This window comes from Amycolatopsis decaplanina DSM 44594 (assembly GCF_000342005.1).
Lineage (GTDB): Bacteria > Actinomycetota > Actinomycetes > Mycobacteriales > Pseudonocardiaceae > Amycolatopsis > Amycolatopsis decaplanina.
The window spans coordinates 402248-459918 of record NZ_AOHO01000074.1 but is presented as its reverse complement, the minus strand read 5'-3'; the positions used below and the strand labels follow the sequence as shown (position 1 = coordinate 459918).

General features: G+C 68.1%; 43 protein-coding genes (2 of these 43 running past the window's edge). 33 read left to right on the top strand and 10 right to left on the bottom strand.

Annotated features, from left to right (window positions below; genetic code table 11):
- From H074_RS32080 to H074_RS32070, 3 genes are all read right to left on the bottom strand, one after another.
- Window positions 1-102 carry the beginning of a metal ABC transporter substrate-binding protein gene (locus H074_RS32080; protein ID WP_007034248.1) on the bottom strand. The gene continues 828 nt to the left of window position 1, outside the view, so the window shows 102 of its 930 coding nt (coding positions 1-102); it begins with the start codon at window positions 100-102; its stop codon lies off the left edge, out of view.
- 79 nt (window positions 103-181) lie between these two features.
- Complete coding sequence (locus H074_RS32075) at window positions 182-2281, bottom strand: heterodisulfide reductase-related iron-sulfur binding cluster (protein WP_007034247.1); 2100 nt, start codon at window positions 2279-2281, stop codon at window positions 182-184.
- Window positions 2282-2304: 23 nt separating this feature from the next.
- Window positions 2305-2742, bottom strand: coding sequence for a hypothetical protein (locus tag H074_RS32070; protein WP_007034246.1), 438 nt, complete (start codon window positions 2740-2742; stop codon window positions 2305-2307).
- Window positions 2743-3036: 294 nt separating this feature from the next.
- On the opposite strand from H074_RS32070, the gene H074_RS32065 reads away from it, so the two are divergent.
- The 4 genes from H074_RS32065 to H074_RS32050 all read left to right on the top strand — a co-directional run bounded on the left by H074_RS32065 (window position 3037) and on the right by H074_RS32050 (window position 12142).
- Window positions 3037-3630: a hypothetical protein gene (locus H074_RS32065; protein WP_007034245.1), complete on the top strand. Its 594-nt coding sequence runs from the start codon at window positions 3037-3039 to the stop codon at window positions 3628-3630.
- An 80-nt stretch (window positions 3631-3710) separates the two neighbouring features.
- Window positions 3711-5657: a flotillin family protein gene (locus H074_RS32060; RefSeq protein ID WP_235096924.1), complete on the top strand. Its 1947-nt coding sequence runs from the start codon at window positions 3711-3713 to the stop codon at window positions 5655-5657.
- The gene (locus H074_RS32055) at window positions 5654-10537 is read left to right on the top strand and encodes a DNA repair ATPase (protein WP_007034243.1); all 4884 of its coding nucleotides are present in this window, start codon (window positions 5654-5656) and stop codon (window positions 10535-10537) included. Before H074_RS32060 ends, H074_RS32055 begins: the two co-directional genes overlap by 4 nt.
- A 408-nt stretch (window positions 10538-10945) precedes the next feature.
- Window positions 10946-12142: an HNH endonuclease signature motif containing protein gene (locus H074_RS32050; RefSeq protein ID WP_007034242.1), complete on the top strand. Its 1197-nt coding sequence runs from the start codon at window positions 10946-10948 to the stop codon at window positions 12140-12142.
- 78 nt (window positions 12143-12220) lie between these two features.
- Here H074_RS32050 and H074_RS32045 read toward each other — a convergent pair whose 3' ends face one another.
- Window positions 12221-13141, bottom strand: coding sequence for a GbsR/MarR family transcriptional regulator (locus tag H074_RS32045; RefSeq protein ID WP_007034241.1), 921 nt, complete (start codon window positions 13139-13141; stop codon window positions 12221-12223).
- Window positions 13142-13325: 184 nt separating this feature from the next.
- Here H074_RS32045 and H074_RS32040 point away from each other — a divergent pair, with 184 nt between their 5' ends.
- Together H074_RS32040 and H074_RS42390 are read left to right on the top strand one after the other, a co-directional pair.
- The gene (locus H074_RS32040) at window positions 13326-14528 is read left to right on the top strand and encodes a cytochrome P450 (protein WP_007034240.1); all 1203 of its coding nucleotides are present in this window, start codon (window positions 13326-13328) and stop codon (window positions 14526-14528) included.
- A 5-nt stretch (window positions 14529-14533) separates the two neighbouring features.
- The gene (locus H074_RS42390; protein WP_007034239.1) at window positions 14534-14815 is read left to right on the top strand and encodes a ferredoxin; all 282 of its coding nucleotides are present in this window, start codon (window positions 14534-14536) and stop codon (window positions 14813-14815) included.
- Here the strand turns inward: H074_RS42390 and H074_RS32035 are convergent.
- On the bottom strand, window positions 14700-15251 hold the full coding sequence (locus H074_RS32035) for a snapalysin family zinc-dependent metalloprotease (protein ID WP_007034238.1): 552 nt from the start codon (window positions 15249-15251) through the stop codon (window positions 14700-14702). The genes H074_RS42390 and H074_RS32035 overlap by 116 nt on opposite strands.
- A gap of 137 nt (window positions 15252-15388) precedes the next feature.
- Here H074_RS32035 and H074_RS32030 point away from each other — a divergent pair, with 137 nt between their 5' ends.
- The 6 genes from H074_RS32030 (at window position 15389) to H074_RS32005 (ending at window position 22273) form a co-directional block, all read left to right on the top strand.
- Complete coding sequence (locus tag H074_RS32030) at window positions 15389-18010, top strand: P-loop NTPase fold protein (protein ID WP_007034237.1); 2622 nt, start codon at window positions 15389-15391, stop codon at window positions 18008-18010.
- A gap of 36 nt (window positions 18011-18046) precedes the next feature.
- Complete coding sequence (locus H074_RS32025) at window positions 18047-19801, top strand: substrate-binding and vWA domain-containing protein (RefSeq protein WP_007034236.1); 1755 nt, start codon at window positions 18047-18049, stop codon at window positions 19799-19801.
- Between the two features lies 1 nt (window position 19802).
- On the top strand, window positions 19803-20315 hold the full coding sequence (locus tag H074_RS32020; protein WP_007034235.1) for a hypothetical protein: 513 nt from the start codon (window positions 19803-19805) through the stop codon (window positions 20313-20315).
- A 50-nt stretch (window positions 20316-20365) separates the two neighbouring features.
- Window positions 20366-20731, top strand: coding sequence for a hypothetical protein (locus tag H074_RS32015; protein WP_007034234.1), 366 nt, complete (start codon window positions 20366-20368; stop codon window positions 20729-20731).
- Between the two features lie 29 nt (window positions 20732-20760).
- The gene (locus H074_RS32010; RefSeq protein ID WP_007034233.1) at window positions 20761-21462 is read left to right on the top strand and encodes a Crp/Fnr family transcriptional regulator; all 702 of its coding nucleotides are present in this window, start codon (window positions 20761-20763) and stop codon (window positions 21460-21462) included.
- 121 nt (window positions 21463-21583) lie between these two features.
- Window positions 21584-22273: a hypothetical protein gene (locus H074_RS32005; RefSeq protein WP_007034232.1), complete on the top strand. Its 690-nt coding sequence runs from the start codon at window positions 21584-21586 to the stop codon at window positions 22271-22273.
- A 202-nt stretch (window positions 22274-22475) separates the two neighbouring features.
- Here the strand turns inward: H074_RS32005 and H074_RS32000 are convergent, their stop codons facing one another.
- The 4 genes from H074_RS32000 to H074_RS31985 all read right to left on the bottom strand — a co-directional run bounded on the left by H074_RS32000 (window position 22476) and on the right by H074_RS31985 (window position 27164).
- Complete coding sequence (locus H074_RS32000) at window positions 22476-23921, bottom strand: DUF1996 domain-containing protein (RefSeq protein ID WP_007034231.1); 1446 nt, start codon at window positions 23919-23921, stop codon at window positions 22476-22478.
- A gap of 266 nt (window positions 23922-24187) precedes the next feature.
- Complete coding sequence (locus H074_RS31995; RefSeq protein WP_007034230.1) at window positions 24188-25705, bottom strand: tripartite tricarboxylate transporter permease; 1518 nt, start codon at window positions 25703-25705, stop codon at window positions 24188-24190.
- Window positions 25705-26199, bottom strand: coding sequence for a tripartite tricarboxylate transporter TctB family protein (locus H074_RS31990; protein ID WP_007034229.1), 495 nt, complete (start codon window positions 26197-26199; stop codon window positions 25705-25707). The genes H074_RS31995 and H074_RS31990 overlap by 1 nt, the downstream gene beginning before the upstream one ends.
- Window positions 26196-27164: a Bug family tripartite tricarboxylate transporter substrate binding protein gene (locus H074_RS31985; RefSeq protein WP_007034228.1), complete on the bottom strand. Its 969-nt coding sequence runs from the start codon at window positions 27162-27164 to the stop codon at window positions 26196-26198. Before H074_RS31985 ends, H074_RS31990 begins: the two co-directional genes overlap by 4 nt.
- Window positions 27165-27327: 163 nt before the next feature.
- Here H074_RS31985 and H074_RS31980 point away from each other — a divergent pair, with 163 nt between their 5' ends.
- Both H074_RS31980 and H074_RS31975 read left to right on the top strand, forming a co-directional pair.
- Entirely contained in the window at window positions 27328-28875 is a 1548-nt protein-coding gene (locus tag H074_RS31980; protein WP_007034227.1) for a sensor histidine kinase, read from the top strand.
- Window positions 28872-29534, top strand: coding sequence for a response regulator (locus H074_RS31975; RefSeq protein ID WP_007034226.1), 663 nt, complete (start codon window positions 28872-28874; stop codon window positions 29532-29534). Before H074_RS31980 ends, H074_RS31975 begins: the two co-directional genes overlap by 4 nt.
- Window positions 29535-29557: 23 nt before the next feature.
- On the opposite strand, the gene H074_RS31970 is transcribed toward H074_RS31975, so the two are convergent.
- Window positions 29558-30112, bottom strand: coding sequence for a TetR/AcrR family transcriptional regulator C-terminal domain-containing protein (locus H074_RS31970; protein ID WP_007034225.1), 555 nt, complete (start codon window positions 30110-30112; stop codon window positions 29558-29560).
- A gap of 281 nt (window positions 30113-30393) precedes the next feature.
- Between H074_RS31970 and H074_RS31965 the strand changes: the two genes are divergently transcribed.
- From H074_RS31965 to H074_RS31875, 19 genes are all read left to right on the top strand, one after another.
- Window positions 30394-31596 carry an ROK family transcriptional regulator gene (locus tag H074_RS31965; protein ID WP_007034224.1) on the top strand — a complete coding sequence of 401 codons (1203 nt, stop codon included), beginning with the start codon at window positions 30394-30396 and terminating at the stop codon, window positions 31594-31596.
- A 224-nt stretch (window positions 31597-31820) separates the two neighbouring features.
- A complete protein-coding gene (locus tag H074_RS31960; protein ID WP_007034223.1) occupies window positions 31821-33062 on the top strand; it encodes an ROK family protein in 1242 nt (413 codons plus the stop codon).
- Entirely contained in the window at window positions 33059-34561 is a 1503-nt protein-coding gene (locus tag H074_RS31955; protein WP_007034222.1) for a sugar ABC transporter ATP-binding protein, read from the top strand. Before H074_RS31960 ends, H074_RS31955 begins: the two co-directional genes overlap by 4 nt.
- Window positions 34562-34608: 47 nt before the next feature.
- A complete protein-coding gene (locus tag H074_RS31950; protein WP_085941051.1) occupies window positions 34609-35592 on the top strand; it encodes an ABC transporter permease in 984 nt (327 codons plus the stop codon).
- A 34-nt stretch (window positions 35593-35626) separates the two neighbouring features.
- A complete protein-coding gene (locus H074_RS31945) occupies window positions 35627-36679 on the top strand; it encodes a substrate-binding domain-containing protein (RefSeq protein ID WP_007034220.1) in 1053 nt (350 codons plus the stop codon).
- Window positions 36680-36721: 42 nt separating this feature from the next.
- Entirely contained in the window at window positions 36722-37891 is a 1170-nt protein-coding gene (locus H074_RS31940) for a Gfo/Idh/MocA family protein (RefSeq protein ID WP_007034219.1), read from the top strand.
- 109 nt (window positions 37892-38000) lie between these two features.
- Complete coding sequence (locus tag H074_RS31935) at window positions 38001-39158, top strand: inositol-3-phosphate synthase (RefSeq protein ID WP_039923763.1); 1158 nt, start codon at window positions 38001-38003, stop codon at window positions 39156-39158.
- Window positions 39155-40003, top strand: coding sequence for an SCO3242 family prenyltransferase (locus tag H074_RS31930; RefSeq protein WP_007034217.1), 849 nt, complete (start codon window positions 39155-39157; stop codon window positions 40001-40003). Before H074_RS31935 ends, H074_RS31930 begins: the two co-directional genes overlap by 4 nt.
- The gene (locus H074_RS31925) at window positions 40000-41412 is read left to right on the top strand and encodes an EboA domain-containing protein (RefSeq protein ID WP_007034216.1); all 1413 of its coding nucleotides are present in this window, start codon (window positions 40000-40002) and stop codon (window positions 41410-41412) included. The genes H074_RS31930 and H074_RS31925 overlap by 4 nt, the downstream gene beginning before the upstream one ends.
- A gap of 4 nt (window positions 41413-41416) precedes the next feature.
- Window positions 41417-42280, top strand: coding sequence for a TatD family hydrolase (locus H074_RS31920; RefSeq protein WP_007034215.1), 864 nt, complete (start codon window positions 41417-41419; stop codon window positions 42278-42280).
- Window positions 42277-43347 (top strand): metabolite traffic protein EboE, encoded by a 1071-nt coding sequence (gene eboE, locus H074_RS31915; protein ID WP_007034214.1) that lies wholly within the window; start codon window positions 42277-42279, stop codon window positions 43345-43347. Before H074_RS31920 ends, eboE begins: the two co-directional genes overlap by 4 nt.
- A complete protein-coding gene (locus tag H074_RS31910; protein ID WP_007034213.1) occupies window positions 43344-44717 on the top strand; it encodes an alkaline phosphatase family protein in 1374 nt (457 codons plus the stop codon). Before eboE ends, H074_RS31910 begins: the two co-directional genes overlap by 4 nt.
- A gap of 181 nt (window positions 44718-44898) precedes the next feature.
- Window positions 44899-47991: a ThuA domain-containing protein gene (locus H074_RS31905; RefSeq protein ID WP_007034212.1), complete on the top strand. Its 3093-nt coding sequence runs from the start codon at window positions 44899-44901 to the stop codon at window positions 47989-47991.
- On the top strand, window positions 47991-48995 hold the full coding sequence (locus tag H074_RS31900) for a sugar phosphate isomerase/epimerase family protein (RefSeq protein WP_007034211.1): 1005 nt from the start codon (window positions 47991-47993) through the stop codon (window positions 48993-48995). The genes H074_RS31905 and H074_RS31900 overlap by 1 nt, the downstream gene beginning before the upstream one ends.
- 10 nt (window positions 48996-49005) lie before the next feature.
- The gene (locus H074_RS31895) at window positions 49006-49890 is read left to right on the top strand and encodes a sugar phosphate isomerase/epimerase family protein (RefSeq protein ID WP_007034210.1); all 885 of its coding nucleotides are present in this window, start codon (window positions 49006-49008) and stop codon (window positions 49888-49890) included.
- 14 nt (window positions 49891-49904) lie between these two features.
- Window positions 49905-50924 carry a multicopper oxidase domain-containing protein gene (locus H074_RS31890; protein WP_007034209.1) on the top strand — a complete coding sequence of 340 codons (1020 nt, stop codon included), beginning with the start codon at window positions 49905-49907 and terminating at the stop codon, window positions 50922-50924.
- 20 nt (window positions 50925-50944) lie between these two features.
- Entirely contained in the window at window positions 50945-54910 is a 3966-nt protein-coding gene (locus tag H074_RS31885) for a ThuA domain-containing protein (RefSeq protein WP_039923762.1), read from the top strand.
- Window positions 54911-54978: 68 nt separating this feature from the next.
- Window positions 54979-56862 carry an OmpL47-type beta-barrel domain-containing protein gene (locus H074_RS31880; protein WP_007034207.1) on the top strand — a complete coding sequence of 628 codons (1884 nt, stop codon included), beginning with the start codon at window positions 54979-54981 and terminating at the stop codon, window positions 56860-56862.
- Window positions 56863-57221: 359 nt separating this feature from the next.
- A protein-coding gene (locus H074_RS31875) for a sigma-70 family RNA polymerase sigma factor (RefSeq protein WP_007034206.1) crosses the window boundary here: on the top strand, window positions 57222-57671 show its 5' portion. 414 nt of this gene lie beyond the right edge of the window; the window shows 450 of its 864 coding nt (coding positions 1-450); the start codon lies at window positions 57222-57224; the stop codon falls past the right edge of the window.

Genomic DNA, 57671 nt, shown 5'->3' with positions numbered 1-57671 from the left:
GTCCGTGCCGCCGCTCGTCGCGTCGCCCGCGCCGCCGCACGCGGACAGCACGAGTGTCGTCGACGCCGCCAGCGCGCACACGGTCTTGCGCAGATTCGCCATCCCCTGAGTCTAGAGTTCGGTGTGCCGAACTTCCAACTCCCGTGTGCCTTAAATCTCTGGGTGAACCCGCGTCCGGTGCTTAAATCTCCGTGGCCGTCCGGTCTCGTTCCCGCACGGACTCCAGCAGTAGCTGGGAGACGTCGCGCACGGTGACGTTCTCGCCACGCTGTTCGCTCTGCCGCTGCACGAGGCCGTCGTTCAGCATCACGCGGCAGAACGGGCAGCCGGTGACGATGGTTTCGGCGTCCGTGCCGAGTGCTTCGTCGACGCGTTCGAGGTTGATGCGCTTGCCGATCTGTTCCTCCATCCACATCCGCGCGCCACCGGCGCCGCAGCACAGCGAGCGGTCCGCGTGCCTCGGCATCTCACTGAGCGTGGCACCGGTCGCGCCGACGAGTTCGCGCGGCGGTTCGTAGACCTTGTTGTGGCGGCCGAGGTAACACGGGTCGTGGTAGGTCACCGGGCCGGCGTCGACCGGTTTGACCGGCGTCAGCTTGCCCGCGCGCACGAGGCGGTTCAGCAGTTGCGTGTGGTGCAGGACCTCGTAGTGCCCGTCCAGTTGCGGGTACTCGCGGCCGAGCGTGTTCAGGCAGTGCGGGCAGGTGGTGACGATCTTGCGCGTCCCCGGTTCGCGGCCCTCGAACACCGCGTTCAGCGTCTCGACTGTCTGCTGCGCCAGCATCTGGAAGAGGAATTCGTTGCCGGAGCGGCGCGCCGGGTCGCCGGTGCAGGACTCGTCCGTGCCGAGGATCGTGTACTTGACCCCGGCGAGATGCAGGAGTTCCGCGGTGGCGCGGACGGTCTTACGGGCGTTGTCGTCGAACGCGCCCGCGCAGCCGACCCAATAGACGTACTCGACGTCCTCGGCGAGTTCGCCGTCGAAGATCGGCACCTCGAAGCCGAGATCCTTCGTCCAGGCGAGGCGGTCGGAGTTGTTCTGGCCCCAGGGATTCCCCTTGGTTTCGAGGTTCTTGAACAGCACCCCGAGTTCGCTCGGGAAGGCCGACTCGATCATCACCTGGTAGCGGCGCATGTCCACCACGTGGTCGACGTGCTCGATGTCGACCGGGCACTGCTCGACGCACGCGCCGCACGTGGTGCAGGACCAGAGCACGTCCGGATCGATCACGCCGCCGGAATCCTTGGGGCCGACGAGTGGACGCTCCTCGGGGGCCTCCTCGCCGTCCAGGATGTACGGCGCCTTCTCGAAGAGATGATCGCGCAGATCCATGATCAACAGCTTGGGGGACAACGGTTTCCCGGTGTTCCACGCCGGGCACTGCGACTGGCAGCGGCCGCATTCGGTGCAGGTGGCGAAATCGAGCATGCCCTTCCAGGTGAAGTCCTCGATCTTGCCGCGGCCGAACGTGTCGTCCTCGCCCGGATCCTCGAAGTCGATCGGCTTGCCGCCGGATTCCATCGGCAGCAGCGGGCCGAGCGCGTCCGGGAGCCGTTTGGCGGTGACGTTGACCGGCGCCAGGAAGATGTGGAGGTGCTTGGAGTAGAGCACGATCGACAGGAACGCCAGCATCACACCGATGTGCAGAAGCAGTCCGACGGTCTCCAGCGGCTCGGTGACCGAGGGCCCCAGCGGCTGCAGGAGTTCGCCCACGCCAAGGGAAACCCATGCCCCTGACTCGTACGGGAAGACGCCGACCGCCGCCGACGCGCCGCGGAAGAGGAACATCGTCCAGATCACGTTGAAGATCATGAACAGGATCAGCCAGGCGCCGCCGGTGTGCGATCCGAAGAAGCGCGACGCGCGTTCCTTCCTTTCGGGTGCCTGGCGGATCCGGATGACCGCGAAGACCGCGAGCGAGACGAGCACCGCGACCGCGATGAAATCCTGCAGGAAACCCAGGACCGCCCAGTGCCCGATGAGCGGGATGTGGAAGTCGTGGTCGAACAGGGCGCCGTATGCCTCGACGTAGACCGAGCCGAGGATGACGAAACCCCAGAACGTGAACAGATGCGCGAGCCCGGGGACGGACCACTTCAGCAGTTTGCGCTGCCCGAAGACCTCGGCCAGATGCGTTTTCGCGCGGACGGCCATGACGTCGGAGCGCTTTTCGTCCGGCTGGCCGGACCGGATCAGTTTGTACAGCCAGGCGGCGCGGCGGGCGGCGAAAGCGAGGCCGGCGACCGTGATGAGCAGGCCGAGGATGAGACGAACGAGCACGAGTCCTCCGGGGGAGAATCGGCTCAGTGAGAGCCGGTGTAGTACCGGCACGCCTTGCAGGCGTACCGCATTTTGGCCACTCGCCACCGTTTTCGGTAGGCCTCGAGATGTCCCGGCCGTGGCGGATGCACGCCGAGTCTGCGGTGACGGCGGATCCGTCGTCCCGTTTCGAAGAGTTCGGTCGCCAGGCCGAGGTAGGCGCGCCTGAGCGCGATGCCCGGCTCCGCGGCGAGGTTGTCCCGGCAGAACCGGTGCAGCAGGGCGAGATCGGGGAGGCCGGGGCTGGTCACGCCGGGAAGGTGCTCGACGACGCCGAGGCCGGGATGGTTCGCGGGAAGGGAGAATCCGGTAGGGAGTCCACAATGGACGCAGGTGAGCGTGCAACTCAGGCATCGGGTGACGTGGCGGATTCGCCGTTCGCGCTGATCCCCGTCGATCGTCTCGCGAACGTGCCAACCCAAGGGAGCCTCCAAGACCGTGGTGTGTCCTGTGTCACTCTCAATACTGGAGAGTAGGGCGCGCTCGTGTGGCGCGACAGGTCCAACCGGATGGCTTCCGGGCGGCCGGTCGGCGTAACGCTCGGCCTCCCCGCGTGCTCTTCGTGCCACCCACGCAATTGGTCACCTACTTGCGGGGATGCCGGGCGCCCCGCACGCTTCCGCGCACCGTGACCCAGTCGTAGCCGAAAACGGCCCGCCCGGCGTCACGCGCTGGTTATAGTCCTGACCCGGGGTAATGGGGGAGGGAACGACGGGATGGGCGGGTTCGTCACCGCGGCTTTGGGGTTTCCGGCCGTGCTCTTCAGCTTCCTGCTGATCGTGGTGATCGGCTACTGGCTGCTGGCACTGCTCGGTGCCGTTGGCGTCGACGACGCCGCCGATTTCGACGGCGGCGACGGGCTCCTGGCGGGCTTCGGCGGGGTCCCACTGTCCATTTCGTTCTCTTTGCTGATCGCATTCACCTGGTTCGCCAGCCTGGCAGGGACGGTTCTTCTCGATGAGCTTGAGCTTTCGACACCATCGAGGATCGGGTTCGGGGCCGGCGTGCTCGCCGTCGCGCTCGTCCTCGGCACACTCGGGACGAGGGTGATCGTGGTGCCACTACGCCGGGTGTTCGGTCCCGCGAAGGAACCGAGCAGGAAGGACTTCGTCGGCCGTGCCGCGGTCATCCGCACCTCTTCGGTCACCCATGACTTCGGCCAGGCCGAAGTCGCCGCCGCCGACGGCTCGACGGCCATTGTGGACGTTCGTCAGGCGGGTCAAGGCAACCTGACGGCGGGCAGCCGCGTGGTTCTCTATGACTACGACTCCGAACGCGAGTTCTTCTGGGTCGAGTCTTTGGACATCTGAAGCAGAAAAGGAACACTATGGGTGCCATCAGCGTGGGGGCCGGCGTTCTGATCGCCGTGGTAGTTGTCATCCTCCTGGTCTTGCTCTTCACGATCACCAGGTTGTTCAAGAAGGTGCCGCAGGGTAAGGCGCTGATCATCTCGAAGGTCCGCCGCGTCGACGTGACGTTCACCGGCGCGATCGTCCTGCCCGTGCTGCACAAGGCCGAGATCATGGACACCTCGGTCAAGGCCATGGAGATCACCCGGACCGGCCGTGAGGGCCTCATCTGCCGGGACAACATCCGCGCCGACATCCGGATCTCGTTCTTCGTCCGGGTCAACAAGACCGTCGAGGACGTGATCAAGGTCGCGCAGGCCATCGGCACCGAACGCGCGAGCCACGAGGCGACGCTGCAGGAGCTGTTCAACGCCAAGTTCTCCGAAGCGTTGAAAACCGTCGGCAAGCAGCTGGACTTCGTGGATCTCTACACCAAGCGTCACGAGTTCCGCGACCAGATCATCCGCGTCATCGGCACCGACCTCAACGGGTACAGCCTGGAGGACGCGGCCATCGACTACCTCGAGCAGACGCCGATGGCGCAGCTCGACTCCGCGAACATCCTCGACGCGCAGGGTATCCGCAAGATCACCGAGCTGACGGCGATCGAACACGTGCGCACCAACGAGTTCCGCCGCAGCGAGGAAAAAGAGATCACCCGCCAGAACGTGGACGCCAAGGAGGCGATCCTCGAACTGGAGCGGCGGCAGGCCGACGCCGAGATCAAGCAGCGCCGCGAGGTCGAGACCATGCGGGCGCGCGAAGAGGCCGAGATCGCCAAGGTGCAGGCGGAGGAGCGGCTCAAGTCGCAGGCCGCCGGTCTGCGCACGGACGAGCAGCTCGGCATCCAGCACCAGAACCAGCAGCGTGAGATCGAGGTCGCCGGCAAGAACCGCGAGCGCGTGATCGCCATCGAGACCGAGCGCATCGAGAAGGACAGGCTGCTCGAGGTCATCGGCCGCGAACGCGAGACCGAGCTGTCGCGGATCGCCAAGGACAAGGAGGTCGAGACCGAGAAGCGGTCCATCGCCGAGGTGATCCGCGAGCGGATCGCGGTCGAGAAGACCGTGGCGGAGCAGGAAGAGAACATCAAGAAGCTCCGTGTCGTCGAAGAGGCGCAGCGTCAGCGCGAGGCCACCATCATCCGGGCCGAGGCGGAGGCGCAGGAGAACCTCGTCAAGGACATCAAGGCCGCGGAAGCCGCCGAGGCCGCTGCCAAGCACAAGGCCCGCGAGGAACTGACGCTGGCCGAGGCGCGCCAACAGGCCGCCGAGCTGGAGACCAGGGCGAAGATCCGCCTGGCCGAGGGCATCCAGGCCGAGGAGGCCGCTGTCGGCCTGGCCGCGGCGCAGGTCAAGGAACGCGACGCCGACGCGCTGGAGAAGGTCGGTCGCGCCGAGGCGATCGTCGAACGCGAGAAGGCGATCGTGCTCGCCGACGCGATGCGCGACAAGCTCAAGGGCGAGGCCGAAGGTCTCACCGAGAAGGCCGCCGCGATGGCCGCTCTCGACAGCGCCAGCCGCGAGCACGAGGAGTACCGCCTGCGCCTGGAGGCCGAGAAGGAGATCCGGCTCGCCGCGCTCAACGTGCAGCGCGAGGTCGCCGAGGCGCAGGCCACGGTCCTCGGCATCGGGCTGGAGAAGGCCGACATCGACATCGTCGGCGGCGAGACGATGTTCTTCGAGAAGGTCATCGGCTCGATCGGGCTCGGCAAGAGCGTGGACGGATTCGTCGAGCACTCGGACGTCGTCCAGACCCTCGCGAAGCCGTGGCTCGACGGTTCGGGCAGCTTCACCGACGACCTGACGAAACTGGTCGGCTCGGTGAGCACGGAGGACGTGAAGAACCTGACGCTGTCGGCCTTCCTGGCCAAGCAGCTGCAGGCGGGCGGCCCGGACAGCGGCAAGGTGCAGGAGCTGCTGGCCATGGCGCAGCGGCTCGGCCTGGCCGACAAGTCCGTCGCCGCCCTCGCCCCCGCGAAGCAGTGACGGCGACCGAACCGGCGGCAGGAACGGAGCAGCTGGACGCGGGTACCTACGAGGTGCTCCGCGCCCGGCTCGCCGCACAGGCCGCCGAGCTGGCGAAACGCGCGGACGAGCTCAACACCGCGCGGCTCGGTGTCTTCGGCAGCGCGCAGCTCGCGCTGATCGGCACGGAGCGGATCCGCACCGCGAACAACTGCGTGCCGCGGGACGTCGTGTCGGTCGGTGGTCGGATGTTGTTCGGCTACAACGTCTTCATCGGCCTCAAGCCCGAGACGACGGTCGACGATGTCTTCTCGTTGCACGGCTTCAGCCATGACGACGAAGCCTTCCGCTTCGACGACGTGCCCGCCGAAGAGCTGCCGCAGCTGCTGCGTGACGAGCAGTTCGTCCGCGATTTCGCCGAGCTGTACCGGTACTACCGGCAGGCGAAGCTGCTGCAGCTGCGGCGGGTCGAGGGCAAACTGCTCGCGGTGTTCCAGATCGGCCCGCGGACCGAGGACATCCGCGTGCTGCGCTGGGGCATCGCCGCCGACGGCACGGTGTCCTATGTGGACAGCCGGGGCGAGCGCGATCACGTCTTCCCGCCGTCGCACGACTTCGAATGGATCGAGACCAGCCGCGAGCAGCACGTGCTCGGGCGGCATCCGCACATCTCGATCGAGGACGAGGTGTTCGTCGAGACCGTCGGCGGCAACCTGACGATCAAGGTCGAGAACAACACCGAAACCGGCGAGGGCGTCTACTCCGAGCCGGTCGACGAGCCGTTGCAGAGCCTGGCCGACGCCGAGGTGTCCTACGCCAGGATCGGCCCGCTCATCCTGCTGCTGATGCTGCCGTACAAGGAGACCGAGCACCGGTACCTGGTGTTCAACACCCGCACCCGGGACGTGGTGCGCCTCGACGGCATCGGGCAGGCGTGCCAGCGGCTGCCCGAGGACCACGGCATCATCTTCCCCGGCGGGTACTACCTCGACACGGGCATCAGCAAGACTTTCGACACCACTGTCGACGAGCTCGAATTCGAGCGGGTGATCCGCTCGCCCAACGGGGAGGACGTGCTCTACGTCTTCCACGCGCGGGCCGAGGGACGTTCGCTGCTCCTGCCGTACAACGTGATCCGCAAAGAGGTCTCGAACCCGATCCCGTGTCACGGGTATTCGCTGTTCGACGACGGCACGATGGTGCTGTTCCGCGCGCTGTCCGACGAGCCGAGCCGCGTGCACCCGATGCAGGTGTGGCGGACGCCGTTCCAATCGGACACGTATGCCGCGTCGCAGCCGGCCGGGACGGGGCCGCTGGAGCGGGTCGGCAACGCCGATCTGGTCCGCGGGATCTCCGACTGTCTCTCGATCGGCCGGATGGTCGAGGAGATGGCGCCGTCGGCGGCCGTGTTCGAGGCGTTGATCGCCGCGTGCGCCAGGGTTTTCGATCACTACCACTGGCTCGGCGAGGCCGAACTCGGCGATCTGCGGTCGCCGCTGTCGGACGTCCGGGTCACCGCGGAGCAGGTGCTCGACGAGTTCGAGACGGTCACTTCGCTCACCGCGCAGGCGGCCGAAGCCGTCGAAGAAGCGGCCGCGGAAACCGCCTCTCTCGTGCGGAAGGTGCGTGGCGAGGCGCTGAACGCGGCCGACGCGTGGGTGCGCAGGCTCGCCGAAATGCACCGCGCGCGTGGGCATCTCGTCACCGTGCGAGAACTGCGCTATGTCGACACCGGCCGTGTCGACGAGTTGATCGCCGATCTCGACGGAAATTTCAGCGAAGCCGCGCAGCGGGCCGTCCGGTTCCTGCAGGGTGAGGACGCGTTCACGAGTTACCACGCCGAGGTCGACGGGCTGATCGAAGCCGCGGGCGCTATCTCCACCGTCGCCGAAGCGGCTCCGGTCGCCGAGCAACTGGACGAGCAGTCCGGCGGCCTGGAAGTCCTCACCGACGTCGTCGGCGGGCTGGAGATCGCGGACGCCGTGGTGCGGACGAAGATCCTCGAACGCGTCGGCGAGGTCATCGGCGCGGTCAACCGGGCGAGGGCCACCCTCGAAGCGCGCCGCAAGGAACTGCTGGAGACCGAGGGCCGGGCGGAGTTCGCCGCCGAGTTCGCGCTGCTCGCACAGGCGATCACCGGCGGCCTCGCGGTCGCGGACACCCCGGACCGTTGTGACGAGCAGCTCGGCAGATTGCTGCTGCAGCTGGAAAATCTCGAATCGCGGTTCGGGGAATTCGACGACTTCCTGGTGTCGCTCGGCGAGAAGCGCACCGACGTCTACGAGGCGTTCTCCTCGCGCAAGCAGGCGCTGCTCGACGAGCGCGCACGCCGCGCGGACCGGCTGGTCGATTCGGCCGAGCGGATCCTCACGAGCGTGAGCAGGCGGGTCGGCACACTCGGTTCGGTCGACGAGATCAACACCTATTTCGCGTCCGACCCGATGGTCGCGAAGCTGCGCAGCGTCGTCGCCGAACTGCGCGACCTCGGCGACCAGGTGCGCGCCGAAGAACTCGAAGGCCGGGTCAAGGCCGCTCGCCAGGAAGCCGGCCGCGCACTGCGCGACAGGCTGGACCTCTACGGCGAGGGCGGGGAGACGATCCGCCTGGGCCGCAACACCTTCGCGGTCAACACCCAGGACATCGACCTCACGTTGGTGCCGCACGACGGCGGGATGAAGTTCGCGATCACCGGGACCGACTACCGCTCGCCCGTGCGGGACGAGGCGTTCGAGGAGACGCGGCCGTACTGGGATCAGCTGCTGGTCTCGGAGTCGCCCGAGGTCTATCGCGCCGAGTACCTGGCGACGTCGATCCTGGCCGAACAGCCGGAGCTGCAGGAGGCCGATCTGCTGGAGGTCGTCCGGCGCGTCGCGGGGGATCGCTACGACGAGGGTTACGCGCGCGGCGTGCACGATCACGACGCCGCCGCGATCCTGTCGGCCTTGCTGCGCCTGCGGTCCGCCGCCGGGCTGCTGCGGTATCCGCCCGCCGCGAGGGCCGCCGCCCAGCTGTTCTGGGCTTTCGGTGCCGAAGAGGCGGCGAAGTCCGCGTGGACGACGCGCGCCGCGTCGCTCGCGCGGGTGCGGGAGGCGTTCGGCCACACCACGGCGATCGACGCGCTGGCACGGGAACTCACCGAGGCGATGGCCGCGTTCGCCACGTCGTCCGGCCTGGCGCTGGACCTCGAACTCGCCGGTGAGTACCTGTTCGAGGAACTGGCCGACGCGTCGCCGGGGTTCGTCACCAGCGGTGGCGCGCGGAGGCTGCTCGACAAGTTCCGGCTCGACCGCCGGAGCTTCGCCGAAGACCTGCGTGCCCTCGAAGACCTCGCCGACCGGTACCAGCTCGCCGAGGCCTGGCTCAGGTCCTTTGTGGACTCTTCTCGGTTGCCTGACGACGAACTGACGGAGGCCGTCGCGATCGAACTGGCCGATCTGCCCCGCTACGATTCGTCGGCGGAGCTTTCGGCCACAGTGGACGGTCTGCTCGGTGCGCATCCGCGGATCGTCAACCGCTCCCTGACCCTGCGGCTCGACGAGACGCTGGCCAGGACGCGTCGGTTCCGGCGCGACCGGGTCCCGGGTTTCCGTGCCTACCAACGGTTGCGCAACGAACTGGTGGCGGCCGAGCGGGACAGGCTGCGGCTGACGGAGTACAAGCCGAAGGTGATGAGCGCCTTCGTGCGCAACAGGCTGCTCGACGAGGTCTACCTGCCGCTGATCGGCGACAACCTCGCCAAGCAACTCGGCGCGACAGGCGACGCGCGGCGCACCGACCAGTCCGGTCTGCTGCTGCTCATTTCACCGCCCGGATACGGCAAGACGACGCTCATGGAGTACGTCGCGAGCCGTCTCGGGCTGGTGTTCGTCAAGGTGAACGGGCCGGCGCTCGGGCACGAGGTAACGTCGGTGGATCCGGCGGACGCGCCCAACGCGACGGCGCGGCAGGAGGTCGAGAAGATCTCGTTCGCGCTGGAGCAGGGCAACAACGTGCTGTTGTATCTGGACGACATCCAGCACACCTCGCCGGAGTTGCTGCAGAAGTTCATCTCGCTGTGTGACGCGCAGCGGCGGATGGAAGGCGTGTGGGAGGGCCGGACACGGACCTACGACCTGCGGGGCAAGCGGTTCGCGGTCTGCATGGCCGGTAACCCGTACACCGAGCAGGGCAAGCGGTTCCGGATCCCGGACATGCTCGCCAATCGCGCGGACGTGTGGAACCTCGGCGATGTGCTCTCGGGCAAGGAAGACCTGTTCGCACTCAGCTACATCGAGAACTCGCTCACCTCGAACACCGTGCTGGCCCCACTGGTATCCCGGGACCGGTCCGATGTGGACGTTCTCGTGCGGCTGGCCCGCGGCGATGGTTCGGCGCGGGCGGATCAGCTGAAGCACGCGTACTCGGCGACCGAACTGGAGCAGATCCTCGCCGTGCTGCGGAAACTGATCAAGGTGCAGCGGATCGTCCTGACGAACAACCAGGCGTACATCGCTTCGGCGGCGCAGGCGGACGCGTCCCGGGTCGAACCGCCGTTCCAGCTGCAGGGTTCGTACCGGAACATGAACAAGCTCGCCGGACGGATCGTGCCCGCGATGAACGACGCCGAACTGGAAGCGCTGATCGACGACCACTACGCCGGCGAAGCGCAGACGCTGACCTCAGGCGCCGAGGCCAACCTGCTCAAACTGGCCGAACTGCGCGGACGGCTGAGCGACGAGCAGGCGCGGCGATGGGCGGACGTGAAGGCGGCATACCTGCGGGCGCAGGCGCTGGGCGGGGACGACGAGGACCCGATGAGCCGCGCGGTGGGCGCGATGGGGTTGCTGGCGGACCGGGTCGGCGCGGTCGAGGCGGCGATTGAGCGGGCTTCGGAGCGGCTGGTCGTCCGGGATGTGATGTAGGGCTTTCTCGGCGTCCCGTTGCCGGAAGGTGGCAACGGGACGCCGAGTTCTCGTTGCCGGAAATCGGCGATGGTGCACCCCGTCCGTGAGGTCAGGCTTTCGCGGTGGCTGGGCGGTTGCTGCGGAAGGGTCGTTTGTTCGTTCTCGTTACCGGGAATGGGTGACGTCTCGTCTTCTCCGTGAGGTGGGCCTAACCCTCGGATGGTTCACCGGAGGCCCGTTACCGATAGTCGGCGATGGACGAACGGACGCTGCGGAAAGCCGTCGCTCGTCCTCGTTGCCGAAAATCGGCAACGCTTCAGGTCGTCTCTGGGGCCGGGAATTGTCGGTGGTGGGTCGTATGTTCGTGGGGTGGACACACATTCCGCGCCTGTGGCGCTACTGGAAAGACTCACCGACCCTGCTGCCTTGGAGTCGGTCAATGTCGCCGTCGATCTGTTGGACGACAAGGATTCCGTCGCCCTCGCGCAAGCGGCGTCGGCCGGGATCGCGCGGCTCGAAGCGGTTCGGTTCCGGGCACTGGCCCAGCTGAACCGACATCGCGAGGGCGTGCGGAGCGTCACGCAGGAAGTCGCCTTCGCATTGTCCCTTGTGGACAATCATGCGGGTGCGATGGTCGCCGCCGCCGACGCGTTGACCACCCGCCTGCCCCGCACGCTGAACCTGATGGACCAAGGAAAGCTGGCTGGTTTCAGCGCGATGAAAGTCGCCACGGCCACCGCCTGGCTGTCGGACGAGAACGCCCGTGCTGTCGACGCGCTGCTGGAAGACCGGCTCACGGACAAAAATCCCGACCAGGTCCGGAAAGCCGCCAACCACGCGGCGAACACCATCGATCCCGACGGCGCGGACCGGCGTGCCGAACACCATCGTGAAGGCCGCCGCCTCACCCTGCGCCAGGGCGAGACCGGGGTCGCGTCGATCGAGGTCGAAGACGGCCCCACCGAGAAAGTGACCGCCGCCTACCAGCGGATCGACCGTGCGGCGCGAGCACTCAAGACCGGGGAGGAACCCCGTACTCTGGATCAGCTGCGCGCGGACGTCGCGCTCGATCTCCTGCTCGGCGGTCAGGGTGGCCCGAGTGAACGCAGCGAGGTGTTCCTCTACATGGACCTGTTCACCTATCTCGGCCTCAACAACGACCCGGCGGAGATGGCCGGACACGGCACCCTCCCCGCCGCACTGGCCCGCCACATCGCCACCGGCCCCAACACCGTCCTGCGCCGCATCATCACCGACCCGCTCTCCGGCCAAGTCCTGGATCTCGGCCGGGACCGATACCGGCTGACAGCGGGTCTCGGTGAGTTCGTCCGCGTCCGCGACCGGGAATGCCGAAGACCCGGCTGCCACCGCCCCGCACAGGCCTGCGATATCGACCATGCGGTGCCGTGGCAGTTCGGCGGTGTCACCAACGTCGACGACCTCGTCGACCTCTGCCGACGGGACCACCGCCTCAAAGACGAACCCGGCTGGACCTACCGCCTCGCCCCCAACGGCACCCTCACCATCACCACCCCCACCGGCCAGACCTACGACAGCGCGCCCCCGCCGCTTCACGAACCCCGCCCACAGGCGCCTCTCGCCGACGAGCCCCCACCGTTCTGAACCCTGTTGCCGGAAAACGGCGACGGCACGTTTGGTACCCGTCCGTGCCGTACCCGAACCGCCGACAGGCCCATCCGCTCACGACCCCAAAGCCGCCAGCTGCCTGGCCGTGAGCCGCTCCACCAACGGAACCGCCCGATACTCCCCGCCGCCGGCAACCACTTTCACCGGGCCGGCGATGTGCGGATGAGCCTCCGCCACCCGCAAGGCGGCCGAGACCCGTTCGGAGGGCCACTCCAGCGCGGTCGCGAGAGCCGAAACGGACAGCGCGCGCCCGGCGTGCAGGAGCGCGGCGAGTGCCGTCAGCGCGTCGCCGGCGTACACCGCGACGCGGTCGTCCAGCATGATTTCGTTGATACGCGCGTGGAATCGGGAGAGGTCGTCCATGCGGGCGCCCGCGGGTGTGGAGGTGCCTAGGACTTCGGCGCCCTGGCGGGCGACCTTGACCCATTCCTGGTTCGACCGGACGCTTTCGTCCCACACGCGCTGCGGCATTTCCTCGTCGATGACGTACTGTTCCCGCCGCCCGTCCCGTTCCCGCTTGAGCATCGCCTGTGCCTCGAGATAGGCGACGGCGTTCGAGATCGAGGCCGGGCTGACCTGGAGCCGCTGGGCGAGTTCGGCCGCGGTGAGGACGCCCTCGTCGCTGACGGACAGGCACGCGAGCACCCGCGCCGTCATCCGGGGCAGTCCGGTCGCCACGATCATCTCGGCGAACCCGGTTTCGAAGGCGCGCACGGCTTCCGGGTCCCGTCCGTAGCCGTTCTCGATGACGGGGACAGTGCGCGGCCGTGGTTTGCGGCGCCGCGCGCGTTCTCCGGTCACGCGGTTCGCCTCTTCGGCGCGGTAGCCGGAATGACCGCTGTTGCGCGCGACCTCGCGGCTGATCGTCGACGTCGGGCGCCCGAGCCGCCGGGCGATCTCGGCGTAACCGAGGCCGTCCTTGAGCCAGGTCGCGATCAGCCGGCGATCCTCCTGGGTCAGTCTGCCGCCCGGCATAGGCACCTCCTGTGCGTTCACTCGCAGATCATTGCAACGAGTCGTTGCATTCACCGGCAAGATCGTTGCAACAATTTACGGAAATCTACCAGCCATTACAGTCGAAACACCAGCTTGCAACTTTGAGGGAACCGTAAATGCAACGTAGCCTTTGGGTATAGCTGAAGATCTGGGAGGAACAGCTGTGACCACGTCGGTACCTCATCTCGCGGAACTGCCCCTTGAGCGGCCGAAGGGATGCCCCTTCGATCCGCCCGCCGAACTCGGTTCGCTGCGCGACGAGCATCCGCTCGTCCGGCTGACGTTCCCCGACGGGCACGAAGGCTGGCTCGCGACCGGGCACGCGATCGTCCGGGAGATCCTCGCGGATCCCCGTTTCAGCGCCCGGCAGGAGCTGATGCACACGCCGCTGCCGGGGGCGGCCGCGATGGCGGAGATGCCGCCCGCGTCGCCCGGGATGTTCATCAAAATGGACGATCCCGAGCACGGCCGCTATCGCAGGATGCTCACCGGAAAGTTCACCGTCCGCCGGATGCGAATGCTCACCGAGCGGGTCGAGCAGGTGACCGCCGAGCATCTCGACGCGATGGAGCGGCAAGGATCGGCCGCGGATCTGGTGACGGCCTTCGCGCAGCCCATTCCGGCGTTGATGATCTGCGAGCTGCTCGGTGTTCCCTATGACGACCACGAGTTCTTCCGCCGCAACGTCGCGCCGTTGAACAGGCCGGACGCGCCGATGGCCGAACAGGAAGCCGCCATCAACGCACTGGGGGAGTATCTCTACGAACTCATCGTGGCGAAACGGGACGAGCCGACCGACGACATCCTCGGCGAACTGGTCACGACGGAACTCACCGACGAAGAACTCACCGGCATCGCGTTCCTCTTGCTGGGGGCCGGTCTGGACACCACGGCCAACATGCTGGCACTGGGTACTTTCGCGTTGCTGCGAAACCCGGATCAGCTCGCCGTCCTGCGCGAGGACCCGGAGAGCATCGACGGTGCGATCGAGGAACTCCTGCGCTACCTGTCCATCGCGCACACGGGCGTCCGCACCGCGCTCGAGGACGTGGAGATCGGCGGACAGCTCGTCAAGGCGGGTGAGGTGATCGCCCTTTCGGCGATGGCGGCCAACCGCGATCCGCTGAAGTTCCCGGAACCGGACCGGCTCGATCTCCGCCGGAACACCGCCGGGCACGCCTCTTTCGGGCACGGGGTCCACCAGTGCCTCGGCCAGCAGCTCGCGCGGGTCCAGATGAAGGTCGCCTTCACCGGGTTGCTCGCCAGGTTCCCGGCGCTGCGCTTGGCCGTACCGGCCGACGAGGTCCCGCTGCGGACGGACTCCGACATCTACGGGGTGTACGCGCTCCCGGTGGCCTGGGACTGATCGCGATGAGGCTCGAAGTGGACCGGGAACGCTGTGTGGGCGCCGGAATGTGCGTGCTGACCGCGCCAGAGGTGTTCGGACAGGACGAAGAAGACGGCCGGGTGCGGTTGCTGGACCGGCGAACGATTGACCGGCCAGGGGGTGCCGGGCGAGGCGCCCCCTGGCTCGGGATCAGCCGATTTCCGCGAGGACCTTGCCCGCGTCGGCGCTCTGCACGGCGGTCCCGGCGTAGAGTTGCTGGACCCTGGCCTTCTCCTGTGCGTTGGGGTTCACGTTGGCGCAGCTGACGCCGCCGGTCGAGCCGGACATCAGCGACGAGCACGGCCCGGGCTTGACGTCGGGCAGGCCGAGGCTGTGGCCCAGTTCGTGCGAGGCGATCCGGGTCTTGTTGTAGCCCTGCTGAACGGCCTGCCTGCCGTACCAGACGGTGACCGTGCCACTCGGGCGGACCGGGCCGAGGGTGGCGCGCGGCCAGCCGTCGTCGGCGACGATCCGGATGTTGACCCGCTGCCCCGGCGTCGCCTTCACGAGGCGGACGTTGGTGACGTTGGTGTTCCAGACGTTGACGCCGGCGGCCACCGCGTCCTTGAACTCCGCGGCCTGGCTGTCGTCGTAGGTCAGGGTGGTCGCCATGATCTCGGCGGCACCTGCGGAGGGTGCCGAGAGCACCGAGATGGAGAGCGCGGCGCCGGTGAGCACCGCGGCGAAGGTACGTCGAAGCACGTTGAACTCCTCGCGTTTAAGGCGTGCTGGAATTTCGGAGCAGTGTCGACACTGAACCTGTCGAGGCTGTCGGGGTACCCGCCGATAGTCGCCTGTCGTTAACCATGATCTTGACGCGACCGGAAGACTGTGCCGTTATGACGACGGCGCGTTTCACCGGACACGAAGAACCGATCCTCGCGGTCGCGGTGAAGGGAAACCGGCTGGTCACCGGGGGTGCGGACCGGACGGTACGGGTCTGGGACCTGGAGACCGGAGCGCAGCGATTCGTGTTGAGCGGCCATGATCGGCCGGTGCTGGCGGTGGGCATCTCGGGGCAGCACGTGGTCGGTTGCGATGGGGCGACGGTGCGGCGCTGGCGGATCGCCGGTCCCGAGGTGCGTCCCCCGGAGGTCCAGACCACCAAGCGGACCGTGGCGGTCGCGGTGGCGAAGGATTTCGTCGTGTCCGGCGCGGGAAGCGCCGTCGAGGTCCGGCGGCTGGACGGCGTGACGGTGCGGGGTCTCCGCACCGGCGGCCCGGAGATCGAGTCGGTCGCGGTGACCCCGGACGGCCGGGTCGTCGTCGCCGGGGACGACGCCGGTGGCGTGCGGCTGTGGGACAGGGAAGTCGTTTCCCACTACCGGTTCGGCGGCGCGGGTGCGGTCCACGTGGTCGCGATCTCCGCCGATGGCGAGCAGGTCCTGTCCGCGGAAGGCGAAACGGTCCGGTTGTGGGGACGCAAGGGCGATCCGGCCCTCGTCTTCCCGGGGCACACTGGGGTGGTGCGGGCGCTGGCCTTCAGCGCGGACGGCAAACTGGTGCTCTCCGGCGGTTCCGACGGCGAGGTCCGCGTCCGCGAGGTCGACGACCCGCGGGACTACACCCTCCTCGACGGACATCAGGGAAACGTCCGGGCGATCGCCTGCACCGCGGGCAACGAGAAGATCGTGACGGTCGGGGACGATCACACGATCCGGGTATGGGACCGCTTCGGCAATCAGATCGACGGCACCGGCTTCGTCGAGCCCAAACCGGGGCGGGCGCGGCCGCGGATCACGCCCGACGTCGAAAGCCCGGTCGACCTGATCGGCTTCCACGACGACGTGCGCACCCTCGCCGCGGTCATCGCCGACCGCGAGACCAGCCCGCCGCTGTGTGTCGCTCTGCTGGGCCCCTGGGGTTCCGGCAAGTCGAGTTTCGTCCGGCAGGTGACCGACCGGGTGGCCGAACTGGCCCAGCGGTCCCGCGGCGACGCCGCGAACAGCGTGTTCGCCGGTGAGATCCGGCAGATCCGGTTCAACGCGTGGCAGTACCACGACGACCATCTGTGGGTCGGGCTGGTGGACCATCTGTTCCGCAACCTCGGCGCGCCCGAGACACACGCGGACGCCGGCGAGGTCCGCGCCGAACGCGAGGAGCTGCGGAATCGGCTCGCGGGCCTTCGGGCCATCAGGGCGGACTCCCCGCTCACCTGGCGCTGGCGGCTCCTGGTGTCCGGGGTGGACCGGGCCGAACGCCGACGGCGGAGGCTCGCCGTCGCGGGCTACGCGGGGTTGGGAGTGCTCGGTGCCGCGGCGGCGATCACCGGCTGGGCCTTGTGGCACAACGCGATCCTGGCGGCGGCGGGTGCCGTCGTCGCGCTCGGCGCCGTGCTGACCCCGGCCCTCACCACCGCCAGAGCCGCCCTCGCGCCGGTCAGGTCCACATTGGACAGACTGCGGCACGACGTCGACAAACGCGCGGAACGGTTCGAGACCGAGGTCCGGGAGACCGAGGAACGGCTCCGGCGGCTGGACGCGGCCAGCAGGCTCGGTGATCTGATCGAGGAGGCGAAGACCGGCAGATACGGTGACTACCAAGGCGTTTTCGCCCGTGTCCGGGAAGACCTCGCGGACCTGAGTGCCGATCTGGCGGACGCGCGGGAGGAATGGCTGCTGGCGGGAGGCAAGGGCAGGCCGCCGCTGGAACGGATCGTGCTCTACATCGACGACCTCGACCGCTGCCCGCCGTCGAAGGTGATCGAAGTGCTGGCCGCGGTGCACCTGCTGCTGGCCCTGCCCGCGTTCGTCGTGGTGGTGGCGGTCGACCCGAGGTGGTTGCGGCGATGCCTCGACCGGCACCACGAAGAACTGTTCGGCGCGGGGGAGGCGCGGTGGGCGGAGTACCTCGACAAGATCTTCCAGATCGTGTTCGCCTTGCGCCCCATGGGAAGCGCGGCGGACGAGCTGATCGACGCCCTGATGCCGATCGAAGAACGGAGACCGGGGACGCCCGGGCACGAAGAATGGCCGGAGGACGAGAGCGCCCCCGAACGCGGCGAGACCGTGGAGGTCGTCGTCCAGGAAACCGCCCCGCCGACGTTCTACGACATGCGGCCGGACCGGTTGCGGCTCACCGAGGTCGAACGCGCTTTCGTTCACGTGCTGCGGAAAAGGCTGAACACGCCGCGCGAGATCCGGAAACTGGTCAATCTCTACCGGCTCGTCCGCATCGGCATTCCCGACGCGGAACTGGAGGGGTTCGTCGGCGGCCCCTATCGCGCGGTGCTCGTCCTGCTGACCCTGCTGGTGGCCGATCCGGACGCCGCGCGCTCGACGTTCATCGCGCTTTCCTCCGGGGAATCGTTGTCCGACGCCTTTCCACCTGAATGGCGGCTAGACGTCGAAACCTTCGATGATCTACAGGTCTATCGGAATTGGGTGGGCACCCTCGCCCGCTTCAGTTTCGAAACCTACGATCTGGTGACCGAGGAGACAGAACCGGGGACCACGTTGTAGCTACACTTGCCCGCTACGACGGCGAGGGGGCGGCGCATGCGGAGATCAGGCTGGCTTTCGCTCGTCTTCGGCGCGCTCGTCGGGACGCTCGTGATCGTCCTGCTCGCGACCACGGTCACCGCGCCTTCGAACGCGGCCAGGACCGACTGCGTCCGGCTGGTCGCGAGTTCTTCCACGGAGAAGGGCGATCTGATCCGTGAACTGGCCGAGCGGTACAACAACACCGGCCGGACGTTCGACGGCGGCCGGTGCGCGAAGGTGGAGGCGTTCAAGAAGACCTCGGGTGCCACGCTCGACCTCATCGCCGACGGCTGGAACGACATCGACGAACACCAGCCCGAGCCCCAGGTCTGGATGCCGAGCTCCTCGCTCTGGCTCGATCTGCTGCGGCAGCGCGGGAAGGGCGAGCGGATCAAGACCGGGCCGAAGACCTCGCTCGCGACCAGCCCGATGGTGATCGCGATGCCGGAACCGATGGCCGTGGCGATGGGCTGGCCGGGAAAGCCCCTCGGCTGGGGTGACGTGCTGGAAGTGAACCAGAACGGCGGCTGGGCCTCGAAAGGCGCGTCGTACGCCCAGTGGGGGAACTTCACGCTGGGCAAGGACAATCCGCGGCGGTCGACGTCCGGGCTCGCCGCGACCATCGCGACCTACTTCGCGGCGACGGGCGGCGACTACGGCAAGATCGGGACGCCGGACGCCGTGCGTTTCGTCCGCGGTATCGAGGCGTCGGTCGCCTACTACAGCGACGATTCGGTGGCCTTCCTGAAGACGCTGTACGAAGAGGACCGCAAGAAGCCCACGCCCTACATCAGCGCGATGGCGATGCAGGAGCAGATGGTCTACCTCTACAACCGCGGCGTGCCGACCGGGGATCCCGCGCAGCTGAACGGGAACCCCGTCGCACCACTGCGCCCGTTGGTCGCCGTCCACCCCAAGGAAGGGACGATGCTGATCGACCATCCCTTCCTGACCACCGCGAACGCGTCACCGGAGCAGCAGGCGGCGGCCAAGGACTTCTACGACTTCCTGCTGGAGGCCGACCAGCAGAACCGGTTCCGTGATCTCGGGTTCCGCGACCCCGCCGGTAACGGGAGCCCGGACCTGGCCAAGACCGTGGGCACCCAGGAGACCCAGGAGACCCCGAAGATCGGCGTCCCCACCGGCGAGCAGATCCAGAAGATGCTGGACGGCTGGGAGTACACCCAGCGACGCGGCCGGATCCTGCTGGTGCTGGACCTCTCCGGCTCGATGAACGAGCCGTTCGACAAGAACCGCAAGGACAAGCCGTACTCCGAGAGCCGGATCGCCCTGCTGAAACCCGCGATCCGGAAACAGCTCGAGTACCTGCATCCCGAGGACGAGGTCGGGCTCTGGACGTTCTCGGACGGATATGAGGAGAAGATGCCGATCGGCAAGGTCAAGAACGTCCGCGGCCCGATGCTCGACCTGGTCGAAAACCTGACCCCGAAAGGGGATACGGCGCTGTACCAGACCGTGATGGCGGCCAACGACAAGATGCGGCGGGAGTTCGACCCGAACCTCATCAACGCCGTCGTCTTCCTGACCGACGGCGAGAACACCGAAGCCGGAACCAAGGAGCAGGTGCTGCAGAACGTCGACGCCGAGAGGCTGGACAACTCCGTCCGGATCTTCACCATGGCCTACGGCGCGCAGGCCGACAGCCGCGTCCTCGACGAGATCGCGCAGAAGTCCAAGGCCCGCAGCTACCAGGCCGTCGACCCGCACGGCATCGACAAGATGTTCGTCAACGTCTTCAGCAACTTCTGACATGGCCGATCACGACAACCGCCCGTTCCACGTCGTCGCGGTCGTGCTCGGCCTGATCGCCGGGCTGATCGGCCGCGCGGTGACCTATCCGCATCCGCAGGCCTGGCTCTTCGGCGCCGCCGCCGCTTTCGCCGTGATCTTCCCGGCCGAAACCGCGTTCTTCGTGTTGAACGGCAAGCGATCGAGGCCGGCCCGGGTGGTCCGCGTGCCGGATCCGGCCGCCGCCTACGACCACTACAGCCTGCTCGGGCGGGCGCTGACGGCCATCGAAACGGTGCGGCCGGGCGAGACGGAGCTCGCGGGCGTCTTCCGGCAGGCGGTGGCGAGACTCGAAAACCGGAAGGCTCGGAACACTCCCGAAGTCGTCGAACTGCGGCTGACGGTGAAGCAGACCACCGAGAGGCTGGAGCGGCACGCGCGGGACGAGAACCCTGATCCGGTGATGCTCGTCGAGCGGATGAGGGTGTACCGGGAAACGCTCGAAGACGCTCTCGCGGCGGTCGAACCGGGGTGAGTGTTCGGTGCCGAACAGACTACGGCCGTGCGTCATGCTGATCTGACAGTATGCCGTTGATCGGGCGCCGGGTTGTCGAGGGCGTGGAACATGTGGTCGTACCGGTGGAGCACCGGTTCAGCCTGGAGGAAGCCGTGCTGGCGGTGATGGCCGCCAAGAGCACCGTGCGGCCCGCTCCGGGAATCAAGGTCGCTCCGCTGAAGGTGTCGGAGGTACGGTCAGCGCTGCTCTATGCGGCGAAACACGCCGATAGGCGACACCAGATCGTGGACAGCTATTTCGTCGAGGCCGAAGACGGGCCGTTGCACCGGTTGGCCGAGTGGATCAGATCGGAGCTGGTCCGGCTGGGCATCTTCACCACGCACGACGGTTCCGCCGCCGGATCGGGTGGACGATTCGGTTACTCTCCGCGATAGGTGTTCACGACTGCCTGGGAGGGTGTTTCGTGGGTTTGGGCCAAGAGGCCGCCGAAGAAAGAGAACGTCCGTTCCTGGAGCGACTGGACGAACCCGTTCGTGCCCGGTTGCTGGAGATGGGTACCCCGCAGACCTACGAAAGCAGACAGGCGCTGATGCGGGCGGGTGAGCCCGGCGACTTCGTCATGCTGCTGCGGCACGGCTACGTGAAGGTGACCAGCGCCGACCGGATGGGAGCGACCGTCATCCTCGACGTCGGCGTGCCCGGCGACCTGCACGGTGAGATCGCGGTGATCGCGGGCGGCATCCGGATGGCCGACGTCGTCGCCATCGAAGAAGTGCACGTCCGGCGCATCGCGGCGAGCGAGTTCAACCGGTTCCTGCTGGAACATCCGGCGGCGATGCGGGAGGTGCTCGTCAGCGTCGCCCGCCGCTTCGTGCTCGCCCAGCGGCAGCGGACCCAGTCCTGGAAACCGCAGGCGGTGGCACGCGTCGCGACTCGGCTGGACTACCTCGTCGACGTCTGTGGCGTCCGGACACCCGCCGGCTGGCGGATCGGGATCCCGTTGAGCCAGGACGAACTCGCGCAGTTCATCCCGATGGGCCGGACCATGGTCGCGCAGGCGTTGGACAAGCTCCGGAAGGCGGGAGTCGTGGCCAGTTCGCGCCGTGCGATCACCGTCATCGACCGCGAGGCATTGCGGGTGATCACGGAAAAAGGTGTGACTTAGCTCACTGGCGTTGACCGTCGCGAGGTCAGGTTTTGTTCGGTTCCGAACAGAACTTCCGGTGAGGAGTGGGAACACTGCTTCCTGCAGGCAGTTTTCACCGATCAGGGGAGGGGTCGCAGAGATGCAGGTGCTGACCTCAGGCCATTACAACGCGCACACCCACGCCGTGCTTTCCGTCGACATCGTCGGTTCGTCCAAGGCCAGTGATGACCTGCTGGACCCGATGAAGAACGAGATGGAAACGCTGGTTTCCCGCTCGTTCAACGCGGTCGGGCTCGCTCCGGGGGAAGCGCGTCACTTCCGGGAGACCGGAGACGGGCTGATGGTCGCGTATCCGGACCACGCCGTCGGCCAGCTCTGCGAGGTCGTGTTCCACCTGGACCATCTGCTCCGGACCCGCAACCGCTACGCCCGGGTCCCGATGCGGGCGCGGGTGGCGGTCCACATGGGACCGATGGCGGACAACCACCGGTACCACCGCACGTACATCACGCTGACCCGGTTGCTGTGTGCCTCGACCTTCAACGACGCCGTGGGGTACTGGTGCCGTTCGGACCCGACGGGCGACAAGTTCGGCGCCGGGATGATCGTCTCGCAATCGGTGTGGCGCAACGTGGTCGAGCCGTTCGGGGTCGCGCTGGTCCCGCCCGCCCGCTGTGCCCGGATCAGCGTCACGACCCCGGACTTCGCGGACAGCGCGTGGATCCACTTGCCGGGCCTGGACGCCGAGGCCGTCCTCGCCGAACTGAACCCCGCTGTCGCGGTGCCGCTCGCGTTCGACCGGGTGAGCCGGTTGTCGACGACGGCCTGACCCAAGGACCGGGCGGTCCGGTTTCCAGGGAGGGAAAACCGTATCGCTCGCCGGTTCCCGGCCCGGTACCCCTACGCCGGGCCGGGAACCGGACCCCCGGCGCGGGGGGTGGGGGCGCGGGTCATCCCCGCCGCGCCCTCTCGCGGAGACCTCGTGAGTGGTAAGGACGGTTAGAACCGTCCTTACCACTCACGAGTTTTGGTTACTGCCTGCACTTCTTCCCGCTGTTGATGCACTTCACCAGCTGGTTCATCAGCCGCTGCGACATGACGTTCGCGAAGTCGTCGTGGTCGGAGCGCGGGTCGTGCTTCTCTTGCGCGAACGCGTCGACCGCGTATTGCCCGGCGGCCTGGATGTCCGGCGGGATGTCGTACACCAGCGTGATCCGCAGCTGGGGCACGTTCTTGAAGCCGCGCGGGCATTTCCCGTTGCGGTCGGAGAACACGATATGCGTGCGGTGGTTGGCGCTGTCGGTGTTCTTCCCGTCCCAGCAGTTCGGGAACGAGTGGACGCGCGTGACCTTGCTGCCCCGCGGGCAGATCGGGTACAGCTCGGTGAGCCGGTCCTCGAAGCCGCTGCAGGTCCAGCTGGGCCGCGCGTTGGCCGGGCCGTTGGTGCTCTGCTTGGCGTCGCCGTAGAGCACGCGCAGGAACTTCGGCATCGCGACGACGCGGCGGGCGCCGCCGCTGGTGAAGGTCAGATCGGCCTTCTGGGGGCGCTGGATCTCACCCTCGTTGTTGCCGATCTCGTTGTTCCCGTTGACGCCGGGCAGGTCGGCGGCCTTGCCGTCGGCCTTCTTCTCCTCGACGTCGCCGGCGGCGTTGACGTTGCTGTTGTCGCCGCCGTTGTCGAGGCCGCCCTTGCCGTTCTTCTTCACCGCGCAGGCCGCGAGCTGGTCTTCGTTCTTAGCGACCGGCTTGCCCGTCTGTTTCAGGGTGTCGGTGATGTTCTTGATCGAAGGCTTCCGCTTGTTCTTCAGCTCGTCGAGCACCTGGCCGGCTTGTTTTCCTTGTGCCAGCTGGTTGTTCGCGTTCTCGGACTCCTGGTCGAGCTTGTCGAGGTTCTCGTCGACCGCGGGCAAGGCCTGGTCGGGGACCTCACTGAGTTCACTGAGTTCGCTCGCGACGTCGGGGCAGTCGATCTGGGCGCCGGCCTCGTCCTTGGCCGCGTCGACGCGGTCGGCGGCGAGTTTCTCCTCGTTCGCGGCCTGGTTCTGTTCCTTTTCCTCGGTGTTGATCCGGATGACCGGCCAGAAGTAGGCGGATTTGTCCCCGTTCTGGCAGGTGGTGCCCGCGCGCAGCAGGCTCTTGTTGTTCGAGTCCGCGTTGGTCGAAAGGTTTCCGACGTAGTCGTGCAGGTGCTCGGCACCATTGCGGACACCGGGCTGCGCGATGAAGTTGTCGCCGTTGAAGTGGCCGTTTTCGTTGCGGCCGCAGTCCACGGTGAACGTCCCCCGGGCGCCTCGTTTCGCGAGGTCGAGGTTGACGTTGTTGCCGCGGGGGACCTTCGTGATGTCGATGAAGAACGATTTGTCCGCGCCGTCGGCCCTGGCGGCGTCGGGGGTTCCGGTCGTGTTGACCACGACGATCCCGCCGACGGCGAGGGCCAGCGCGGTGGCGCCCGTGGCGACCTTGGTGCGGCGTGCCATGCGGTGGCGGCCGGCGGTTCTTTGGTTACGGGGCATGAACTTGTTCACCTCGTTCGGTGTCGTTGCGCGGAGCCGGAGGGGATGCGGCACCGGCAGTGCCGGCGTCACTGACTCCGCGTTGGCTGAAACGGCCCCGAACGAAGAGCGGTTCAAAAAGCGATCTCGCCGTTATCTTTTCGTTACCTTTCGGCGGTGCTTCCCAGCCTTCGCCGAACATGAGAAGGCCCGGCCTCGGGGCAGTCGAGGCCGGGCCGGATTCCCGCTGGTCAGGCGTCCACCTTGTCCTTGGGCTCCGCCTCGGAGGCGGTGGGACGGGCAGGCAGGAAACGCTTGATCAACGGGAAGAACAGGATCACCAGGATGATCACGTAGACCACGATCGCGAACGGGGTGTTGAACAACCCGGTCACCTCGCCGTCGCTGAGCTGCAGCGCGCGCCGCATCTGCTGCTCCGCGGCCGGGCCGAGGATGACGCCGATGATCGCCGGCAGCACCGGCAGCCCGTAGCGGCGCATCGCGAACCCGATCAGGCCGATCACGAACATCACCAGCAGGTCGAAGATGTCCGCGTTGACCGCGTAGGCGCCGACACTGGCGAAGAACAGGATGCCCGCGTAGAGGTACGGCCGGGGGATCCGCAGCAGCTTCGCCCACAGCGGCGCCAGCGGCAGGTTCAGCACCAGCAGCAGCGTCAGGCCGACGAACAGCGAGGCGATCAGGCCCCACACCAGCTTCGACTCGCGTTCGAACAGCAGCGGGCCCGGCTGGATGCCGTACTGCTGGAACGCCGCCAGCATCACGGCCGCGACCGCGGTCGTCGGCAGGCCCAGCGTCAGCATCGAGACCAGCGTGCCCGCCGCCGAGGACGACGCGGCCGCTTCCGGACCCGCGACCCCTTCGATGGCGCCCTTGCCGAACTCGTCCTTGTGCTTCGACAGCCGCTTCTCGGTGAGGTACGAGAGGAACGTCGGGATCTCCGCGCCACCGGCCGGGATGGCGCCGAACGGGAACCCGATCACCGGCCCGCGCAGCCACGGCTTCCAGGTTCGCTTCAGATCGGCGCGCGACAGCCACGGCCTGCCGACCGGGATCGGCTTGAAGGTGTTGCGGCGCAGATGCGCGGCCACCCACAGCGACTCGCCGACGGCGAACAGCGCGACCGCCACGATCACCACGTCGATGCCGTCCGCCAGATGCAGCGAACCGAAGGTCAACCGCGACTGCCCGGTCATCTCGTCCAGGCCGACGAGCCCGATGGTGAGCCCGATCAGCAGCGACGCGACACCGCGGATCCGAGAGTTGCCGAGCACCGAGGTCACCCCGATGAACGCCAGCACCATGATCGCGAACAGATCGGGCGCGCCGATGTCGACGGCGTACTTCGCGATGATCGGCGCCAGCAGGACCAGCGCGATCGTGCCGAGGATGCCGCCGACGAAGTGCCCGATCGCGGCCGCCGCAAGCGCTTGCGCGCCCCGGCCCTTGCGGGCCATGGGGTTGCCGTCGATGGCGGCGACCACCGAGAAGCTCTCACCAGGGGTGTTCAGCAGGATCGACGTCGTCGAGCCGCCGAACATCCCGCCGTAGTAGATGCCGGCGAACATGATGAACGCCGCGGTCGGCTCCATGCCGTAGGTCACCGGCAGCAACAGGGCCACCGCCATCGCGGGGCCGATCCCCGGCAGCACGCCGATCGCGGTGCCCAGCAGCACGCCGAGCGCGGCGAGCGCGAGGTGCGTCGGGGTCAGCGCGGTGCCGAAACCGTCGATGAGTTGCTGCAGCATCAGAACACCTCCATCAACGGGCCACCGGGCAGCGGGACACCGAGCAGGTTGTTGAAGATCAGGAAGGTCACGACCGACATGCCCGCGGCGATCAGCGGGTCACGCACCAGGTTGCGGCTGCCGAGGGCGAACGCCGCGCCCCAGAACAGGATCGCGCCCGAGATCGGGAACCCGACCAGGCCGATCAGCGCCGCGTTGGCGAGGAAGGCGCCGCACAGCAGCAGGACCGTGCGCAGATCGGCGGGCGCGGTGAGGTCGATGTCCTCGCCGCCCTCGGCCTCGCCCTTGCCGCCGCGCAGGACGTCACGCGCCAGTAGTACGGCGACGATCAGCAGCAGCGAGCCGACCAGAACCGGTACCGCCTTCGGTCCCACGGGACCGCGCTGGGCGAAGTCGGTGGGAATGCTCAGCGCGTCGGTCAGCACCAGCACGCCGAGCACCACGAGCACCACGCTCACTCCGAGTTCGGAGCGCCCTTTCAGCCACGTGGTCATGCCAGACCCAGCTCTTTCAGCACCGTTGCCACTCGCGTGTTCTCCTCTTCGAGAAACGAACCGAACTGCTCACCTGGCGCGAACGCGCCGGTCCATCCGTTGCGCTGCAAGGCTTCCTGCCACTGCGGCGTCTTCTGCAACCGCTCGAACAGGCTCACCAGCTTCGCGCGGTCCGACTCGGTGATGCCGGGTGGCGCGACGATGCCGCGCCAGTTCGTGAACTTCACGTCCACACCGGACTCCGTCAGCGTCGGCGCGTCGATCCCCGGGAGCCGCTTCTCGCTCGTCACCGCCAGGACCCGGAGCGTGCCCGCCGCGATCTGGTCGCGGTATTCGCCGACACCGGAGACGCCGAACGCGACCTTGCCGCCGAGGACCGACGCGAGCAGCTCGCCGCCGCCGTCGTACTGGACGTAGTTGACCGACTTCGGCGCGAGCCCGATCGCCTTCGCCATCAGCATCGGCGCCAGGTGATCCGGCCCGCCGGGTGACGAGCCGCCGCCGACCTGGACGGCGCCGGGGTCCTTCTTCCACGCCTCGAGCAGCTGGCCGATGTTCCGGTACGGCGAATCCTTGCCGACGACGACGATGTCCGACTCTTCGATCAGCTTCGCCACCGGTGTGGTGTCGAGCAGCGAAGACGGCGACTTGTTCGTGAAAACGCTGCCGACGACGCCGAGTCCCATGGACATGACCAGTTTGCCGTTGCCGCGTTCGGCCACCGTGCGGCCGAGGCCGACCGTGCCGCCCGCGCCGGGGAGGTTGAACACCTCCGCGTTGCCGAGCAGGTCGGCGTCTTCCATCGCCTTGGTCGCCGTGCGCGCCGTGATGTCGTAACCGCCGCCGGGCGCGTTGGGCACCAGTACCCGCAACGACCGGATCTGCGAGCCCTCGTCGGCCTCGTTGCCCGGGGTGAGCAACGGTGGCACCAGCAAAACGGCGACGAGCGCCGCCGCGATGGCCAACCAGCTACTGGGCCTCACTGTGATCCCCGCCTCTCTGCCGCGTGGTTGGACATGTTGCACTCGTGTAAACAGAGATGTCCCCCTTGCGCGCCTAAGGGTTCTTTTGGTCTTTGTGGTCGCGTCTTGGAAGATGCGGTGTCGTTGTGGTCACGCGGAGGTGGCGATGGGTGCTCGGGGTTCCTTGGCCCGCCAGCTCCTCGTGTGGCAACTGGTAGTCGTCACGTGCCTACTGTGCGCAGTAGGCGTCCTCGCTGTCACCCAGGCGGGGAACAACTTCCGCACCACCGAAGGACGCCGGGCGCTTTCGGTCGCGGAGAGTGTCGCCGCGCAGGGCATCGTGGGCGATCTCGAAAACGGCCCGTTCGAGCTGAACGCGCCCGCGGAGACCGCGCGGAGCTTCTCCGGGGTCGATTTCGTCGTCATCGCGGGCGCGGATCGCTATGTGCTCGCGTCGCCGTATCCGGATCAGCTCCGTACGCTGCTCGACATCGGCGACAGCACCGTCCTTTCCGGACGATCGTGGGTCGGCGAACTCGACGGTTCGATCGTGGCGCACGTCCCGGTGCTCGACGAAAAGGGCGGCAAGGTGGTCCGCATGGTCGCGGCGGGTTCGAAGTCGCCCGGTTTCTTCGCCGGCGTGCTCGACTCACCGGACAACGCCCTGCGGGTGCTGGGTGTCGCCCTGGTGATCGGGGTGAGCGGTTCGCTGCTGCTGGCGCGGCGGGTGAAGAACCAGACGCTCGGCCTGGAGCCGCACGAGATCACCGCACTGGTCGAGAACCGGGAGGCGCTCCTGCACGGCATCAAGGAAGGCGTCGTCGGCCTCGATCCGCAGCACCGGATCACCCTGGTGAACGACCAGGCCCGGGAACTGCTGGCGCTGCCGGAGGACGCCGTCGGCCGGTCGGTCGAGGACCTCGACCTCAACGAGCGGATCCGTGACCTGCTCACCGGCCGCGCGACCGGCGCCGACCAGATCGTGCTGCGGCAAGGGAAGGTGCTGACCCTGAACCGGATGCCGATCGACGTGCGAGGAGCCGTGGTCACCCTGCGGGACCGCACCGATCTGATGACCCTGCGGGACGAACTCGACGCCAGCAGGCACGCCACCGACACCTTGCGGGCGCAGGCGCACGAGTTCAGCAACCGGTTGCACACCATCTCCGGCCTGCTGGAACTCGGGGAATACGAAGAGGTTCGCGGCTATGTCAGCCGGATCAGCTCGGCGCAGGGGGAGTGGCGCGCGGAGGTCGGCTCACGGGTCGGCGATCCCGCCGTGGCGGCGCTGCTGATCGCGAAGGCGTCGCTCGCCGCGGAACGCGGGGTCGGGCTGCGCATGGCCCCGGACAGCGAACTGGACCGCGTCGAAGACGCTCTTTCCACGGATTTGGTGACGGTGTTGGGAAATCTCGTCGACAACGCCTTGGACGCGCTGAGTTTGAACAAGCAGGGCGGTGAGCAGGGCTGGATCGAGGTCGGGGTGTGGCAGGAGGAGGACGAAGTGCGGGTGGAGGTCCGTGATTCCGGACCGGGAGTCGCCCCGGAGATCGCGGAAGAAGTGTTCGAGCACGGCTTCACCACGAAGGCCGCGGCGCACGGCCAGCGCGGTCTCGGGCTGGCGCTGATCCGGCAGGCGTGCGTGCGGAGGGGTGGTTCCGTCGAGGTGCACAACTCCGGCGGCGCGGTGTTCACGGCGAGGTTGCCGCGATGATCCGGGTCCTCGTCGTCGACGACGATTTCATGGTCGCGAAGGTCCACAGTGGATACGTCACGCGGACGGAGGGGTTCGCCGTGGCCGGGGTCGCGCACACCGGCGCCGACGCGATCCGCCTGGCGCGGGAACTGAAGCCGGATCTGGTGCTGCTGGACGTCTATCTCCCCGATCTCGACGGGCTTTCGGTGCTGCGGGAATTGCGCGCCACCGAGGACGTCGACGTCATCCTGATCACCGCCGCGACCGACGTGGAAACCGTGCGGCAGGCGATGCGGGGCGGGGTCCTGCACTATCTGATCAAGCCGTTCGAGTACGCGTCCTTGCGCGATCAGCTCACCCATTTCGCGTCGCTGCACCGGCGGCTCGACCGGCTGGCCGAGGCCGGGCAGGCCGACGTCGACCAGGTCTTCGGCGCGCGGCCGAGCGCGAAACCCGTGCTGCCCAAGGGACTCACCGCCGAGACCGCGCGGCTGGTGGAGACCGCGCTGCGGGGCGCGTCCGGCGGGATGTCCGCGAGCGAATGCGCCGAGGCGACCGGTGTCGCGCGGGTGAGCGCGCGCCGGTACCTGGAGCATTTCGTGGCGACGGGGAAGGCCGAGGTGACCCTCAAGTACGGCGGGACGGGGCGGCCTGAACGCCGCTACCTCTGGTCCTGACCGCCTCCGCCGCAATTAGTCACCTACTTGCGTGTGTTCGCGACCTCGACGTCGGCGCGGAGCCCGGCGATCAGGCGGGCGAGGCCGTATTCGAAGGAGGCGGCCGGATCCTCGTCGTGGTCGCCCTCGACGTGCTGCTGTTCGTCGATCGCGCAGCCGAGGGTGTACCGGCTGATCGCGAGGATCGCGTGCGTCGCGTCCTCTTCGGTGAAACCGGCTCGCAGCAACGGTTTGGTCAGCGGCGCCAGCGCCGACCGGCAGGCCGGGCGGGTGCCCGCGTGCAGGCGGGCACCGTCCCGGTAGGACAGCAGCGTGCGGCGGATGGTGCGGGCGCGCCGGGCCAGCCACTCGGCCCAGTCGTCCATCGCCGCGGGATCGTCCAGCGGGGCGAGCCGGTCGTCCAGCATGGTCTCGGCCATCTGATCGAGCAACGCCTGCTTGCTCTTGAAGTGCGTGTAGAGCGCGGGACCTCGCACGCCGAGCTTCTCCCCGAGCTTGCGCAGGCTCAATCCGTCCAGCCCGACCTCGTCGAGGAGTTCCAGCGCGGCTCGAACGTAGCCATCCCGTCTCACGACCATGCGCACACCTTCGCCGGTCCGTATCGGACTTGACAACTCGGCCTTATCTTATCACTGTTAAGATCTTAATGGCGATAAGATCGGCTGGTAGGATGATCGGGAGTCCCGAGGAGCGCATAACCCCGGCGTGGCTCCTCGTCCGCGTCGAATCGTCCACAGTGGACTGATGGCTCCGGTGGGTTTGTTCCCGTCCGGAGGTCCCCGAAGGTTCCGAATCCCGTGGGCCGGTCCCCGCCGTGGCCTTCGGGACAGTCGGTGGACAACGCCGTAGGCTCAGGTGAATGAGCACGGCATCCACCTCGGAGCATCCGATGGTCGAAACCCGGCACCAGACCCAGTTGCTCACCCTGTTGCGGGATGAGGGACCGATGTCCCGGGTCGAACTGGGGGAGCGACTGGAACTTCCGCGTGCCCGGGTGGGGGCCGAGGTCGCGCGGCTGGCCGAGGTCGGCCTCGTCGAGACCGCGGGTCCGTCGGCGAGCCGCGGCGGCAGGCGGTCCACCCTGGTGCGGCTGGCGGGAGACCTGCGGGTGCTGTCGGTCGACGTCGGCGCGACCTCGGTCGGGGTCGCCCTCACCGACGCTTCGTGCGAGGTGCTGGTGCACACCGTCGAGGACTGCGACGTCCGGCAGGGCCCGCACGCCGTGCTCAAACGCGTCGTCGCCCTGGCGGAGAAGATCCGCGAAGAGGCGCCGGGCAAGCTGATCGCCGCCGGGATCGGGCTCCCGGGGCCGGTGAGTTTCGCCGAGGGCATGGCGGTCGCGCCGCCGATAATGCCCGGCTGGGACCGGTTCTCCGTGCGCGACCATCTCGGCGGGCTGCTGCGCTGCCCGGTCACCGTCGACAACGACGTGAACTCGATGGCGCTCGGGGAACGGCACGCCGGCGTCGCCCGCTCCATCGACGACCTGGTGTTCGTCAAGATCGGTACCGGTATCGGCTGCGGGATCGTGCTGGGCGGCAAGGTGTACCGCGGCGTCGCCGGAACCGCGGGCGACATCGGGCACATCCGCCTCGACGACTACGGGCCGACCTGCGCCTGCGGTGAGACAGGCTGCCTCGAGGCGTACTTCGGCGGCGCCGCGCTGGCTCGCGACGGGCTGACGCTGGCGCGCAGCGGCCGGTCGACGTATCTCGCCGACGTCGTCGCGGCCCGTGGCGCGATCACCGCGCAGGACGTCGGCCGCGCGGCGGCTTCGGGCGACTTCGGCGCGGTCAACCTGATCCGCGACGGCGGGCGGCGGCTCGGGCAGGTGGTCGCCTCGCTGGTGAGTTTCGTGAACCCGGGCATGGTCGTGATCGGCGGCGGCGTGGCGCAGCTCGGGCATCAGCTGCTCGCCGAGATCCGCAGCTCGGTCTACCGGCGGTCGCTGCCGCTCGCGACCGGGAACCTGCCGATCGTGCTGTCCGAGCTGGGGGACACCGCCGGAGTCATCGGGGCCGCTTGGTCGGCGACGGACCGGGCGTTCACGCTGAGCAGCTGACCGCCCGTGCGGCACGTTGAGCACCCACCTGATTCCGATTAGTAACGTCAAGATCGTACAGACTTTCGCTCGAAAAGTACGAAAGTCTGCGCCGAATCGGACGGCTATTCGGGTGACGACGGGCATTTCTGTCTCGTTGTCACCTTGACGAGTGACAGGCGCCACCCTACTTTCGCTGGCTAAGTAACAAAGTTTGTTACGGCCGATTCGTAAGTGAGGGCAGTGTGGCCGCGACCGAACCCGGGCAGCTCGACCCGGTCAGCCCACGCACGGCGAACCTCGCCGCGCTCCTGCGGGCGTTGCGTGCGGGGCCGCTCTCGCGTACCCAGCTCGCGGCGCGCTGCGGGCTCACCAAGGCGGCCGTCTCCGGGTTGATCACCGAGCTGTCCGAACGCGGTCTCGTCCGCTCCGCCGGGCTCCAGGGCGGCGGCAACGGCAGGCCCAGCCAGCTGGTCGAGCTGAACGGCGCCAGCGCCTGCGGGCTCGCGCTCAGCGTCGAGGCCGATCGCTTCGCCGCCGTCGTCACGAACCTCGACGGCCGTGTCGTGGCCGAGCGCACCGAGACCGCCGACGTCGCCGCGCTCGGGCTGCACCGGAGCATGGACGAACTCGCCTTCCTCGCCCGGCAGCTGCTGCTCGGCGACCAGCCGGTCGGGGTCACCGTCTCGGTGCCAGGGCTGGTCGATTCGGCCGCCGCCGTGCTGCGGTTCGCACCGACCCTGCGCTGGCGCGACGCCGAGATCGCCGACCTCCTCGCCGCCCGGCTCGGCCTGACGGTCGACGCCATCAGGGTCGACAACGAAGCCAACCTCGGCGCCGTCGGCGAAGTGGTCGCCGGAGTCGGCCGCGGCGTGCGGGAGCTCTTCTATCTCAGTGGCGGGACGGGCGTCGGCGGCGGACTCGTGTCCGGTGGCACGATCCTGCGCGGTGCCAGGGGTTTCGCCGGCGAGGTCGGGCACATCACCGTCGACCCGTCGGGCGAGCAGTGCCCTTGCGGCCGGGTCGGTTGCCTGGAGACCAAGGCCGGGCTCAGCGCCGTGCTGCGCGGCGCCGCCTCGCCCGGCGACCCGTTGCACGATCCCGCGCTCGGCGTCGACGGCCGGGTGGGACTGCTCAAGCACCGCGTGCGGCGTGGTGACCAGCGCGCGGTCGCGGCGGTTTCGGAACTCGGGGTCGCGCTCGGCATCGCGGTGTCCACTGTGGTCGATGTGCTCGACCCGGACGTCGTCGTCCTCGGCGGCTACTTCGCCGAACTGGGCGAATGGCTGGTCGAGCCGGTGCGCCGTGAACTGTCCGCGCGTCCGCTCGGGCACGAACCCGCTTGCCGCGTCGAGCCGTCGCCGCTGGGTACCACCGCCCCGCTGCGCGGCGCCGCGCATCTCGCCACCGAACGGCTTTTCGCCGACCCGACGCTAGTTCCCGTAGTCACGAGTTCGTCGATAGACACAGCGGAGGCTCCGGCATGACCCTGCTATCCGTCCGGGGGATCGTGAAGACCTTCCCGGGGGTGCGTGCGCTCGACGGCGTCGACTTCGACGTCGAACCCGGTGAGGTGCACTGTCTCCTCGGTCAGAACGGCGCGGGCAAGTCCACGCTGATCAAAACCCTCGCCGGGGCGCACCGTCCCGACGGCGGCGAGATCTTCTGGCAAGGCGAGCCGGTCACGCTGCCGTCGCCGGTCGCCGCGTTGAAGATCGGCATCGCGACCATGTATCAGGAACTCGACCTGGTGCCAGGGCTTTCCGTGGCGGACAACATCTTCCTCGGCCGCGAGCGCGCGTCGTTCGGGTTCACGCGGATCAGCGAGTCCCGGAACAAGGCCGCCAAGCTGATGGCCCGGCTCGGACATCCCGAGATCGCGCCGTCGACCGAGGTCGGCAAGCTCTCCGCCGCCGGCCAGCAGCTGGTCTCGATGGCGCGGGCGCTCGCGTACGACGCGAAGCTGCTGGTGATGGACGAGCCCACCGCGGCGCTGGCGGGGGAAGAGGTCGACAACCTGTTCCGCATCGTCGGCGAGCTGACCGCCGAGGGTGTCGCGATCATCTACATCTCCCACCGGCTCGAAGAACTACGCCGGATCGGCCACCGCGTCACCGTGCTCAAGGACGGCAAGACCGTCTCCACCGGCCTCGACGCCAAAAAGACGCCGACCTCCGACCTCGTCGCGCTGATGGCGGGCCGCAAGGTCGAAACCGTGTTCGGCCCTCGTCATCAGGAGCACGTCGACCCGGACAAGGAAGTCCTCAAGGTGGAGAACCTGACCACCGTCGGCGAGTTCGAGAACGTGAGCTTCACCGTGCACGCCGGTGAGGTCGTCGGGATCGCGGGCCTCGTCGGCTCGGGACGCAGCGAACTGCTGGAGACGATCTTCGGCGCGCGCAAGCAGGACACGGGTTCGGTGTCGGTCGACGGCGAGCCGGTCCGGCCGGGCAGCGTGTCCGCGGCGGTCAAGGCCGGGATCGGCCTGGCGCCGGAGGAACGCAAGAGCCAGGGGCTGCTGCTGGACCTGCCCGTCGTGCACAACGTGACCCTGGCGAGCCTGAGCAAGTACGCGACGTTCGGTTTCACCGAGCGGGGCAAGGAACTCGACGACGCCGGGGAAAGCCTGCGGCGCCTCGATCTCCGGCCCGCCGACCCGCACCGGATCATCCGCACGCTGTCCGGCGGAAACCAGCAGAAGGCGGTGCTCGCCCGCTGGCTGGTCCGCGGCTGCCGGGTTCTGCTGCTGGACGAGCCGACGCGAGGGGTCGACGTCGGCGCGCGGGCGGAGCTGTACCGGCTGATCGAAGAACTCGCCGCGACGGGGGTCGCGATCGTGCTGGTCAGCAGCGAGATCCCCGAAGTGCTCGGACTGTCCGACCGGGTGCTGGTGCTGCGTGAAGGACGTGTCCTGGCTGAAAAGCCGTCTGCGGAGCTGACAGAGGCGGATGTGCTCGACGTGATTCTCGAAGGGAGTGCGGCGTGACCGACCAAGCCGAATCGGTGCGTACGGAGAGCGCCGGGAAGGAACCCTTGCCCCCCAAGCTCGAGTCCAATAGAAGAAGCGGCTTCAAGTTCGCCGCCGACCCCCGGTTGCTCGGGCTGGCCGGTGTGCTGGTGATCCTGTGCGTCGTGGGGCAGGTGACCCGGCCCGACCAGTTCTTCACCGACGGCAACATCTCCACGATCCTGCGGCTCGCCGCGGCCATCGGGGTGGTCAGCGTCGGAATGACGTTCGTGATCATCGCCGGTGGTATCGACCTCTCGGTCGGGTCGATCGTGGCGCTCTCCAGCGTCTGGCTGACCACCTTGGCCACCCAGTCCTACGGCCCGTGGGTGATGATCCTTTGTGGACTCCTGGTCGGCCTCGGCTGCGGGCTGATCAACGGGATCCTGGTCTCCTACGGGAAGATCGTGCCGTTCATCGCGACATTGGCGATGTACGTCTCGGCGCGCGGTCTCGCGGAACGCATCAGCGGCCGACGCACGCAGGTGGTGTCCGAGGCGGGCTTCCTGGACTTCTTCCGCGGCGACCTGCTCGGCGTCCCGGTGCTGATCTGGATGTTCGCGCTGGTGTTCGCGATCGGCTGGGTGGTGTTGAACCGCACCACGTTCGGCCGCCGCACGTTCGCGGTCGGCGGCAACGCCGAGGCGTCGCGGCTGGCGGGCATCAACGTCAAGCGGCACACCGCACTCGTCTACGGCGTCGCCGGCCTGTGCTGCGGTATCGCCGCGCTGATGGTCGTCGCCCGCACCACCGCGGGCGCCTCGACCAACGGCATGCTCTACGAGCTCGACGCCATCGCGGCGGTCGTCATCGGCGGCACCCTGCTCACCGGTGGCCGCGGCTCGCTCATCGGCACCCTGATCGGCGTGCTGATCTTCACCGTGCTGTCCAACATCTTCACGCTCAACAACCTGGACACCGACATCCAGAACATCGCCAAGGGCGTGATCATCGTGCTGGCCGCGCTGCTGCAGTTCCGCTCCGTCAAGAAGACCAAGACGAGTACTTAGTGGTCACCCCCGTCACCGTGGATGGAGAGTCCTCATGACCGAACAATCCCTGCATCGCCGACGTTTCCTGCTGGGAGGCGCGGCCGTCGGAGCGGGTGCGCTGCTGACCGCGTGCACCTCGAACGAGGCACCGGCGCAGAACAACGCGGCCAACGTGGCCAACGCCGGGGCGAACTCGCAGCCCGGAACCCCGGTCACCATCGGGTTCTCGGCCCCGGCCGCGGACCACGGCTGGATGGCGGCCATCACCAAGAACGCCCGCGCGCAGGCGCAGAAGTTCAGTGAGGTCACGCTCAACGCGACCGAGGGCACCAACGACGTCAACCAGCAGATCTCCCAGGTCGAGACCTTGATCAACGCCAAGGTCAACGTGCTGGTGATCCTGCCGTTCGACGGCAAGGCGCTGACCGCGGTCGGCCAGCAGGCGATGGACACCGGGATCCAGGTGATCAACCTGGACCGCGTCTTCGACACCCCGCTCGCGTACCGCACCTGGATCGGTGGCGACAACTACCGCATGGGCGTCAACGCCGGGAACTACATCGCCCAGCAGATGAAGGCGAAGAACATCGCCAGCCCGGTCATCGGCGAGGTCGCGGGAATCGACTCGCTGCCGCTGACCCAGGAACGCAGCAAGGGCTTCAAGGACGCCTTGACCCGTCAGGGTTTCACGGTCGGCCCGCGGGTCGCCGCGGAATTCACGCCGGAGTCCGGCGAGAAGCAGACTTCGAACCTGCTGCAGTCCGCGTCCAAATTGGACGCCCTGTGGAACCACGACGACGACCAGGGGGTCGGGGTCATCGCGGCGATCAACAACGCCAACCGCAAGGACTTCCTGATGGTCGGCGGCGCGGGTTCGAAGAACGCGATGAACCTGATCAAATCCGACGCCGAACCGCTGAAGGCGACGGTGCTCTACAGCCCGTCGATGGCGTCTTCGGCGATCTCGCTCGCGCGGCTCCTCGGCCAGGGCAAGGGAGCCGGCGACTTCGCCGAGCACGAGATCCCCGCCGAGATCACCACGTACTCCGCGGTGGTCACCAAGGAGAACGTCGACAAGTACATGGACGTCGGCTTCGACTCGTAAACCCGCGTACCCGACACACGCAAGCGGAGACATAGGAGGGGCATGAGCACGGCAAGGGAAACGATCGGGATCGGCATGGTGGGCCACGCGTTCATGGGTGCGGTGCATTCGCACGCGTGGCGCAGCGTGCATCGGTTCTTCACGCCACCGCTGATCCCGAGACTCGCCGTGCTCGGCGGCCGTGACGAGGTGCGGACGAAGGCCGCGGCGGAACGGTTCGGCTGGGAAGACGTCGAGACGGATTGGCGCGCGCTGATCGCCCGCGACGACGTCGACCTGGTCGACATCTGCACGCCGGGCGACAGCCACGCCGAGATCGCGATCGCCGCGCTCGAAGCCGGGAAGCACGTGCTGTGCGAGAAGCCGCTGGCGAACACCCTCGCCGAGGCCGAAGCGATGGCCGAGGCGGCGGCGAAGGCGCGGGCCGGCGGTGTCCGGTCGATGGTGGCCTTCAACTACCGCCGGGTGCCCGCGCTCGCGCACGCCAGGAAGCTGGTCGCGAGCGGGGCGCTCGGCGAGATCCGCCACGTGCGGTCGGTGTACCTGCAGGACTGGCTGTCCGACGCCCAGTCGCCGATGACCTGGCGGCTGCACAAGGACAAGGCGGGCTCCGGCGCGCTGGGCGACCTCGGCGCGCACATCGTCGACGCCGCCCAGTTCGTCACCGGCGAGACGATCACCGGGGTTTCCGCGCTGACCAACACCTTCGTCAAGGAACGGCCGGACGGCGACGGCGGCACCGGGCAGGTGACCGTCGACGACACCGCGTTGTTCCTCGGCCGGTTCACCGGCGGGGCGGTGGCGAGTTTCGAGGCGACCCGGTTCGCGCTGGGCCGCAAGAACGCGATGCGGCTGGAGATCAACGGGTCGAAGGCGAGCCTGGCGTTCGACTTCGAGTCGATGAACGAACTGTCCTTCTTCGACGGCGGCCAGCCCGCCACCGAGGCCGGGTTCCGCCGGATCCTGGTCACCGAACCAGAGCATCCGTACGTCGGGGTGTGGTGGCCGCCGGGGCACCTCCTCGGCTACGAGCACACCTTCACCAACGAGGTCGCCGATCTGCTCACCGCGATCGGCGAAGGCACGGATCCCGAACCGTCCTTCGAGGACGGGTTGAGGGTTCAGCGGGTCCTGGACGCGGTCGAGCGCAGCGCGTCCGAAGAGGCGCGATGGACCGCTGTGCCCGGCGTCACCACGAAGGGAAGTAACTGAGGAGTAGATCCAGCCGAAAGTCGCATGACGGCTATCACTGCGACTTGGTTCGATCCGAAACATCCGACCATCGGAGGTTGGGGTTCTCGGGTTTGGGAAAGGTGGAGAAATGCCTGCTCACGAGCGTACGGGCATCTGGTTGATCGGGGCGAGGGGGTCTGTCGCCACCACTGCCGCGGTAGGGCTCCTCGCTCTCCGCGCGGGGGTGACGGGCGGTGGCGGCTGCGTCACCGAACTGCCCGCGTTCGCCGGGGTTCCGTTGCCGGGCTGGGACGATCTGGTCCTCGGCGGGCACGACATCGTGCACACCCCGCTGGAGAAGCGCGCCGAACAGCTGGCACACGCCGGTGTCTTCGGGCACTCCGTGTTCTCCGCGGTCCGGTCCGGGCTGGCCGAGGTGGACGCCGAGATCCGCGACGGCTACCACCCGGCGACGCACACCGGAGCACAGGCCGACGCGGCCGCCCGGCTCACGGCGGACATCCGGGCTTTCGCCGACCGGCACGACCTCGCGCGGGTCGTGGTGGTCAACGTGTCCTCCACCGAGGCCCCGTGTCCCCACCTGCCCGAACACGACGACCTCGACGCTCTCGGAGAGGCTTTGGCCGACCCCGCGCGGGCGGTGCTCCCGTCGAGTTCCCTGTCGGCCTACGCGGCGCTGAAGGCGGGGAGCCCGTACGTCGAGTTCACGCCGTCCGCCGGGATCACCCTGCCCGCGCTGCGGAAGCTCGCCGAGCGGGAAGGCCTGCCGTACGCGGGTTGCGACGGCAAGACCGGTGAGACGCTGCTGCGCACCGTCCTCGCGCCGATGTTCAGCGCGCGGGCGCTGAAGGTCCGCTCCTGGGCGGGCACCAACCTGCTGGGCGGCGGCGACGGCGAGACCCTCGCCGACCCGGTGACCGCGAACAGCAAGCTGGAATCCAAGGCCCGTGGGCTCGCGGCGCTGCTCGGCGAAGACGTCACCGCGCCGCTGCACATCGACAACGTGCCCGACCTCGGCGAGATCAAGACCGCCTGGGACCACGTGTCGTTCGAGGGTTTCCTCGGCGCGCGCATGAGCCTGCAGTTCACCTGGACCGGTTACGACTCCGCGCTCGCGGCACCGCTGATCCTCGACCTCGCCCGCTTCGTCACCGCGGCGCACGCCGACGGCCAGAGCGGCGCGCTGACCGAACTCGGCTTCTTCTTCAAGGATCCGCTGGGCAGCGACGAGCACCGGTTCGCCGAGCAGACCGCCCGCCTGATCACCTGGGCGGCCGCACTGTGAAGGCTTATGCGGAACTCGTGCGGGCGCCCGCGGCGCTGACGGTGCTCGGCGACACGGTCGCCGGGTCCGCCGCGGCGGGGCTCAAGATGACCGGACGACGGCTGCTGCTGCCGTTGTCCTCGGTCGCCTTCTACTGGGCCGGGATGGCCCTCAACGACTGGGCGGACCGGAAGCTCGACGCCGTGGAGCGTCCCGAGCGGCCGATCCCGTCCGGGCGGGTGAGCGCGGGCGCGGCACTCACCACTGGTGCCGCGCTGACCGCGGCCGGGCTGGGCCTGGCCGCGCTCGGCGGCGGGCGTCAGGCGATGCGCGTCGCGGTCCCGCTCGCGGCCGCGGTGTGGGCCTACGACACCGTGCTCAAGCCGACCCCGGCCGGACCGGTCGCGATGGCGGCCTGCCGCACTCTCGACGTCCTGCTGGGGGCGGGCGACGACCCGAAGAAGGCGGCCACCGCTGCCGCGGCGGTGGGTGTCCACACGCTCGGCGTCACGGCGCTGTCCACCGGGGAGGTCCACGGCGCGAATCCGGCGACGGCCCGCGCCGCACTGGCCACCAGCTGTGCGGCGACAACGTTGGCATTGACCGGGCCGGCACGTGGAGGCTGGCATCGCGCGGCCTCGATGGCGGCCGGTTCGGGCTACGCGGGGCTGGTCGGCCGGGCGCAGGCGGACGCCGTCCGCGACCCATCGGCGAAGTCCGTGCGCTCGGCGACCAAGAACGGCATCCACGGCATGGTCCCGCTGCAGGCGGCGGTCACGGCCAAGGGCTCGGTACTGGGGGCGGCGCTGGTCGCGGCCGCGCTGCCGATCGCCCGCAAGCTGTCGAGGAAGGTGAGCCCCACATGACGTTTTCCCTCGGATACGGCACCAACGGTTTCTCCAACCACCGCCTCGACGACGCGCTCGCGATCATCGCCGACCTCGGGTACACCGGGGTGGCGCTGACGCTGGACCACGACCATCTCGACCCGTTCGCCGACGATCTGGTGCGGCAGGTCGACCACGTGGCTTCGCGGCTTTCGTCGCTCGGCCTGAACCGGGTCGTCATCGAGACGGGCGCGCGGTACCTGCTCGACCCGTGGCGCAAGCACTCGCCGACGCTGCTCTCGGACGACCCCGCGCGGCGGATCGACTTCCTGGCGCGGGCCCTGCGAATCGCCGGGGACCTCGGCGCCGACTGTGTCTCCTTCTGGTCTGGTGTGTCCACTGTGGACGCCGATCTGGCCTGGTCCCGGTTGCGTGACGGTGTCGCGGTGGTCCTGGAGCACGCCGCGCGGCTGAACGTCCGGCTGGCGATGGAACCCGAGCCCGGGCACCTCGTGCAGCACCTGAGCCAGGTCCTGGACCTGCGCAAGGAACTCGGCGAGCCGGAGCTGTTCGGCGTCACGCTCGACGTCGGGCACTGCGTCGCCGTCGAGCCGGTCAACGCGGCCGAATGCGTCCGTCTCGCCGGTCCGCTGCTGTGGAACGTGCAGCTGGACGACATGCTGCCGAGGGTCCACGAGCATCTCGAGTTCGGCGACGGGCACCTGGATCTGCCGGGGACGCTCGCCGCGCTGGCGGAGATCGGCTACACCGGGCTGGCCGCGGTCGAGCTGCCCCGGCACAGCCACGCCGCGCCGGACACCGCACGCCGGGCCTTCGACGCGCTCACCGCGGCGATGCCGCAGACGTGGTCGGCCAAGGCGGAACGCCGGATCCGGGAGAAGCCTTCGGTGATCGGCTCGATCTTCCCGGCCGTCGGCCGCGAGGTCGGTCGTGAGGCGCTGCGCCCGGACACCGATCCGCAGGGCCTGGTCCACGGCACCGTCGACGACCGGGCACGGGTCCGGCTCGTGTCGGTCCTGGCCGAAGTCCTCGACGACGCGGCGCTGGCCGCGGAACTGCGCGATCTCTACCGCTACGGCGACGACGCCGAGCGGCGCGGGGTCTTGCGAGCGCTCAACGGGCTTCAGTCCCCGGGCGCCGAAGTCACCGACGCCGGTATCAAGCTGGTCGAAGACGCCTTGCGCGCCAACGACATCAGGTTGGTCGCCGCCGCCATGGGTGCGTTCGCCCGGTTCCTGGACGATCACACCTGGCGCCACGGCGTCCTCAAATGCGTCTTCGTCGGTGTGCCGCTGGCCGCCGTCGCGGACCTCACTTCCCGCGCGGACGACGAGCTGAGGCGCATGCTCGCCGATTTCGCCGACGAACGCAGGGCGGCCGGACGTGACGTACCCGCCGACGCCCTCGAACTCCTCAAGGAGAACTGAGCCAGTGCGTATCTTCGATCCCCACATCCACATGTCCTCCCGGACCACCGACGACTACGAAGCCATGTACGCGGCCGGTGTCCGCGCGCTGGTCGAACCCGCGTTCTGGCTGGGGCAGCCGCGCACAAGCGTCGGCTCGTACACCGACTACTTCGACGCGCTCATCGGCTGGGAGCGGTTCCGTGCCGCCCAGTTCGGCATCCGGCACCACTGCACGATCGCGCTGAACCCCAAGGAGGCCAACGACCCCCGCTGCCGTGAGGTGCTCGACGTGCTCCCGAGGTACCTGGCGAAGGACGGCGTGGTCGCGGTCGGCGAGGTCGGCTACGACTCGATGACCAAGGAGGAGGACGAGGTCTTCTCGCAGCAGCTGGCGATGGCGCTGGAGCACGACCTCCCGGTCCTGGTGCACACCCCGCACCGCGACAAGCTCGAAGGCACCAAGCGCACCCTCGACGTCGTCCGCGAGGCCGGCGTCGCGCCGGAGCGCGTGGTCGTCGACCACCTCAACGAGGTCACCGTCAAGCTGGTCAAGGACTCCGGCGCCTGGATGGGCTTCTCCATCTATCCGGACACCAAGATGGACGAGCACCGGATGGTCGAGATCCTTCGCCAGTACGGTCTCGACCAGATGATCGTCAACTCGGCCGCCGACTGGGGCCGGTCCGATCCGCTGAAGACCGCCAAGACCGGGCAGGCGATGCTCGACGGCGGGTTCACCGACGCCGACGTCGACAAGGTGCTGTGGCAGAACCCGGTCGACTTCTACGGGCTCAGCGGCAGGCTCACGCTCGACCCGCTGCCCGGGTTCACCGGCGAGGCCGTGACGTTCGAGGGCAACTCGGTGCTGCGAGGTGCCCGCAAATGATCTCCTACTGCACGAACGTCCACCCCGCGGAAGACGTCGACGGCATCGTCACGCAACTGGAGCGGTACGCGCTCCCGGTGCGCGAGCGGCTGGGCGCCGACAAGCTCGGCGTCGGGCTGTGGCTCTCCGCACCCGTCGCGCGCGGGCTCGCCGATGACGCCGAGGCGCGCAAGCGCTTCCGCGCCGAACTCGATGCCCGCGGGCTGTCGGTGTACACGCTCAACGCGTTCCCGTACGGCGGTTTCCACGACGACGTCGTCAAGCACGCGGTCTACCGTCCTGAGTGGACTCATCCGGACAGGCTCGCGTACACGATCGACTGCGTGAACGTGCTGTCCGACCTGCTCGCCGAAGACGCGACGTACGGCAGCATCTCCACGTTGCCGCTCGCGTGGCGAGAGCCGTGGACCGAGCAGGACGACCGCCACGCGGCCGAGGCTTTCGACCAGGTCGTCCGGGCGATCGGTGACCGGCCGATCAAACTGGCCGTCGAGCCGGAGCCCGGCTGTGTGCTCGACACTGTCGCCGACGCGCTGGGCTGGCTGTCCGGCCGGGCCGACCCGGAGCACGTCGGGCTGTGCCTGGACACCTGTCACCTCGCGGTGTCGTTCGCCGACCCGGCGGAGACCTTGGCCGCGATCGCGAAGTCCGATGTGGACATCGTCAAGGTGCAGGCTTCCGCCGCCCTGCACGTCGATGACCCCGCCGAGGCGAAGGAAGCGCTGGCGGCGTTCGCCGAACCGCGCTACCTGCACCAGGTCCGCGAGTTTTCGGGAGGTGTCGTGCGCAAGGCCGACGACCTGCCCGACGCGTGGACCGACCTGCCGGGGGAGGGGCCGTGGCGCGTGCACTTCCACATGCCGCTGCACCAGGCCCCGGCCGCGCCACTGTCCACCACGACCGACGTCCTGCACACCGTCGCCGCCGGGCTGCCCGGCGAACCGCATATCGAGGTCGAGACCTACACCTGGAGCGTGCTCCCGGACGCGGGCGACCTCGTCGGCGGGATCGCCGCGGAACTCGAGTGGGCACAGGCGAACCTCGTCAAGGAAGGGGTGTCCGCGTGAAACCCTTGGTCGTCATCGACGTCGTCGGGCTGACCCCGAAGGCGTTGCGGGACATGCCGAAACTGTCCGCCGTCGCCCGCGACGGCTGGCAGGCCGAACTGGGCACGGTGCTGCCCGCCGTCACCTGCAGCGCGCAGTCGACGTTCCTCACCGGGCTCATGCCCGCGCAGCACGGGATCGTCGGCAACGGCTGGTACTTCCGCGAACTCGGTGAGATCTTCCTGTGGCGCCAGCACAACCGGCTCGTCGGTGGTGAGAAGCTGTGGGAGACCGCGCGGGCGGCGCATCCCGGCTACACGTCGGCGAACGTCTGCTGGTGGTACGCGATGGGGATGAGCACCGATGTCACGGTGACCCCTCGGCCGATTTACCACGCCGACGGCCGCAAGTCACCGGATGCCTACGTGCGGCCACCGGAGCTGCACGACCGGCTGACCGGTGCGCTGGGGGAGTTCCCGCTCTTCCAGTACTGGGGTCCGACGGCGTCGCTCAAGTCGAGCAAGTGGGTCATCGGCGCGTCGCGGCAGATCCTGCGGGAGAAGCGGCCGGATCTGCTGCTGACCTACGTCCCGCACCTGGACTACGACCTGCAGCGCTTCGGCCCCGACGCGCCACAGGCTCGGAAAGCCGCGCGGGAGCTGGACAACGCGCTCGCGCCGCTGCTCGACGACGCCCGCGACGCAGGGGCGACCGTGATCGCGCTCAGCGAGTACGGGATCACGAACGTCAGCAGGCCGGTCGACATCAACCGGGCACTGCGGCGCGAGGGGCTGCTGGAGGTCTACACCCAGGCGGGCATGGAGTACCTCGACCCGTGGGCGTCGCGCGCGTTCGCCGTCGCCGACCACCAGGTCGCGCACGTCTACGTCCGCGACTCCTCCGATGTGGAGCGAGTGCGCGGAGTCGTCGGCGAGCTGACCGGCGTCGACGAGGTGCTCGACCGCGAGGCACAGGCTCGTTACGGGTTGGATCACGAACGCGCCGGCGAACTCGTCGCGGTCGCGGAGCCGGATTCGTGGTTCACCTACTACTACTGGCTCGACGACGAGCGGAAGCCCGACTTCGCGCGCGGCGTCGAGATCCACCGCAAGCCGGGTTACGACCCCGCCGAGCTGTTCTTCGACCCGGAGGACAAGTTCGCCAAGGCGCGGGCCGGGCTCAACCTGGCGAAGAAGTTCGCCGGGCTCCGGTACGCGATGGACGTGGTCCCGACCGATCCGCGCTGGGTGCGCGGTTCGCACGGACGGCTCCCGGATTCCGCGGAGGACGGTCCGGTGCTGCTCTGCTCCGACCCGGCCTTCCAGCCGTCCGGTCGCATCGGGGCGACCGACGTCCACCCGCTGCTGTTGTCGCTGCAAGGCCTGAAGTGAACGGGACACGCGTGCTTGGAGGCGGAACACACGTGATTGGAGACCGAACACCGTGATCCGCCTATAGGCACGCGTGATCCGCCTCCAATCACCGCAAGTCCTTCCTTGATCGCCGCCGCTCATCGAAAGGATCGCTACTGCTATGTCTTTGAAACGACGATTGGGTGTGCTCGTCACATCCATGGTCACGGCTCTGACAGGCGTCGCGCTACCGATGCAAACCGCATCGGCGCACGAAGCGGCGACGGTGCTCGTGTTCTCCAAGACCGCGGGCTTCCGGCACGATTCGATCCCCGACGGGATCAAGGCGATCAAGGAACTGGGTGCGCAGCACCACTTCGGGGTGGAGGCCACCGAGGACGCGGCCGCTTTCACCGACGCGAACCTCAAGCGGTTCAACGCGGTGGTCTGGCTTTCCACCACCGGTGACGTGCTGAACGCGGACCAGCAGGCCGCGTTCGAGCGGTACGTGAAGGGAGGCGGCGGGTACGTGGGCGTGCACGCCGCCTCCGACACCGAGTACGACTGGCCCTGGTACGGCGAACTGGTCGGGGCCTACTTCAAGTCCCACCCGCAGATCCAGCAGGCGAACGTCAAGGTCGAAGACCACGAGCACGTGTCCACTCATGCTCTTCCGGAGACCTGGCCGCGTACGGACGAGTGGTACAACTACCGGGAGAATCCGCGAAGCGACGTCCATGTGCTCGCGAGCCTGGACGAGAAGAGCTACCAGCCCGGCGACGGCGCGATGGGCGATCACCCGATCGCCTGGTGCCACGAGAACTCCGGCGGCCGCTCCTGGTACACCGGCGGCGGGCACACCAAGGCCTCCTACGCCGAACCGGCCTTCCGCTCGCATCTGGCTGGCGGCATCAAGTACGCCACCAAGCTGAGCGAGGCGGGCTGCGCCAAGGAGACCCAGGAGGATCCGGTCGACGCGGACTTCGACCAGATCACCCTGGCCAAGGGCGAGGAAAAGACCGGCGAGCCGATCGCGCTCTCCGTGCTGCCCAACCGCGACGTCCTGCACACCTCGCGCGACGGGCGCGTCTGGTACACCAGCTCCTCCGCGACGACCTCGCTGGCCGGGCAGATCCCCGTCTACAACCACGACGAGGACGGCCTCCAGGGTGTCGCCATCGACCCGGACTTCACCAAGAACCGCTGGGTCTACCTGTACTACGCGCCCAAGCTGAACACCCCGGCCGGTGACGCGCCGGAGAACGGCACCCCGGCCGACTTCGAACCGTTCAAGGGCTACAACCAGCTCTCCCGGTTCAAGCTGGGCACCGACAACAAACTCGACCTCGCGAGCGAGCAGAAGATCCTTCAGGTCCCGGCCGAACGCGGTATCTGCTGCCACGCCGGCGGCGAGATCGACTTCGACGCGCAGGGCAATCTTTATCTGTCCACAGGGGACGATTCCAACCCGTTCTCGTCCGACGGTTTCACCCCGATCGACGAACGCGCCGACCGCAACCCGGTCTACGACGCGCAGCGCACCTCCGGCAACACCAACGACCTGCGTGGCAAGGTGCTGCGGATCAAGGTCGGGGGAGGAGGCAAGTACACGATCCCCAAGGGCAACCTGTTCCCGAAGGGCAAGGCCAAGACCAAGCCCGAGATCTACGCGATGGGTTTCCGCAACCCGTTCCGGTTCGCCGTCGACCGCAAGACCGGCTGGATCCACCTCGCCGACTACGGTCCCGACGCCGGTGCGGCCGACCCGAAGCGTGGTCCCGGCGGAACGGTCGAGTTCAACCTGATCAAGAAGCCGGGCAACTTCGGCTGGCCGTACTGCATCGGGGACAACCAGCCGTTCATCGACTACGACTTCGCCACCAAGCAGTCCGGCGCCGCCTTCGACTGCGCCAAGCCGAAGAACACCAGCCCGCGCAACACCGGGCTGACCGATCTGCCGCCGGTCGAGAAGGCGTGGATCCCCTACGACGGTGGTTCCCTGCCGGAGTTCGGCACCGGACCCGAGTCGCCGATGGGCGGCCCTGTCTACCAGTACGACGCGAAGAACCCTTCGCAGACGAAGTTCCCGGAGTACTTCAACGGCAAGACCTTCGCCTACGAATGGGAACGCGGCTGGATCAAGGAGATCACCGTCGGACCGAACGGTGAACGCGGCGCCATCAAGCCGTTCTTCGACTCGATGGACCTCGTCCGCCCGATGAACCTGGAGTTCGGCCCGGACGGCGCGCTCTACGTCCTCGACTACGGCACCGGCTACTTCGGCGGCTCCAAGGAATCCGCCGTCTACCGCATCGACTACACGAAGGGCCGCCGGACGCCGGTCGCCCAGGTGGCCGCGGACAAGACGTCCGGCCAGGCGCCGTTGACCGTCAAGTTCGACCCGTCCGGGACGAACGACCCCGACGGCGGAGCGCTCACCTACGCCTGGGACTTCGACGGGAACGGCACGACCGACTCGACCGAAGCCGCGCCGGTCTCCCACACCTACACCGCGAACGGCCAGTACACGGCGAAGCTCTCGGTCACCGACTCCACCGGGCTGACCGGCTCGGCGAGCGTGGTGGTCACCGTCGGCAACACCGCGCCGGTGGTCACGCTGAAGACGCCGGTCGACGGCAGCGTGTTCAGCTTCGGGGATCAGGTCCCGTTCAAGGTCGAGGTGAGCGACGCCGAGGACAACCCGATCGACTGCTCGAAGGTGACCGTCGAATACATCCTCGGCCACGAGGGCCACGGGCATCCGCTCAGCCGCGCGACCGGCTGTGAGGGCACCATCGCCACGCCCGCCGACGAGGGACACGGCGCCGACGCCAACGTCTTCGGTGTCATCAACGCCAGCTACACCGACAACGGCGGCAACGGCGTGCCCGCACTCACCGGCGAGGCCGAGTCCCTCCTGCAGCCGAAGCTGAAGCAAGCCGAGTTCTACACCCAGTCCAGCGGGATCGAGGTCGTCGCGCACGCCGGCGCCAGTGGCGGCAAACGCGTCGGCCACATCGAATCCGGTGACTGGATCAAATTCGACCCGGTGAACCTCGTGGGTGTCGGCGGCATCGGCTATCGGGTCTCGTCCGGTGGCGCGGGCGGCACGATCGAGGTGCGCTCGGGCGCGGTGGACGGGCCGCTGGTCCAGACGGTCGCCGTCGCCAACACCGGCGGCTGGGACACCTATGCCGACCTCCCGGCCTCCGCCATCACCGACCCCGGCGGCACCGGCGCGCTGTTCCTCGTGTTCCGCGGCGGTTCCGGTGGCTTGTTCGACGTTGACGCGATCACCTTCGAGGAGAACTGATGAGCCGTCCGATCACCTTGTTCACCGGCCAGTGGGCGGATCTCCCGTTCACCGAGGTGTGCAGGCTTGCCGGCGAATGGGGCTACGACGGCCTCGAGATCGCTTGTTCCGGCGACCATTTCGAGGTCGACCGCGCACTGTCCGAAGAGGACTATGTGCCCGGCCGCCTGAAGCTGCTCGCCGAGCACGGCCTCAAGGTGTGGGCCATCTCCAATCACCTCGTCGGTCAGGCCGTCTGTGACGACCCGATCGACGAACGCCACCAGGCCATCATCCCCTCCCGGGTGTGGGGAGACGGTGAACCGGAAGGCGTCCGGCAGCGGGCGGCGAAGGAAATGGCCGACACCGCCCGCGCGGCGGCGAAACTCGGGGTGGACACGGTCATCGGCTTCACCGGTTCGAAGACCTGGAAGTACGTCGCGATGTTCCCGCCGGTCTCGCAGGCGGTCATCGACGAGGGCTACCAGGACTTCGCCGACCGGTGGAACCCCATCCTCGACGTGTTCGACGAGGTGGGCGTGCGGTTCGCCCACGAGGTCCACCCGTCGGAGATCGCTTACGACTACTGGACCACGAAACGTGCGCTCGAAGCTGTCGGCGACCGTCCGGCATTCGGGCTGAATTGGGATCCTTCGCATTTCATCTGGCAGGACCTCGACCCGGTCGGTTTCATCCTCGATTTCGCCGACCGGATCTACCACGTGGACTGCAAGGACACCAGGAAGCGGTTCGACGGACGGAACGGACGGCTCGGCTCGCATCTCCCCTGGGGAGATCCCCGACGTGGCTGGGACTTCGTTTCGACCGGGCACGGCGACGTGCCCTGGGAGGACTGTTTCCGCGCACTGAATTCGATCGGCTACGCCGGTCCGATCTCGGTGGAGTGGGAGGACGCCGGCATGGACCGGCTCCGGGGCGCGGCGGAAGCCGTGACCTATCTGCGGGGGCTCCTGTTCGACAAGCCGTCGGCGGCCTTCGACGCGGCTTTCAGCAACCAGAAGTGAGGGCGGTTTCATGTGCGGTGAAGAAGCTGAGCAGTTCCACTCTCGACGGGCGCTCCTGCGAGGTGCCGCGACGGCGGCCGTCGCGGTCGGCGCGGCGGTAGCCCTGCCGGGCTTGGCCAACGCCTCCGTCTCGACCGGGGCGGAGGCACAGGGTCATGGCCGTGGCCGGGTCCCGGTGGACAAGATCAGCATCCAGCTCTACTCCCTGCGCACCGCGCTGCAGGCCGATCTGCCGGGAACGCTGTCCGCGCTGGCGGACATCGGCTACCGGAAGGTCGAACTGGCGGGCACCTACGGCCGCACGGCCGAGGAGTTCCGCGGTCTGCTGGACAAGAACCACATCAAGGCGACGTCCACGCACGTCGGCATCGACGGTGACCTCGACAAGACCATCGCGGACGCGAAGGTCCTCGGGAACACCCGCGCCAACGTGCCGTGGGCGAACTTCGACACCATCGACGGCTGGAAGCAGTTCGCCGGACGGATGGACACGGCGGCACGGAAGTTCCGCCAGGCCGGTATTCCGCTCGGCTACCACAACCACGCGCACGAGTTCGCGGCCATCGACGGCGTGCGCCCGTACGACGTGCTCACCAGGAACACGAACCCGCGGTACGTGCACCTGGAGATCGACCTGTTCTGGGCGGTGGAAGGCGGGATGGACCCGGTTTCGCTGTACCGGCAGCACTGCCCGCGCGTGGTGCAGTACCACGTCAAGGACCGGACGGCGGCAGGCGAGATGGTCGATCCCGGCAAGGGCGTCATCGACTTCCCCGCCATCTTCCGCCACACCCGTCCCCACCTCGCCGAATACATCGTCGAGCACGACAACCCCACGGATCCCCTGAGCACCGCCCAGACCGGATTCACCTATCTCCGTAACGTCCGCTTCTAGCTGGGGAATCCACAATGGACAAGAACAAACGCGGGCTGTCCCGCAGATCGATGCTCGCGGGCACCGCGGCCGGGGTCATCGCCCCGGTCGTGGTGTCGGCCAGCGCCGGTTCGGCACCGGCCGCCGCGGCCGGGATGACCCGCAACATCACCGTGTACGCCGACTACGTTCCCGGCTCGACCCGGGTCGGTTACGGGCTCGAGCCCGGCAAGCCGACGATCCCCGGGCCGCTCCTGGAGTGCTACGAGGGTGACACGCTGGTGATCGAACTGGTCAACAACACCGACCAGCGGCTGTCGATCCACCCGCACGGTGTCAACTACGACACCAAATCCGACGGCTCGCCCTTCAACGATTCCTTCAACAAACCCTACGAGACCAAGACCTACACCTGGAAGACGCGGACGGCTTACCAGGCGGCCAACGGTTTCTGGATGCCCGGCAGCGCGGGGTACTGGCACTACCACGACCACGCGTTCGGCGGCGACCACGGCACCGCGGGCCTGATGAAGGGCCTCTACGGCGGCCTGATCGTGCGCAAACGCGGGGATCTGCTGCCCAGCAAGCAGTTCACCGTGGTGTTCACCGAGATGTGGATCAACCACCAGGTCGCCCCGAACACGCCGATCTTCGAGGCGAACCTCGGTGAACGCGTCGAGTTCATCTGCATCGGGCACGGCAACCTGATGCACACCTTCCACCTGCACGCGCACCGCTGGGCGGACACCCGCACCGGCATGCTCACCAGCGCGACCGACAACGCCCCGATCCTCGACAACAAGACCCTGGACCCCGGCAACTCCTTCGGGTTCCAGGTGATCGCCGGTGACGGCGTCGGGCCGGGCGCGTGGATGTACCACTGCCACGTCCAGCAGCACTCGGACGACGGCATGTCCGGGGTGTTCCTGGTCCGCAACGCCGACGGCGGGATGCCCGCGGGCGCCCAGGAGGCGATCGACCGCTTCAAAGGTCATCAGCACACCACCACGTCCACGCCGGACGCCACCGGCGCCTCGGCCCACATCCATCACTAGTCTTCGAAAGGAGCGAGAACTTGAGACGAATCTTTTCGCAACGTCGGCTCCGCAGACGGTCACTGGCCGCGTTGGCGGTCGGCGCCGTAGTCACCTCCGGGCTTCCCCTGGCCATCGCACCGGTGACCGCCGAAGCCGCGACGAACGTCCCGGTCAACGTCCTGGTCTTCCACGGCACCGCCGCGGACCAGAAGGACCCCGTCTTGCGCGCCACGGACGCGATCGCAAGCCTGGGCCAGGCGAACGGGATCACCGTTTCGTCCTCTTCGGACCCCGCGGTGTTCACCAGCGCCAACCTCGCGAAGTACCGCGGTGTCGTTTTCCTGTCCGCGCAGGGCATCACGCTGAACCGTGACCAGGAAACCTCGCTGCAGAACTACATGAAGGCGGGCGGCGGCTTCCTCGGCCTGTCCGACGCCGCGCGGGCCCAGGACGGTTCGCAGTGGTTCTCCGGGCTGATCGGCGCGCGCCCGGTGGGGGCGCGTCCCACGCCGGAGGCCGTCGCCTCGGTCACCGCGAGCGCGGAGAACGCGCCCAACGAGGGCAAGGAGAAACTGGCCGACAACAACGAGAACACCAAGTGGCTGGCCTTCACCAACACCGCGTGGGTCGCCTACAAGCTGGCCGCGCCGGTCGCGGTGAGCAGCTACGCGCTCGTCTCGGCGAACGACTTCGCCGGACGTGACCCGAAGAGCTGGACCCTGCAGGGATCCAACGACGGGACGACGTGGACCGATCTGGACAACCGCACCAACGAGGTGTTCGCCGACCGGTTCCAGAGCCGGACCTTCACCTTCACCAACACCACGGCCTACTCGAACTACCGGCTGAACATCACCGCCAACGCCGGTGAGCCGGCCACCCAGCTGGCCGACTTCAAGCTGTTCAAGGACCAGTCGACCACCCCGCCGCCGCCCGAGCCGGACCCGGCGCAGGCCACGGTCGACGTCCTCGACAAGGCGAACCCGGCCACCGCCGGCCTGCCGCAGAAGTGGGTCCGCACCGACCGGTGGCTCAACTGGGAGGTCAACCCGGTCGGCACGGTGCACACCGTCGCGCAGGTCGAGGAATCGACCTACAAGCCGGGAGTCGGCGCGAACGGCGCCTTCCACCCGATCTCGTGGTGCCGTGACTACGACGGAGGCCGCTCCTTCTACACCGGGATGGGCCGGACCGAGGCGAGCTACGGCGAAGCCCAGTTCCGCGGCCACATCCTCGGCGCGCTGAAGTGGACCACCGGCATGGTGCGCGGTGACTGCAAGGCGGGCATCGCGGCCAACTACAAGGTCGAACGCCTGACCGCGAAGAACCAGCCCGGCCAGATGGACCAGATCGGCGAGCCGCACGGCCTGACCATCGCGCCCAACGGCCGGGTCTTCTACATCGGCCGCGCGGCCTGTGCCGGCAACGTGGTGCCCGCGCCGAACGACTGGACCAACCCCGAGATCGGCGCTGGCTGCGGCACGATCCACCAGTGGGACCCGGTCACCAAGAAGCCGAAACTGCTCACCACGCTCAAGGTGATGGGCAACCGCGGCAGCGGCGACGAACTGGTCAAGAACGAGGAAGGTCTCCTCGGGCTCGAGCTGGACCCGAAGTTCAGCGAGAACGGCTGGATGTACGCCTACTGGATGCCGCACGAGTCGATCGACCGCGACAAGCGGATCGGCAAGCGCACGGTCTCCCGGTTCACCTACGACCTGAAGAACCAGACGCTGGACCAGGCCACCCGCAAGGACCTGCTGTCCTGGGACGTCCAGATCCACAGCTGCTGCCACGCCGGCGGCGGCATGGCCTTCGACAAGGACGGGAACCTCTACATCGGTTCCGGTGACAGCAACTCGTCGCAGGGCTCCAACGGGTACTCCGGCAACAACTGGACCCAGGACTACAAGGGCTTCTCGTTCCAGGACGCGCGCCGTACCGCCGGTAACACCAACGACCTCAACGGGAAGATCCTGCGGATCCACCCCGAGGCCGACGGTACCTACACCAACCCGGCAGGCAACCTGTTCCCCGAAGCCAACGACCCCGGGAACAAGACCAGGCCCGAGATCTACGTGATGGGCGTGCGGAACATCTCGCGTCTGCAAGTCGACAAGAAGACCAACTGGCTGACCGCCGCGTGGGTCGGTCCGGACGCGTCTTCGCCGAGCCCGGAACTCGGCCCGGCCAAGTACGAGACCGCCACGATCATCACCGAGGCGGGCAACCACGGCTGGCCGTACTGCATGGGCAACAAGCAGCCCTACCGTGACCGCAGCAGCACCGACGCCGCGGTCCTCACCGGCTGGTACGACTGCGACAACCCGGTCAACACCTCGCCGCGCAACACCGGCCTGGTGAACCTTCCGCCGGTCAAGAAGAACATGATCTGGTACTCGCCGGACGGCGGCGGGCCGGTGTTCCCCAACCGTCCCAACAGCTCCGTCCCGTCGTACAACGCGGCCGAGGCCACCTACACGCAGCCCTATCTCAAGGGCGGCGGCCAGGCGGTCATGACCGGGCCGACGTACCACCGCGATCTGGTCAACACCAACAGCGGTGTGGCGTGGCCGTCGTACTGGAACGACAAGTGGTTCATCGGTGACCAGAGCAACGGGCAGAACCGGATCGCGGTCACCGTCGACCCGAACGGCGTGCCCAAGCAGGATCCGCCGGTGTTCGCCGAGACCGTGCGGCAGATCATCCCGACCGGTGGCGGCGACCAGAAGCTGCAGAGCTGGATGGACGCCGAGTTCGGCCCGGACGGCGCGCTGTACGCGCTCGACTACGGCAGCGGCTTCTTCACCTTGCAGGACAACCAGAAGCTGGTGAAGATCAGCTACATCGGCGGCGAGGCCACCCCGTCCGCGGCGGCGATGTCGACGATGGTGCAGAACAAGCCGCTCACCGCGGCCTTCACCGGGTCGAAGTCCGGCGGTGTCTCCTACAAGTGGGAGTTCGGCGACGGCACGATCTCGACCCAGCCCGACCCGCGGCACACCTACCCGCGCACGGGTCTGTACACCGCCAAGCTGACCGTGACCTACGCGGACGGCGAGACGGTGACCACGCGGAACTCGGTCAGCGTCGGGTGTCTCGTGCCGGATTCCGGTGCCACGGTGACCATCGGTGACACCGACACCGGGGTGACCAACCGGAACGCCGGTGGCGGCTGCACGGTCGACGACATGATCGACGACGAGAGCACGTGGACCTCCCACGCCGGTTTCGTCAACCACGTCACCCAGGCCGTGGACCGGCTCGGTGACCTCGGCGTGCTGAACGCGGCCGAGTCGGACAAGATCAACGCCGCGGCCGCCGCGTCGCCCATCGGCAACCCGGGCGTCACCGGCTACGACGCGATCTACGACGGTACGGCCGCGTCGTTCCGCAACTGGTCGCAGGCGCCGTCCGGGCAGTTCGCGATCCAGCCGGACGGGTCGCTGCGACCCTCCGGCGGGCTCGGCATGCTGTGGTACTCGGCGCGGCAGTTCGGCGACTTCTCGGTGAAGCTGCAGTTCAAGGACATCGCGCCGACCGGCAGTGCCAACAGCGGTGTGTTCGTCCGGTTCCCGGATCCGCGCACTCCGCTGGAGCAGCGTCCGCCGGGCAGTTGCGGCACGGTCGGCTCGGCGAGGACGTCGCAGGCCTGGGTCGCGATCTACTGCGGTCACGAGGTCCAGCTGTACGACGGGGCCACCGGTGAACCGCAGAAGACCGGGTCGATCTACAACTTCGACCCGCGGCCGCTGGACCAGGCGGGCGTGAAGCCGAAGGGGACCTGGAACGAGTACGAGGTCAAGGTCGTCGGGCAGAAGTACACGATCATCCGCAACGGTGTCGTGATCAACGAGTTCGAGAACGCGCCGGGCATCCAATCCTCGCGCGCCGGTGACCCGTCGACCGACTTCCGGCAGTTCGTCAGCGGGTTCATCGGTCTGCAGAACCACAGCGACAACGACGTGATGGAGTTCCGCAACATCCGGGTGCGGCAGCTGTAGCGCGAAAACCGGCCGGGCGCGCCTCCCTCGCGCCCGGCCGGTCTCCCTGTACGGAAGGTTTCCCTGCGATGTCCCCAAGAACCCTCGTCGCGGCGCTGCTCGCCGCGGCGCTCGCGATACTGGGCCTGGTGCTACCGAGCTCGTCCGCCCCCGCCGTCGCCGCACCCGTCCAGACCCTGGAATGGACCGCGGGCGCCAGCACCGACCACTACCTCAGCGCGCCGTCCACCGCGGTGGCCGGTGAGACCACGATCCTGTTCAAGAACACCGAAGCGCTCGGCTCGACGATGTCGCACACGCTGACGTTCGACACCTCGACCGAGGGCTACAACCATGACGTCAACCTCAACATCCTCGCCAACCCCTACGACGAGCAGAACGGCGAGCACCAGGCCACGGTGACGCTGACGCCCGGGAAGTACCGGTACTACTGCACGATCCAGGGGCACAGCAAGATGGTCGGTGAGCTCGTCGTCACCGACGGCGGCGGTGCGGACACCACCCCGCCGACCGTGACCGCGAACGTGACCGGCACCAAGGACACCGCCGGGAACTACGTCGGTTCCGCGACGGTGAACCTGTCCGCTTCGGACAGTCAGTCCGGAGTGGACAAGGTCGAGTACCAGCTCGACAGCGGCGCCTGGACGGCTTACACGGCACCCGTCGTGGTCTCCGCCGCCGGTTCGCACATGGTCCACTACCGCGCTTCGGACAAGGCGGGCAACGTTTCGCCGGAAGGGATGTCGTCGTTCAGCGTCGTCACCGGGCAGCCCGGCGACACGACACCGCCGACGGTGACGGCCGAGGTGACGGGGAACAAGGACGCTTCGGGCAACTACCTCGACACCGCCACCGTGAAACTCACCGCCACCGACGCCGGCTCCGGCGTCGACAAGGTCGAGTACAAAGTGGACGAAGGCGCGTGGACCGCGTACACCGCTCCGGTCGCGGTCTCCGCACCCGGGATGCACATGGTCTCCTATCGCGCCTCGGACAAGGCGGGCAACGTCTCGCCGGAGGGCATGGCGCACTTCACGATCGTCAGCAGTGACACCACCGCGCCGACGGTGACGTCCGAGGTGACCGGTACCAAGGACGCCGCGGGCAACTACGTCGGCAAGGCGACCGTGACCCTCACGGCCACCGACGCCGGTTCGGGTGTCGGCAAGGTCGAGTACAATTTGGACGGTGGCCCCTGGCTGACGTACTCGGCGCCGCTCGCGCTGACCGTCGTCGGCGCGCACACGGTGAACTACAAGGCGACCGACAAGGCGGGCAACGTCTCGGCGGAAGGCACGGCGACGTTCACCATCGTCGAAGGCGACGACAGTACCGCACCGGTCGTCTCGGTGGTGGTGAGCGGTGATCTGGACGGAAGCTGGTCGTACATCGAGGACGCGACCATCAACCTGACCGCGACGGACACCGGGTCCGGCGTCGACAAGATCGAGTACAAACTCGACGGTGGGGCCTGGACGGTCTACACCGTGCCGGTGAAGGTGACCGCGCTCGGCACGCACACGCTGACCTACCGCGCGTCGGACAAGGCGGGCAACGTCTCGGCGGAACAGGGCGGCGCGTTCACCATCGTCGCCGCGCCGCCGGGCCCGGACGCCTGCCCGGACTCCGACGTCCGGGACACCGTGATCCTCGGGACGGCGGACAGCCAGGTCGAGAACCGCGACACCGGCAACGGCTGCACGATCAACGACGTGATCGACGACGAGTCGGACTACTCGTCGAACGACCAGTTCGTGACCTACGTGCGGGCCGTGACCCAGGAACTCCTCGACCGCGAGATCATCTCGTCCGACGAGCGGAACCTGATCGTCACGGCGGCGATCGACTCCGGCATCGGCGGCTCGACCGCCGAGCCTGAGCCACAGAAGCGGCCGGAGACGAAGAGCCCCGGCATGAAGAAGGTCGTGAAGACGCCCATCCGGGACGTCTGAGCTGATGGTGAAGGCCCGCATTCAGTCCTCTGAATGCGGGCCGCACCTTCGTACGCGACCTGCCGCCGGTTGCCATGTCGAGTGCGGTGAAGGGGTCTTTCCCTGTATGCGATGCGGGGAAGGACCCCTTCGCTTCTGCCTGGGTGACGTGACACCGCACTCGCGTGATCAGGGGCGGAACTCACGTGATCAGACTCCGCATGCCCGAGTGCGGCGTCCAGTCACGCGAGTCACGTCTCTGATCACGCGAGTCACGCCTTCGAGCCCTGCACCGACGTCTCCACCGCTTGCGGTCGGTTACCTTTCTCGCGCCGCGTTCGTCATGTCCATGACGGGTTCGGCGCGAGAAAGGTATCGACATGACCGGCGAAGCCCTGGCCAGCGCGTTCGAGGAGCAGCGTGGACGGCTGGTGGCCGTGGCCCAGCGGATGCTCGGCTCGCGCGCGGACGCCGAAGACGCCGTCCAGGAGGCCTGGCTGCGACTGGCCCGCCAGGACGCCGACACGATCGACAACCTGTCCGGCTGGTTGACCACCGTCGTCGGCCGCGTCTGCATCGACGTCCTGCGCTCCCGCAAGACCCGCCCCGAGGACTCCTACGACGAGCCGCCCGAATTGCTGGTGCTCGAGGACTCGCCGGAGGAAGACGCGCTGCTCGCCGAATCGGTCGGGGTGGCGCTGGTCGTGGTGCTCGACACGCTCGGCCCGGCCGAGCGGCTGGCGTTCGTGTTGCACGACCTGTTCGCGGTCCCGTTCGCCGAGGTCGGCGAAATCCTCGGCAAGTCCGCGGACGCGGCCAAGATGCTCGCC

Excerpts from the sequence above, each read along its gene's own strand:
- H074_RS32065 (WP_007034245.1), top strand. The coding sequence starts at position 3,037 with ATGGGCGGGTTCGTCACCGCGGCTTTGGGGTTTCCGGCCGTGCTCTTC.
- H074_RS32045 (WP_007034241.1), bottom strand. The coding sequence starts at position 13,141 with ATGCCGGGCGGCAGACTGACCCAGGAGGATCGCCGGCTGATCGCGACC.
- H074_RS42390 (WP_007034239.1), top strand. The coding sequence starts at position 14,534 with ATGAGGCTCGAAGTGGACCGGGAACGCTGTGTGGGCGCCGGAATGTGC.
- H074_RS32030 (WP_007034237.1), top strand. The coding sequence starts at position 15,389 with ATGACGACGGCGCGTTTCACCGGACACGAAGAACCGATCCTCGCGGTC.
- H074_RS32025 (WP_007034236.1), top strand. The coding sequence starts at position 18,047 with ATGCGGAGATCAGGCTGGCTTTCGCTCGTCTTCGGCGCGCTCGTCGGG.
- H074_RS32020 (WP_007034235.1), top strand. The coding sequence starts at position 19,803 with ATGGCCGATCACGACAACCGCCCGTTCCACGTCGTCGCGGTCGTGCTC.
- H074_RS32015 (WP_007034234.1), top strand. The coding sequence starts at position 20,366 with ATGCCGTTGATCGGGCGCCGGGTTGTCGAGGGCGTGGAACATGTGGTC.
- H074_RS32005 (WP_007034232.1), top strand. The coding sequence starts at position 21,584 with ATGCAGGTGCTGACCTCAGGCCATTACAACGCGCACACCCACGCCGTG.
- H074_RS32000 (WP_007034231.1), bottom strand. The coding sequence starts at position 23,921 with ATGGCACGCCGCACCAAGGTCGCCACGGGCGCCACCGCGCTGGCCCTC.
- H074_RS31995 (WP_007034230.1), bottom strand. The coding sequence starts at position 25,705 with ATGCTGCAGCAACTCATCGACGGTTTCGGCACCGCGCTGACCCCGACG.
- H074_RS31990 (WP_007034229.1), bottom strand. The coding sequence starts at position 26,199 with ATGACCACGTGGCTGAAAGGGCGCTCCGAACTCGGAGTGAGCGTGGTG.
- H074_RS31980 (WP_007034227.1), top strand. The coding sequence starts at position 27,328 with ATGGGTGCTCGGGGTTCCTTGGCCCGCCAGCTCCTCGTGTGGCAACTG.
- H074_RS31975 (WP_007034226.1), top strand. The coding sequence starts at position 28,872 with ATGATCCGGGTCCTCGTCGTCGACGACGATTTCATGGTCGCGAAGGTC.
- H074_RS31970 (WP_007034225.1), bottom strand. The coding sequence starts at position 30,112 with ATGGTCGTGAGACGGGATGGCTACGTTCGAGCCGCGCTGGAACTCCTC.
- H074_RS31965 (WP_007034224.1), top strand. The coding sequence starts at position 30,394 with ATGAGCACGGCATCCACCTCGGAGCATCCGATGGTCGAAACCCGGCAC.
- H074_RS31955 (WP_007034222.1), top strand. The coding sequence starts at position 33,059 with ATGACCCTGCTATCCGTCCGGGGGATCGTGAAGACCTTCCCGGGGGTG.
- H074_RS31945 (WP_007034220.1), top strand. The coding sequence starts at position 35,627 with ATGACCGAACAATCCCTGCATCGCCGACGTTTCCTGCTGGGAGGCGCG.
- H074_RS31940 (WP_007034219.1), top strand. The coding sequence starts at position 36,722 with ATGAGCACGGCAAGGGAAACGATCGGGATCGGCATGGTGGGCCACGCG.
- H074_RS31935 (WP_039923763.1), top strand. The coding sequence starts at position 38,001 with ATGCCTGCTCACGAGCGTACGGGCATCTGGTTGATCGGGGCGAGGGGG.
- H074_RS31925 (WP_007034216.1), top strand. The coding sequence starts at position 40,000 with ATGACGTTTTCCCTCGGATACGGCACCAACGGTTTCTCCAACCACCGC.
- eboE (WP_007034214.1), top strand. The coding sequence starts at position 42,277 with ATGATCTCCTACTGCACGAACGTCCACCCCGCGGAAGACGTCGACGGC.
- H074_RS31905 (WP_007034212.1), top strand. The coding sequence starts at position 44,899 with ATGGTCACGGCTCTGACAGGCGTCGCGCTACCGATGCAAACCGCATCG.
- H074_RS31900 (WP_007034211.1), top strand. The coding sequence starts at position 47,991 with ATGAGCCGTCCGATCACCTTGTTCACCGGCCAGTGGGCGGATCTCCCG.
- H074_RS31895 (WP_007034210.1), top strand. The coding sequence starts at position 49,006 with ATGTGCGGTGAAGAAGCTGAGCAGTTCCACTCTCGACGGGCGCTCCTG.
- H074_RS31890 (WP_007034209.1), top strand. The coding sequence starts at position 49,905 with ATGGACAAGAACAAACGCGGGCTGTCCCGCAGATCGATGCTCGCGGGC.
- H074_RS31880 (WP_007034207.1), top strand. The coding sequence starts at position 54,979 with ATGTCCCCAAGAACCCTCGTCGCGGCGCTGCTCGCCGCGGCGCTCGCG.